Source organism: Streptomyces sp. A1277, from assembly GCF_004795015.1.
Classification (GTDB): domain Bacteria; phylum Actinomycetota; class Actinomycetes; order Streptomycetales; family Streptomycetaceae; genus Streptomyces.
Map to the genome: position 1 here is coordinate 1 of NZ_SSBI01000052.1, position 57,671 is coordinate 57,671.

Below are 57,671 nucleotides of genomic sequence, written 5' to 3' on the forward strand. Positions count from 1 at the left end.
GGCGCGCCGGGTGGCGTGGCCGGGTGCGGCGGCGTGCGCGGCGGCGGCGTCGAGGGCGCGGGCGGTCGCGCGGCGTTCGGGTCCGTCGCGGCGGATCAGGGCGGGGGCGACGACGGCGACGAGCCAGGAGACCGCGCCCGCGCCGAGGGTGAGGGCGAGGTGTCCTGGGACCTGACCGAGCGTCTGCGGGACGAACAGGGCCGCGGAGCTGACGAAGGTGAAGATCACCGGCCCCGGGGGCCCGACCCGGGAGGCGTCGCACAGGAGCTTCTGCCCGGCCGCCAGGAGCGCGCCGACGGCGATCAGCACGGCGGCCGAGCCGGTCAGCGAGGCGACGACAAGAGCGGCGCCCAGGCCGGCGGTCATGCCGAGCACCACGGCGGCGACGGTGCCGGCGCGGCGGGCGTACGGGAGGTTGTGGCCGTACAGCGCGCAGAGCGAGCCGGCCATCGTGTACATCACCAGGTCGAGACGGCCCAGCGAGAGCAGCACCAGGTTAGGTATCGCCGTGGCCACGACGACGCTGCCGGCCGGCTTGAACCACATGTCCGAGGGCCGGGCCAGACGCAGCGGGGCGGTCAGCGGGAGCCTGCGGACGGCGGGCCTGCGGAACCTGATGCTCGTATCACTCACTCATATACCTTAACAGGTATTACACAAGTAAAACACTTGGAACGGAACCGATGCCCGGACACACCACCGCCCGCGCTCCTCGTGCGGAGGGGCGCGGGCGGTGGTGTGTCCGGGAGGGGGCTCAGCCCAGGCCGCGGGCGTCCTGCTTGAGCGCGGTGTCCACGGTCAGGGCCGTCGCCACCACCAGGCTCAGCAGCGGCTCGGGCAGCTGGTAGTGGATCTGGAGGACGTAGTTGTCCGCCGTCGTGAACAGCGTCTTCGCGAGACCTTCCCAGGTCTTGGTGATCCGGGCTATCTCGGCGTCGTTGTGGTCGACGATCGCGAAGTTCCAGGCCCGCCAGTTCTCGGCCTTGATCGCGCCGACCTGCCGCCCGTCGGCCATGATCGCGAAATTGATCTTGCCGATGGCGTTCTGCTGGACGATCTCACCGACCGGCTGCCCGTCCGGGCGCTGCACGACGACCTTGGACTTGATGAACTTCGCCGGCCGGGTCAGCAGCAGCTGCGGCTGCCCGTGGGCGTCGCGGATCTCCAGCCGGTGGGTCAGGTACTGGTCGATGCTGGTGAGGAACCGCAGCACCTTGCGCAGGGCGCCCTGCCCGACCTGGACGACGGAACCGATGGTGTTGCCGTGCTGGTCGAAGACGCGGTACTCGTTCGTCACCTCGATCAGCTTGGCCTTCTGGTTCACCACCAGGACCTGCTGGTTGAAGAGCGAGCCGCCGCCGGGAGCACCGCCCTGCGGGGGCACCGAGGGCTGCGCGGCCGCCGGAGCCTGGGGCTGCGCGGGAGCCTGGAGCTGCGCGGGGGCCTGCGGCTGGGCGGGGGCCTGGGGCTGCACGGGGGCCTGCGGCCGGCCGCCACCCGCGGGGTTGGTGTGCTCGGTCCACTGGGAGCCGTCCCAGTAGCGCAGCAGCTGAGGGGCGCCGTGCGGATCGGGATACCAGCCCGCAGATACGTTCGATTGCGTTGTCACCGGGGCACACTATCCCGGCCCCCCGGAAGCGGAACCCCCTCGCCCGTGGATCCACAGGTTCGGCCGGACACCGTCCCGCACTGCTTGAATCTTCACGCACCGCGTACGATGTGCCGCGTGACGAGGGTGAGCGAGGGCGCGGACCGGCTGCGCGGCGCCGGCGTGCCGGTGGTGCTCGCCTGCGTGTTCGTCCTGGTCGCGCTGGTCTCCTGCTGCTCACCGCAGGCTCCGCGGGAGGACCCCTCTTCCCGCCTGTTCGCCCCCGCGTCCGCCCTCGCTCCGTGGACGGACCTCACGGCGGCGGCACGGCCCGTGGTGGTCGACGCCCCACGCGACCGGGGCGCGGGTGATTCCTGCCACGGCACCTCGGAGCACTCGACGCCGACCGTGCTGCCCGGCCAGCCGGCTCCGGCCGCGATCCCGTCGGCAGCCGTCGCGGTCCTCCCGGCCCGGCTCCGCACCGGCGGCGCGGGCATCCGGGGCCCCTCCAACGACGCCGTCGGCGGCGTCGACCGGCTACGGCTCCAGGTTCAGCGGATCTAGGACGGCCGGGGATCTCCCCTGCCCGCGTGCGGGGCTCTCCCCCGCGCGCCGTCCGTCCTGTGCCGATCCGATGAACCCGAGGACCCGTCATGGCTTCCGCCGACAAGCAGAACACCGCCACCGCCGCCCGCCGCGCCAAGCTGGAGGAGGCCCGCCGTCAGGAGCGGGCCCGCGAGCGCCGCTCCCGCATCATCACGCTCACCGTCGGCGTCCTCGTGGTCGCCGGCCTCGTCGCCGGGGGCGGTTATCTGATGAACGCCGCCGATGAGCAGGACAAGGCCGGGGCGGCCGCGAAGTCCTCGCCCGTCGAGGGCGAGAAGAGCTGGGACGAGCTCACGCAGAACCACGTGGAGAAGAAGGTCGACTACCCGATGAACCCGCCGGTCGGCGGCGACCACGACCCGGTGTGGATGAACTGCGACGGTGACGTCTACACCGCGGCGATACCGAAGGAGAACGCCGTGCACTCGCTGGAGCACGGCGCGGTGTGGGTGACGTACACCAGTGAGGCGTCCCCCGCCGACGTGAAGAAGCTCACGGAGCGGGTGTCGGCCACCCCGTACTCTCTGATGAGCCCGGTCGAGGACCAGGCGGCGCCGCTGATGCTCAGCGCCTGGGGGAAGCAGCTGACCGTGAAGAGCGCCTCGGACGCCCGGGTCGCGCAGTTCTTCACCAAGTACGTGCAGGGCCCGCAGACCCCGGAGCCGGGCGCCGCCTGCACCGGAGGGATCGACAAGTGACATCCGATCCGCGCACGTCGCGGCCACTGGTCCTGGCCGGCGGGGCCGTACTGCTGCTGGCGCTCGCGCTGGTCGCGCTGATGCTCGTACGGCCCTCGACGTCGTCGCCCGCCTCCCCGGCGGCTTCCGCGTCGGCGCCCGCCGACTCCTCGGCCGATGTGGGGTTCGCGCGCGACATGGCGGTCCACCACCAGCAGGCGGTCGAGATGGCGTTCATCGTCCGGGACGGCACCTCGGACGAGGCGGTGCGCCGGCTGGCGTTCGACATCATCAACACCCAGGCCAACCAGCGCGGCATGCTGCTGGGCTGGCTGGAGATGTGGGGGCGGGCGAAGAGCTCCCCCGGACCGCCCATGGCCTGGATGGGGCACTCCTTCACGCCGCGCGGGGACGGCGCGCTGATGCCCGGCATGGCGACCGACGCCGAACTGGACGCCCTGCGGGCGGCCGAGGGCGAGGACGCCGAGGTGCGCTTCCTGAAGCTGATGACCGCGCACCACGAGGCCGGCGCCGAGATGGCCGAGGCGGCCGCCGCGTCGGCGGGCACCGAGGAGATCAAGAACCTGGCCTCGGGCATGGTCCTGGGCCAGCGCTCGGAGATCGCGCTCATGGCCGACATGCTCAAGGAGCGCGGGGCGTCCGCGTCCTGAGCGCCGCTGCCGGGTCCCGCCTGGTCGGCGGGGCCCGGTCCGCCCGGATCGCGCCCGTACTGACGTACGGAATCGCATAGGCTCAGGACCGATATGAAGAGCAACCTCACACCGCTGGGGCCCAAGGCCGACAAGGACACCGTCCGGCGCAGCAACCTGAGCCTCGTGCTGCGGGCCGTCCGCGACGAGGGCGAGGGGGAGGCGACCCGGGCCGGTGTCGCCGCGCGCGTGGGGCTGACCCGGGCCGCCGTGTCCTCGCTCGTCGAGCAGCTGCTGGAGAGCGGGTTCCTCACCGAGTCCGGCAAGACGTTCAGCGGTCAGGCCGGCCGCCCCGGGACCGCGCTCAAGACGGCCCGCACCGGACCGGCCGGGCTCGGGGTGGAGGTCAACATCGACTACGTGTCGGTGTGCGTGGTCGACCTGGCCGGCACCGGCCGGGTCCGGCTCACCGAGCATCTCGACAACCGGGGCACCCCGCCCGCCGAGGTGCTGGCGCGGGCGGCCCGGATCGCCGCGCGCACCCTGGATTCGGCGCGTGAGCAGGAGCTGTTCCCGGTCGGTGTGGCCCTGGCCCTGCCCGGCCTGGTCTCGGGCGGCGCGGTGCGCCAGGCGCCCAACCTGGGCTGGAACCAGGTGCCGGCCGAGGAGCTGTTCGCCGCCTCGCTGGCCGCCGAGCGCGGCCACCAGGAGCTGCCGGTCCGCTCGGAGAACGAGGCGAATCTCGCGGCCCTGGCCGAGCTGTGGTTCGGCGGCCTGGACCGCGTGCGCAGCTTCCTCTATCTGACCGGCGAGATCGGCGTGGGCGGTGCCCTGGTCATCGACGGCGAGCTGCTGCGCGGAGCGCACGGCTTCGCCGGGGAGATCGGCCATGTGGTGGTGGACCCGCGCGGTCCGCAGTGCCGGTGCGGTTCGCGCGGCTGCCTGGAGCAGTACGCGGGGCAGGCGGCGCTGCTGCGGGCGGCCGGGATCGAGGGGGGCGGCGGCGGGCTCGCGGTCGCCGAGCTGGAGAAGCGGGTGCGGGCGGGCGACGAGCGGGCGGTCGGCGCGGTGGCGGAGGCCGGCCGGATGCTGGGGCGGGTGCTGTCGGGGGCGGTCAACCTGCTGGACCCGGACGCGGTGGTGCTCGGCGGGATCTACCGGAACCTGATGCCGTGGCTGTCGGCGCCCGCCGACGAGGAGCTGACCGGCCGGGTGGTCTCCGGGCTGTGGTCCCCGGGCGGGGGCAGGCTGCGGGCGTCGTCCGTGGCGGGTGACGCGGCGCGGGGCGCGGCGGCGCTGGTGATGACGGACGTGCTGGCCGACCCGGTGGCGTACGCGGGCCGGGCGATGGCCTGAGGGGTACGCGAAGGTGGGGGCGGACGCACGGCGCGTCCGCCCCCTCCTCGTGCCCGGTGGTGTCAGCGGACGCCGAGCAGGTGGTCCATCGCCAGCTGGTCCAGGGCCTCGAACGCCATGCCGCGCGCGGCCGCCGCGTCCACGTCGAATTCCTCGAAGGCGGAGCGGTCGGCGAGCAGTCCGGCCACGCCGTCCTCGGCGGTGCGCTGGGCCAGCTCGTCCAGGCGGGAGGCGCGCAGGGCCTCCTGGACGGCCGGGTCGGCGCGGAAGGCCGCGGCGCGCTCCTTGAGGATCAGGTAGTTGCGCATGCAGCCCGCGGCCGAGGCCCAGACGCCGTCGTAGTCCTCGGTGCGCGGCGGCTTGAAGTCGAAGTGGCGGGGGCCGGCGTAGTCGGAGTTCTCCAGGAGGTCGACGAGCCAGAACGCCTGGCGCAGGTCGCCGGCGCCGAAGCGGAGGTCCTGGTCGTACTTGATGCCGGACTGGCCGTTGAGGTCGATGTGGAAGAGCTTGCCCGCCCACAGGGCCTGGGCGATGCCGTGCGGGAAGTTCAGCCCGGCCATCTGCTCGTGGCCGACCTCGGGGTTGACGCCCACCATCTCGGGGCGCTCCAGGCGCTCGATGAAGGCGAGGGCGTGGCCGATGGTGGGGAGCAGGATGTCGCCGCGGGGCTCGTTGGGCTTGGGCTCGATGGCGAACTTGAGGTCGTAGCCCTGCTCGGTGACGTAGTCGCCCAGCAGGTCGAACGCCTCCTTCATGCGGTCGAGGGCGACGCGGATGTCCTTGGCCGCGCCCGACTCGGAGCCCTCGCGCCCGCCCCAGGCGACGTAGGTGGTGGCGCCCAGCTCGACGGCGAGGTCGATGTTGCGGATCGTCTTTCGCAGCGCGTAGCGGCGGACGTCGCGGTCGTTGGCGGTGAAGGCGCCGTCCTTGAAGACGGGGTGGGTGAAGAGGTTCGTCGTCGCCATCGGGACGACGAGGCCGGCCGCGTCCAGCGCCTGGCGGAAGCGCTTGACGATGCCCTCGCGCTCGGAGTCCGTCGAGCCGAACGGGATCAGGTCGTCGTCGTGGAAGGTCACCCCGTAGGCGCCCAGCTCCGCGAGGCGCTGGACGGAGTCGACCGGGTCGATCGCGGTGCGGGTCGCGTCGCCGAAGGGGTCCCGGCCCTGCCAGCCCACGGTCCACAGACCGAAGGTGAACTTGTCCTCGGGGGTCGGTGCGAAGCGTTCCGTCATGGTGGTGCCGCCTTCGGGGCCGTGGGTCCGCAGCCGGTCGGGCGGCCGAACCTCAATTTGTTCACTGTCATGACTAATCATGCACGGGCCGCCCGTGTGACGTAAAGCCCCCGGGGCGAAGACCTCCGCGCGCCGCCGCCGGAAATGCGGAACGGGCCCTGGTCCGGGCGGGTTCGATCACGTAATTTGTTTTCCGTACGATCAAATACACGTCAGCGAATGAGGTCAGCCATGCCGCCGCATACCGTCGTCATCGGTGTGGACAGCTCCACCCAGTCCACCAAGGCGGCGTTCGTCGACACCGCCAGCGGCCGGCTGCTCGCCGTCGGCCGCGCCCCGCACGTCGTCACCGGCGAGAACGGGGCGCGCGAGAGCGACCCCGAGGTGTGGTGGCAGGCCCTGCGCGACGCGGTCGCCGCCGGGCTGAAGGAGTCCGGCGTCGCGGCGGCGGACATCGCGGGGATCGCGGTCGCCGGACAGCAGCACGGCCTGGTCGTCCTGGACGGCGAGGGCCGCCCGCTGCGCCCGGCCCTGCTGTGGAACGACACCCGCTCCGCCCCGCAGGCCGCGGCCCTCACCGCCGCGCTCGGCGGCCCCGACGCCTGGACCGCGCGCACCGGGTCGGTCCCGGTGGCCGCGATGACCGCGTCGAAGTGGCAGTGGCTGCGGGAGAACGAGCCGGAGACCGCCTCGGCGGCGGCCGCGATCCGCCTCCCCCACGACTTCCTGACCGAGCGGCTGTCGGGCCGGGCCGTCACCGACCCCGGCGACGCGTCGGGCACCTGCTGGTACTCCACGGCGACCGGCGCCTACGACCCGGAACTGCTCGCGCTGCTCGGCCTCGACGCGGCACTGCTGCCCGAGGTGGCGGCGAGCGGCGGGGACCGGGCCGGTTCGCTGACACAGGCGGCCGCCGAGGCGCTCGGGCTGCCCGCCGGGATCGCCGTCGCGGCGGGCACCGGGGACAACATGAGCGCCGCCGTCGGGCTCGGCCTCGGCGGCGCCGGGCTCCTCGACCACCCGGTCCTCAGCCTGGGCACATCGGGCACGGTCTTCGCCGCCTCCCGGACCAGGCCGGCGTCGGCCGCGCTGTCGGGGTTCGCGGCGGCGGACGGCACGTATCTGCCGCTGGCCTGCACCCTCAACTGCACGCTCGCCGTGGACAAGGTCGCCGCCCTGCTCGGCCTGGACCGCAATGACGCGGTGCCCGGCGGCGAGGCCGTGCTCCTCCCCTACCTGGACGGCGAGCGCACCCCGGACCTGCCCACCGCCGCCGGCCTCCTCACCGGGCTGCGCCACGACACCACCCCGCAGCAGCTGCTCGGCGCCGCCTACGAGGGCGCGGTGGTCACCGTGCTGCGAGCGCTGGACGAGCTGCTGCGGGCCTGCGGGCTCGACCCGGCCGACCCCGAGGTGGCCGGCCGGCCGCTGCGGCTGATCGGCGGCGGGGCGCAGGGGCGCATGTGGGTGGAGACCGTACGGCGCCTTTCCGGGCGGCCGGTGACCGTGCCGGGCGCCGGCGAACTGGTCGCGCTCGGTGCGGCGGCGCTCGCCGCCTCGGCGGCCACGGGTGCGGACCCGGTCGCCGTCGCGGCCGGCTGGGACACCGGCGCGGACCTGCTCCTGGAGCCGGTGGAAAGGGATCTGACGGCCTGGGACCGGGTCGGTTCCGTACTGGAACGCGCGGCGGGACCCCTGCTGGGCGGGGACCGCACCGGCTGACCGGCGGTCAGGGGCCGCCGTGCGCCCGGCGTCCGCGCGGGCGGCCCCAACCGGCCATCGCGGGCGGCCCCAACCAGCCGTTTTGGATAGCGAACTGATGTTCACTACTATCCGGCGATGATCATAAGAAGAAGGCTGACGGTCGGGGTGGGCATCCTGCTCGCCACCCTGACCGCCGGGCTCGGCTCGGCGCTCCCCGCATCGGCCGATGAAACCCCCGCCAAAGCCTCCCCCAAGGTCGAGCTGGTGCTCGACGTCAGCGGCTCCATGCGGACCCGGGACATCGACGGCCAGTCCCGGATGACGGCGGCGAAGCAGGCGTTCAACGAGGTCCTGGACGCGGTGCCGGAGCAGGTGCAGCTCGGCATCCGCACGCTCGGTGCCGACTACCCGGGCGACGACCGCAAGGTGGGCTGCAAGGACACCAGGCAGCTCTACCCGGTCGGCCCGCTGGACCGTACCGAGGCGAAGACCGCCGTCGCCACGCTGGCCCCCACCGGCTGGACCCCGATCGGGCCGGCCCTGCTGGGCGCCGCCGACGACCTGGAGGGCGGCGACTCCACCCGCCGGATCGTGCTGATCAGCGACGGCGAGGACACCTGCGGCCCGCTCGACCCGTGCGAGGTCGCCCGCGACATCGCGGCGCGCGGCATCCACCTGGTCATCGACACCCTCGGCCTGGTGCCGAACGCGAAGATCCGCCAGCAGCTGACCTGCATCGCCGAGGCCACCGGCGGCACGTACACCGCCGTCCAGCACACCGACGAACTCTCCGGCCGCGTCAAGCAGTTGGTGGACCGGGCGGCTGAGCCCGTCGTCACCCCGGTCGCCACCAAGGGCGCCGACAGCTGCACGGACGCCCCCGAGCTCAAGCCGGGCCTCTACACCGACCGCGAGAAGTTCGCCGAGCACCGCTGGTACAAGGTCGACGTGCTCCCCGGCCAGGAACTGCGCGCCTCCGTCAGCGTCTTCGCCGACCGCGCCGTCAACAACGACTACGGGATGCTGCTGCGCGCGGTCACCGTGCACGGCCGCGAGATCGTGCGGGGCTCCGAGTCCGGCACCGGGCGCACCGACGCCATCTCGTCCGGGCTGCGCTACCCGAAGGCCGAGCTGGACGACGACGAGAAGACCGCGGAGACCGTCTGCCTCCAGGTCAGCAACTCCTTCTCGGCCCCTGCCTCGGTGAAGACCGCCCCCGGCATGCCGATCGAACTGACCATCGACCTGGTGGACGGGCCCGACGAGGCGTCCGACGTCGCGGCGTTCGGCCTGGGCCACGGCTGGTGGCTGCTGGGCGCGCTCGCCCTGACCGGCCTGATCGCGGGCCTGCTCATCGGCTGGATCTCGCGCTGGCGCGTCGCTGTCTGGAGGACCAACTGATGTCCCGTACGAGACGCGTGCTCGCGGGCGCGCTGCTGACCGGCCTGGCCCTGCTGACCGGGGCGGGTGCCGCCGCGGCCGACGACGCGTCGGCGAGCCCGAGCCCGAGCGCGTCCGGTGACGGCTCCGGCCCCACCGAGGCCGGCACCGCCTTCCGGACCGCAACGGCCCTCCAGCAGGACGAGACCGCCACCGCCGGGGCGTCCACCGGCGACTACCTGTACTGGGTCTTCCCGGCCGACGCCGGGCAGCGCGCCACGGTCACCGCCAAGGTGACGCTGCCCGAGAGCGCCACCCGGCACGGGGCGCAGACCTGGCAGGTCGACGTGTACGACGGGCTGCGCCGCCGCCAGGCATGCATGTACGGCAAGCAGACGGGCAGGGCCGGGTCCGACGCCGCCTCGGTCGAGCTGACCTGCGTGCTGCGCACCGTCCGGGCCCTGGCCGAGCCGTGGGCCAACGACCCGCTGCCGGGCAGCTATTACGTCCGCCTCACCGTCGTGGACCTGGCCTCGGCCGACCTCGGCCTGCCGGTGCACACCGAGGTCCGGGTCACCTCCAAGGACCAGGGCGGCTCCGCCGATGTCGACGGCACCCTGTCGAAGCCGCTGGTGCCCGGGGTGTCCTCGGCCGAGCAGGCATCGGACGACTCGGACGCCTCCGCCGAGCCGGTCGCGCTCGCGGGTGAGCCCGAGGACGGCTGGTCCTCGGGCTGGTGGACCAGCCGCTGGCTGTGGACGGCGGGCGGCGGGGTCCTCGCCGCCCTCACGGCCGTCTTCGGCTACTCCCTGACGCGCGGCAACGGCCGCCCGTCCCGGGTGCCGCCGGGCGTCTGACGCAGTCCGCCCGCCGGACCGGCCCGTATGCCACGGGCCGCTCCGGCGGGCGCCGGCGCGTCACGGCGCCGGCATCACATGGCGGAGCCCGCCCAGGAGGTGGGCGAGGAAGTCCGGGTCGGTGTACGCCTGGGCGGCGTGTCCGAGCGCCGTGTAGAAGACCCGCGCCCCGCCGTGTTCACGGGTCCACACGAGAGGGTGATCGCTCCCCGCACCGCCCTCGTAGGAGGCGGCGTCGGCGGAGGCGAGTACGTGCGCCCGGCCGCGCGGGCTGTCCCGGAACTCGTACCACTCATCGGTGAACTCCCAGGTGGCGCCCAGGTGGGCGGTGGCCGCGTGGTCCTGGTCCTCGATGACGAGGGTGCCCGGCTGGAAGGCGGGGTGGCGGTCGAACCGGGCGCCCAACAGCTCTCCGTAGAACGGCCAGTCGTACTCCGTGCAGGCCGCCGCGTGCACCCCCATGAAACCGCCGCCCCCCGCGCAGTACGCCCGGAGGCCGGCGCGCCCGGCGGCCGTCAGGACCTCCCCGCTCGTGGAGAGGAAGACCACCGCCGCGTACTCCTGCACCCCCTCCTCGAACACCGCCGGGTCCTCGGTCGCGTCCACCGCGAACCCGTGCTCCGCGCCGAGGGCCCGGAACGCGGCGACGCCGTCGGGGATCGAGTCGTGACGGTAGTCCGTGGTGCGGGTGAAGACGAGGATCCGGGACGGGCTGTACGGCTGTGGCATCGGTGGCTCCGGGGGCGCGGGGACGGGCTGCCCATGATCCCGGACCCGCACGGTCTCCTCGGTCAGGAGCCCGCGGCGCCGCCCGGCCGCACGCTCAGCCGGCTGCCCAGCTCGCGAAAGCCGAGCGCCCTCGCCACCCGGCGCGAGGCTTCCGGGCGTGCCCGCCACTGAGGCAGACGGGCAGGTTCTCGATGGTGGCCCCGGGCCGCCCGTACGGCCGGAAGCCGGCGGCGGACAGACAGGCGAGCGTGGCGGGTCCCAGCACCTCGGCGACCGGCAGCACCCGGCCCACCACCGCGGGTTCGGTGAGCGAACCGGCCGGCACACCCTCCAGCACACGGCGGACTCCGTGCGCCACCTCGTCGGCGGGCGCCGTGACATGAGCCGCATCACCCAGGAGGGCGGTGCCAGGGCGGTCATATGCGCGGCCGGGCGCCCGGCCCCGGAGGTTACTCGGCGGCGAACGGGCCGTCCGCGCCGAACGCCAGTCGGGCGAACCGGTCGCCCATGCGCAGGTGGGTGGTGGCGTCCGGGTGGAGCGCGTCGGGCAGCGGGAGTTCGTCCGCGTCCGTCTCGCCGTAGAGCTCGCGGCCGTCGAGGTAGCGCAGCCACGGGTCGTCGGCGGACCGCTGCTCCACCAGGCCGGCCAGCTCCTCGCGGATGACGCCGAGCGTCAGCTTTCCGGCCGCCCGCTCCTCGGGGTCGCCCGCCGCCACGAACCGCACCTCGCCCTCACCGAGGCGGCTGAAGTCGGGGATGCTGGGACCGGGGGTGTCCTCGTGGATGGGGCACAGCACCGGCGAGATCACCAGGAGCGGGATGTCCGGGTGGCCCTCGCGGAGGGTGTCGAGGAAGCCGTGCACGGCCGGGACGAAGGCGCGCAGTCGCATCACGTCGGCGTTGACAAGGTTGATGCCGATCTTGACGCTGATGAGGTCCGCCGGGGTGTCGCGCATCGCGCGTGCGGTGAACGGATCGAGCAGGGCGCTGCCGCCCAGGCCCAGGTTGACCAGCTCGACACCGCCCAGGAGGGCCGCACGCGCGGGCCAGGTGGTCGTCGGGCTCGCGGCGTCGGAGCCGTGGCTGATGGAACTGCCGTGGTGCAGCCACACCTTGCGCCCCGTCTCGGCTGCCGGTGTGACCGGCGCGTCGGTGCGCAGGGCGACGAGCTCGGTGCGCTCGTTGTACGGGAGCCAGAGCTCCACGTCCTTCTCGTGGCCGGCGAGCCCGCCGAACCGCACGCTGCCCGCCGGCCCGGAGCGGAACTCCGTGGACCCGGTGGTCATGTCGACGTCGAGCACGTTGCCCCCGCTCGCCGAGCCCCGGGCGACGAGCTTCCCGTCCACGAGCAGGTCGTAGACCCCGTCGGGCCTCGGCGGGACGCCCTGGTAGGCGGTACGGGTGCGCCGCGCCTCCAGCTCGATGGCGGTGGCCCGGGTCCGGAAGACCAGTCGTACGCCGGAGGGCTGTGCCTCGGCCAGGGCGATCTGCCCGTCCGGGGCCTGGGCGCGGGCACGGGCGGGCAGGCGGTGCGGGAGCAGGCCGATGTCGGTGCGCTCCACGTCGAGCGCTCCGCGCAGGAGGCCGGTGGTGACGGGCGTGGTGAAGGGGAGGGGTGCGGGGGTGTCGGTGCTCATGTCTCCGCCTGGTGTCGCTGGGGGCTGGGTGTCCGGGGCGCGCGCGGGGCCGTCAGGGCGCGGGCCAGTTCCGGAGGAGGGCGTCGAGGGCGTCGATGACCCGGGACCAGGACTCCTGCGAGTCGGGAGCGCTGTGGCTGAAGCCGCCCTGGGCCTCCAGGCTGACGTAGCCGTGGAAGACGCTGCCCAGGAGCCGGACGGCGTGCGTCTGGTCCGGTTCGGTCAGGTCGTAGCCGCGCAGGATCGCCCGGGTCATCCGCGCGTGCCGGCCGCCCGCACTGGCCGCCGCCGCTTCGGGGTCCAGCTTCATCTGGGCCGCCGCGTAACGGCCGGGGTGCTCACGGGCGTAGTCGCGGTACACGTCGGCGAAGGCGCTCAGGGCGTCCTTGCCGGCCCGGCCCGCCAGCGCGGCGGCGCCCCGGTCGGCGAGCTCTTCCAGGGCGAGCAGGGCGATCCGGGTCCGCAGGTCGTGGGAGTTCTTCAGGTGCGAGTAGAGGCTCGCGACCTTGACGTCGAACCGCCGGGCGAGCGCCGACACGGTGACCTGTTCGAAGCCGACCTCGTCGGCCAGCTCGGCTCCCGCCCTGGTCAGGCGTTCCGCGGTCAGGCCCGCACGCACCATGGTCGCCTCCTCGTCCGGTGACGGCCATCATGCGCCCGCCTAAAGCCTTTAGGCAAATTCGGAAGTACTCAAGGCAAGCGTTCGACGGCCTCCATGGCGCGTCGCTCCGAGGCGCGGCGGCGGGGCCCGGGCCTCCGCCGCCGCCGCGCTTACGCTCAGGCGCCGCGCACCGTCACCGTGCCCGTGCCCTCCCCCGTCGCTCCCGTCGCCTCGGCGACCACGCGGTAGGGGCGGTCGATCCGCTCGGAGGTGACGGTCAGGGTGTCTCCGTCCCGCACCACCCGGAAGGTGGCGGCGGCCGCACCGGTCAGGTCCGGCACGGTGACGGAGGTGCCGTCGCCCTCGGGGGCGTCGCCGAAGACGCGCAGGGTGAGCCCGTCGAGCCAGTCCCCGTCGGGGCGCTGGTCGTCACCGCCCCAGGGCAGGACCGCGCCGGGGCGCACGAGGACGGGCAGGCTGTCGAAGCCGTGCGTCTCGTGGCGCCAGACGGGACCGGTGATCGTCTCGCCGGTCAGCAGGTGGGTCCAGGTGCCCTCGGGGACGTAGTACTCGACCTGGCCGTCCTCCGTGAAGACCGGCGCGACCAGCAGGTCCGGGCCGAGCATGTACTGCCGGTCCAGCGTCCGGGTGGCCGGATCGCCGGGGAACTCCAGCAGCATCGGCCGCATCATCGGGACGCCCGTGCGGTGGGCGGTGGCGGCGGCCCCGTACAGGTAGGGCATCAGCCGGTGCTTGAGCAGGGTGAACGTCCGGGCGACGTCCACCGCTTCCTCGCCGAACTCCCACGGCACCCGGTAGGAGACGTTGCCGTGCAGCCGGCTGTGCGAGGAGAGCAGGCCGAAGGCGAGCCAGCGCTTGAAGACGGCCGGGTCGGGGGTCCCCTCGAAGCCGCCGATGTCGTGGCTCCAGAATCCGAACCCGGACAGGCTCAGCGAGAGGCCGCCGCGCAGTGACTCGGCCATCGCCGTGAACGAGGCGAAGCAGTCGCCGCCCCAGTGGACGGGGAACTGCTGGCCGCCGGCCGTCGCCGAGCGGGCGAAGAGGACCGCCTCGCCGTGGCCGCGCTCCTTCTCCAGGAGTTCGAAGACCGTCTTGTTGTAGATCTGCGCGTAGTAGTTGTGCATCCGCTCGGGGTCGGAGCCGTCGTGCCAGACGACGTCGGTGGGGATGCGCTCGCCGAAGTCGGTCTTGAAGCAGTCGACGCCCTGATCGAGCAGGGCCCGGAGCTTGCCGGTGTACCACTCGCGCGCGGCCGGGCTGGTGAAGTCGACCAGGGCCATGCCGGGCTGCCACAGGTCCCACTGCCACACGTCTCCGCTGGGGCGGCGGACGAGGTGGCCGAGTTCGGCGCCCTCCGCGAAGAGCGCGGACTTCTGGGCGATGTACGGGTTGATCCACATGCTGATGCGCAGCCCGCGTTCCTTGAGCCGGGCCAGCATGCCTTCCGGATCGGGGAAGACGTCCGGGTCCCACAGGAAGTCCGACCACTGGTACTCGCGCATCCAGAAGCAGTCGAAGTGGAAGACGGAGAGCGGGATGCCGCGCTCGGCCATGCCGTCCACGAACGAGGTGACCGTCTCCTCGTCGTACGAGGTGCAGAAGGACGTCGTCAGCCACAGCCCGAACGACCAGGCCGGCGGCAGGGCGGGGCGGCCGGTGAGCGCGGTGTAGCGGGCCAGCACCTCCTTGGGGGTGGGCCCGGCCACGATGTAGAACTCCAGCGACTGGTCCTCGACGCTGAACTGCACCTGCCCGACCGACTCCGAACCGACCTCGAAGGAGACCTTGCCCGGGTGGTTGACGAAGACGCCGTAACCGCGCGAGGAGAGGTAGAACGGGACGTTCTTGTAGGCGAGTTCGCTGCTGGTGCCGCCATCGGCCTGCCAGATGTCCACGCTCTGGCCGTTCTTGACGTACGGGGTGAAGCGCTCGCCGAGCCCGTAGATGTTCTCGCCCACCTCAAGGGCCAGTTGGGCGATCATGTGGTGGGCACCGTCGGGGGTGGTGGCGAAGGCGGTGCCCTTGGTGTCGACCCCGGTCAGGCGGCGGCCCTCGGCGTCGAGGAAGGTCAGGCCCCAGGGGCCCTCGCCGTCCATGCGCAACGTCAGCGGCCCGCTGGTGAGTTCGGTGACGCTCCCGTCCTGCCGGGTACGGGCCCCGGCGGCCGCCGGGTCGAGGCCGGGGAAGGCGAAGTCGGGGCCCCGGCGGGCCTTGCCGGCGTGGTGCGTGGTGCGGACGCCGATGATGCCCTCGGCCGGGGAGAAGCAGTCGACGGTGATGAGCGGGGTGTTGAGGGTGTCGCCGCGGGCGGCGACCCGTTTGACCGCGGCGTACGCGGTGAACTGGTCGGCACTGACGCGCAGATCGCGGATCTCGGTCGCGTAGGAGGCGCGTACGCCCTCACGCATGAGCCAGAAGCCGTCGGTGAACTTCATGCGGACTCCTTGCCGGGGGCAACGGGAGGGGGAGGAAGAGGGGGGCGGGCGGCGGTGCGGTTCACTCGCCGCGCCCGGTGAAGGCGAGCCGGGCCAGCCGGACGGTGCCGCGCAGGGCGATCCGCAGGTCGCCGACGCCGGAGGCGTTCAGCCCGGCCCGCAGGGTGCGGTAGTCGTACGGTCCTTCGGTGGCCGGGACCGGGACGGTGACCGTGGTGCCGTCGACGGTGATCAGGACGGCCCCCTCCCCCGAGGCGGAGACCTCGACGCCGCTCGTACCGGCCGCGAAGTCGCAGCACCGGTAGAGGAGTTCGTTGGCCTCGGCGGTGGCGGTGACCGCGTCGCCGTCCGTCTTCGCCCGGTCCACGATCTCGGTGGCCAGCTGCTCGTCGTAGTCGGCCGCCTCCAGGCCGCGGGCCAGGACCGGGCGCGGCCCGGCCGCCTCGCCGTCGACGGTGAGGACCGTGCCGAGCCGGATGTCCGCACTGGAGGCGCCCGCCTGGATCTCGTACGCGCCGGGCTCGACGGTCCAGCGGCCGTGCGCCACGTCCCAGTGGCCGAGTTCCTCGACCGGCACGGTGAAGGCGACGCGCTCCGCCGCGCCGGGGGCCAGGTGCAGCCGGCGGTGGCCGGCCAGCTGGCGCAGCGGCCGGGCGACGGACGGGGCGACGGCCCGTACGTAGAGCTGGGCGACCTCGTCGGAGGCGACGGCGCCCGTGTTGGTGACGGTGAGCGAGACGCGCAGCAGGTCGCCATCGCGTTCGGCGGTCAGGGCGCTGTAGGTGAAGTCGCCGTACGTGAGTCCGTGGCCGAACGGGTAGAGCGGGGCGCCCTTGTAGTAGAGGTAGGTCTGCCGCGAGCCGATGATGTCGTAGTCCAGCATCCCGGGCAGTTCCGCGTCGGAGCTGTACCAGGTCTGCGGGAGCCGGCCGGCCGGGGAGACGTCGCCCGCCAGGACGCGGGCGAGCGCGGTGCCCGCGGCCTGGCCGCCGTGCGCGGTCCACAGCAGCGCGGGCAGTGTGGCGGCTGCGTCGTTGAGGGCGTACGGGTAGGGGGAGGTGACCGCCAGGACCGTGCGCGGGTTGGCGGCGTGGGCGGCGCGCCAGAGGCGTTCCTGCTGGGCGGGCAGGGCGAGCGTGGTGCGGTCCTCGGTCTCGCGGCCGTTGATGTGCGGGTCGTTGCCGGCGACCACGATCACGGTGTCGGCCGCGGCGGCGGCGCGGGCGACGGCGTCCTCGCCGCGCTCGGTCACCTCGGTCTCGAAGACGGTCCCGGCGGATCCGGAAATTTCTTCGCCGGGGGCGGCAACCTTTACGCCGCCGGCGGCGACAGAGACATACCCACCCGTTCCGATGTGCAGAAGGCGGTGACCGCCGGCATGGCCTTCCACCGCTTCCCACCGGAAGGTCTCCTGGACGACCCAGCCGCCCGGCTCGTCCGCGGAGGCGCGTACATAGCCGTCCTCGGCGACGGACAGATAGCGGCCGGCGGGTTCCCGCAGGGTGATGACGCCGTTGCCCCAGTCCACGAGCGCCAGCTCGGACGGGGTGTCCGTGCAGGTCAGCGGGGGCAGATCGGTGCGACCGGCGAGCAGCGCCGGGTCCAGGGCGCCCTCCGCGCCGCGCACCGCCTCGTCACCGGCGTCCGCCGGGGGGACGTGCAGCCAGCCGTCCGCGCACTTGATCCGGACCAGGTCGGCGCCCTCGGCGTGGACGACGCGGTCGGCGCCGAAGCGCTCCCGCAGTCCGTCGAGCGGGGTCGAGCGGTGGATGAGGGTGCCGCTGTACCAGTCGAGCTTGCAGGCATCCGCGAGGAGCCCGACGACGGCGACCGTCTTTCCGGCGGCGGGATCGAGCGGCAGCAGCCCTTCGTTCTTGAGGAGGACGACGGCCTGTTCGGCGGCCTCCAGGGCGAGGGCGCGGTGCTCCTCGGTGTCGAGGGCCGCGGAGCCCGCGTACGGGTCGAGCGCGGGGTCGAACTCGCCGAGCGCGAAGCGCATGTGGAGCAGGCGCCGGACGGCGGTGTCGATGTCGTGCTCGTCGAGCAGTCCGCGTTCCAGGGCGCCCTTGACGCGGCCGGTCATGACCGCGGAGTCCTGGCCGTGGTCGGTGAAGCTGTCGACTCCGGCGCGCAGAGAGGCGGCCGTCGCCTCCTCATGGGTGTCGAAGTAGTGCTCGCTGTCCACGAGGTTGGTGGGTGCGCCGGCGTCGGAGCAGACGACCAGGGGCTGGTCCGTCCAGGCACGCAAGTGGCGCGACAGGAGCGGCGAGACGTGGTTGGGGCGCCCGTTGACCAGGTTGTACGCGGGCATCACACCGGCCACCGCGCCCGCCCGGACGGCGTCGCGGAACGCCTTGAGGTCGTATTCGTGCAGCACCCTGGGGCCCACCGAGGAGGACGAAGTGTCGCGGTCCGTCTCGTTGTTGTGAGCGAGCCAGTGCTTGAGGACCGGGGCGGTCCGCCAGTAGTGCGGGTGGTCGCCGCGCAGCCCCCGGGTGTAGGCGACCGCGATGGCGGAGGTGAGGCCGGCGTCCTCGGAGTACCCCTCCTCGCCGCGCCCCCACAGCGGGTGGCGCAGGAGGTTCACGGTGGGGGCCCAGACGTTGAGCCCGACCCGGTCGTCCTGAGCGCGCTTGGCGCGGACCTCGTTGCCGACCGCCTCGCCGACCCGGCGCACCAGTTCGTCGTTCCAGGTGGCACCGAGCCCCACGGCCTGCGGGAAGACCGTCGCCTGCCCCATCCAGGCGACGCCGTGCAGGGCCTCCTGGCCGGTGCGGAAGGCGCCGAGCCCGAGCCGGTCGACCGCGGGTGCGAACTGGTGCAGCATCGCGATGCGCTCGTCGAGGGTGAGCCGCTGAAGCAGATCGTCGACGCGCTTGGCGAAGGGCAGCTGCGGGTCGCGGAAGGGCTGCGGTTGTTCCGTCACGTGCGGGTCCTTCTTCAAAGGTGGGAGGTATGGCGGTGTCGGCGCCTCGTGCGAGCCCTCGTGGAGCCTCGGACGATCTTTCGAAGCGCTTCGATGCTCAACGGCCGACCCCGTACGTGTCAAGGGTTCGGTGCCGACCTGGACGCCCGGCACGGCGTGCGGGCGTCCAGGAAACGGTTCGGAAACGGGTCGGAGGAATCTGGAAACGAAGTCTTGTGCCGCACAGACCCTTCACTTAACCTCGCTGCAACATCGAAGCGCTTCGACGGAGCTTCGATGGGGCGCCCGGCGCCCTTGATTTCCCGGGACGGCGACACGTTCTGCCGCCTGACTGTTGAACCGCTTCACCTGGGGCCGGTGACACCGGCTCAGCCAGCAACGCTCCACCTCAGACACAGGAACCGAACGGCGGTCGCCCCGCCGCGTGTCGTCCTGGTGCGCCTCGAAGGGTTGACGCAATGACGCCGAATTCCTCCCCCTCCTCCACGGCTCCGAGCCGGAGAAGCTTCCTCGCCACGGGCGCGGTGGCGGCCGTCGCCGTGGCCGGCGGGGTGCCGCTGCTCGCCGCGTGCGGCGGTTCCGGCTCCGGTTCCGGGAGCAAGGAGGGCACGACCACGGGCAAGGCCCTGAAGAAGGTCGTGCCGAGCTACGCCCCGCTGAACCTGGTCGAGCCCGATGTCGCCGGCGTCAACGGTTCGAGCCCCGGCTACACCAAGCTCCCGGACCCGCTGGTCGTCTCGGTCAAGTCGGTGCCGGGCAAGGGTTCGGAGTTCCGGGTCATGACCCCGCTGTGGGGCACCGTCCCGAAGAAGAACAACCCGTACTACACGGCCGTGAACAAGGCGGTCGGCGCGACGCTCGACTTCGACCCGCAGGACGGCAACACCTACCAGGACAAGATCGGCGCGGTCCTCGCCGGCTCGGACATCCCGGACGTCATGACCATCCCCGGCTGGAACATGCAGGGGCAGATCCGCAACGCGATCACCGCCAAGTTCGCGGACCTGTCCCCGTACCTGGCGGGCGACGCCGTCAAGAAGTACCCGAACCTGGCGAACATCCCGACCGGCGCCTGGCAGTACTCGGTCTTCGGCGGCAAGCTGCGCGGGCTGCCCATGCCGACCCCGATCATCGGCAACGCGATCTTCTACCGCAAGGACCTGATCGGCTCCGGCGCCGTACCGGCGAGCGCGGACGACCTGCTGGCCTTCGGCAAGGAGTACACCGCCGCCAGGAAGAAGGTGTGGGCCTTCGACGACCTGTGGACCTGCATCCAGAAGATCTTCGGCCTGCTGCCCGACGCGCCGCACTACTGGCAGCTGGAGAACGGCAAGCTGGTCCACAAGATCGAGACGAAGGAGTACCGCGAGGCGCTCGCCTTCGCCCGCAAGCTCCACGACGGCGGCTACGTCCACCCGGACGCCGAGGCCAACAAGGACGCCGACGCCAAGATCCGCTTCACCAGCGGCCACGTGGTCATGTACAACGACGGCACCGGCGGCTGGAAGGGCATGGTCACCGAACAGGCCGCCGCCAACCCGAAGTTCGACATGCAGGCGCTCGACTTCTTCAGCCAGGACGGCGGCAAGCCGGTGCTGTGGCAGGACGACCCGGCCGGCATCTTCACCTTCCTCAGCAAGAAGCTGTCCAAGGAGAAGATCGAGGAGTTCCTCGCGATCGCCGACTACGCGGCGGCGCCGTACGGCACCGAGGAGTTCATGCTCACCAACTACGGCGTGAAGGGCACCCACTACACGATCAAGGACGGGTCCCCGACCTACACCCCGCAGGGTGTCGAGGAGGCCCAGCCCTCCACCTTCCTGTTCGTCGCCTCGCCGCCCACCTCCATCGCCTACCCCGACCAGCCGCAGCTGGCCAAGGACTACGCGGGCTGGATGGCGCGCCAGGCCCCGAACGTCAAGAAGCCCCTCTTCTTCGGCATGCAGGTCGTCGAGCCGCAGCGCTACGCCTCCCTGTACACGCCGTTCGACGACCTCCAGAAGGACATCCGGCGCGGCCGCAAGAAGGTCAGCGACGTGGACGACGCCGTGAACACCTGGAAGAAGAGCGGCGGCGACAAGCTGCGCGACTGGTACCAGGACATTCTCGACAAGAACGGCTCCGGCAACTGACGCGTACGACGCGCACCGCTCGTACGCACGAGAACGAAAGGGCCGCCGGGCGCACGATGCCCGGCGGCCGGGGTCAGGAGCACGACATGGGGAGCACACGGTGAAGTCACGGGCCACGGTCGCGGCCGCCCCGGACCGCACCGCCGACGGGGCGAACGCCCCGGCCGGCGGGAGCGGCGTCGGGGACGGTGACGGTGACGGCAGGGAGACGAGCGGCGTTCGCAAGGGCAGAGCCCGGGCGGGCGGCGTCCGCGGATCCCGTACGGACAAGGGCGGCGGACGGGCGGACTCCGGCCCTCGGGCGGGCGGCATCACCTGGCGTCAGCGGCTGCGGCGCGACCGCACCCTGGTCCTGATGACGATGCCGGCCATCGCGCTGCTGCTGATCTTCAACTACATCCCGCTGCTCGGGAACATCGTGGCCTTCCAGGACTACGACGTGTACGACCTGGGCATCACCGGCAGCCCCTTCGTCGGGTTCGACAACTTCACCCGGATCTTCGAGGACTACCGCTTCTGGGAAGTCCTCATCAACACGCTGGTCATCTTCGTCACCCAGCTCGTCCTCTTCTTTCCCATCCCGATCGCCATCGCCCTGCTGCTCAACACGATCATGAGCACCCGGGTCCGGGCCTGGGTGCAGGCGATCGTCTACCTGCCGCACTTCTTCTCCTGGGTGCTCGTCGTCACCGTCTTCCAGCAGATGTTCGGCGGCGCGGGGCTGGTCGCCCAGTGGCTGCGCGAACACGGTCACGAGGGTTTCGACCTGATGACCAACCCGGGCTTCTTCAAGTTCCTGGTCAGCGCGCAGGCCGTGTGGAAGGACGCCGGCTGGGGCGTGATCGTCTTCCTGGCAGCGCTCGCCGCCGTCAACACCGATCTGTACGAGGCCGCGGCCGTCGACGGGGCGGGCCGCTGGCGCCGCATGTGGCATGTCACATTGCCTGCGCTGCGTCCGGTCATCGCCCTGCTGCTCGTCCTGCGGGTGGGCAGCGCGCTCAACCTCGACTTCGAGCAGATCCTGCTCCAGCGCGACCAAGTGGGCGCCGGGGCCTCTGAAATCCTGGACACCTACATCTGGTGGACGGGCATCAAGACCGGCGACTTCGGCTACGCGGCCGCCGCCGGCATCTTCAAGGGACTGTTCAGCGTCGCCATGGTGCTGGGTGCCAACAAGGTCGCCCACATGCTGGGCGAGCAGGGGGTGTACTCCAAGAAATGACAACTCTCCTGGACCACGAGAAGGACCCGTCAGCCCCCGCGCCCCGTACGGAGACTCCGCTCCAGCGCGCCCTGCGCGTCGAACCGCGCCCGGTGTGGGAGGAGGAGCCGACCAAGGCGGGGCTCGCCTTCAAGGGCTTCGGCCTGGTCGCGATCTGCGCGGTCATCATCGTCCCGATCTGGGTGGTGCTGGTCACCAGCCTCTCCGACACCAAGACCATCAACGACGCGGGCGGCCTGGTCGTCTGGCCCAAGCACATCACCTTCGTCGCGTACAAGGAGCTGCTGAGCGGGGGCGCGGTGACCCGCGCGGCCGCGGTGAGCGTGGGCCTCACCGTCGTCGGTACGGCCGTCAGCATGATCGTCTCGATCCTGTGCGCGTACGGGCTGAGCCGCCGCGACTCCTACGCGCACCGCCCGCTGCTGATGACGCTGATGGCGACCATGTTCTTCGGCGCCGGCCTGATCCCGACGTATCTGCTGGTCACCGGCATCGGCCTGAGCGACAGCTACTGGTCGATGATCCTGCCCAGCGCGATCAGCGTCTTCAACGTGCTCGTGCTGCGCGGCTTCTTCATGGACACCGCGCCCGAACTCATCGACGCGGCCCGCATCGACGGCGCCGGCGAGTGGCGCATCCTGCTCCAGATCATCATGCCGCTGTCGCGTGCGGTGATCGCCGTGATCTCGCTGTTCTACGCGGTCGGCTACTGGAGCCAGTGGTTCAACGCGATGCTCTACATCCAGGACAGCGACAAGTACCCGCTCCAGATGATCCTGCGTCAGCTGGTCCTCCAGCACCAGGTGCCGCCGGGCGCCATGGGCGCGGCCGTCAGCAGCGGCCAGATCAACAGCCTCGCCGTGCAGATGGCCGTCATGATCCTCGCGCTGATCCCGGTCGCGGTGCTGTCGCCGTTCGTCCAGAAGCACTTCCAGAAGGGCATGCTCACCGGCGCCGTGAAGGGCTGAACCGCCGCGCTTCTCCCCTCCCCCTTGTCCTTGTCCTTGTCCGGAAGGTGTTCGCCATGCGCGCTTCGTCCGCGTCCACGCCCAGCCGCAGAACCGTGCTCGCCACAGCGGCCGTCACCGCTGCCGCCACCGCCCTGCCGGCCGCGGGCACCGCGGCGCTCGCCCCGGCCCACCACCACAGCGACAAGCACCGCCCCGACGGCAGACACCAGCCCCACCGCCGGCGCGCCGCGGCGATCGGCGGCACCGGCTTCGTCACCGGGCTGCTGTTCCACCCTGCGGTGAAGGGCCTGGCCTACGCCGGCCGCGGCATCCAGTACGCACAACCCCAGTAAGGAACGAGACGCCATGCCGTCCCTGCGCGACGCGGCCCGCGGCCGCATCCTCTTCGGAGGCGACTACAACCCCGAGCAGTGGCCCGAGGAGGTGTGGGAGGACGACGTCCGGCTGATGAAGGAGGCCGGCGTCAACTCCGTCACCCTCGGCGTCTTCTCCTGGGCGAAGATCGAACCCCGACCCGGCGCCCGGGAGTTCGGCTGGCTGGACCGGTTGATGGACCTGACGCACGCACACGGCATCGGCGTCGTGCTCGCCACCCCGACCGCGTCCCCGCCGCCCTGGATGGGGGCGCGGCACCCGGAGACCCTGCCGCGCGCGGAGGACGGGTCCATCGTCTGGTACGGATCGCGCCAGCAGTTCTGCGCGAGCTCGCCGGTCTACCGGCGCTACGCCGCCGCCCTCACCGAGGACCTCGCCGCCCGGTACGCGGAGCACCCCGCGCTCACCGTGTGGCACATCAACAACGAGTACTGCACGCACTGCTGGTGCGACGAGACTGCGGTCCACTTCCGCCGCTGGCTGCACAGCCGGTACGAGACGCTCGACGCGCTCAACGAGGCGTGGGGCACGGCGTTCTGGAGCCAGCGCTACGACTCCTGGACGGAGATCCTGCCGCCGCGCAAGGCGCAGTACATGAAGAACCCGACGCAGGTGCTGGACTTCAAACGCTTCACGTCCCACGCGCTGCTGGAGTGCTTCGTCGCCGAGCGGGACATCGTCGCCCGGCACACCCCGGACATCCCGGTGACGACGAACTTCATGCCGCTGTGGTCGGGGCAGGACGCCTGGGCGTGGTCGGCCGAGGAGGACATCGTCTCGGTGGACATCTATCCGGACCCCCGGGACCCGCAGGGCGGGCAGTACAACGCGATGCTCGCCGACATGACGCGTTCGCAGGCGGCCGGCCCGTGGATGCTGATGGAGCAGGCGGCGGGAGCCGTCAACTGGCGGGGCGTCAACCACCCCAAGCCCGAGGGTCTGAACCGGCTCTGGTCGCTCCAGTCGGTGGCGCGCGGCGCCGATGCCGTGTGCTATTTCCAGTGGCGCCAGTCCCGGCAGGGCTCGGAGAAGTTCCACTCGGGGATGCTCGGCCACGCCGGTGAGAGCGGCCGCTCCTTCCGGGAGACCAGGAAGCTGGGCGCCGAACTCGCCAACATCGGCCCGGCGGTGGCCGGCACGGATGTGACCGCCGATGTGGCGGTCCTGCACGACTGGGACGCCTGGTGGGCGGGTGCTCAGGAGGGCAGCCCCTCCTCACTGCTGGACTACCCCGAGGTGGTGCGGCGCTGGCACCGGGCGCTGTGGGAGAACGGGACCGCGACCCAGTTCGCCCGCCCCGACGCCGATCTCCGCCGCTTCAAGGCGGTCGTCCTCCCGCACCTCTACCTGCTCGATGACACGGCGATCGACAACCTCGTGGCGTACGTGGAGGGCGGCGGGCGGCTGGTGTGCGGTTTCTTCACCGGGATCGCCGACGTGGACGACCGGATCAGGCCGGGCGGGATGGACGTCCGGCTGCGCGAGCTGTTCGGCATCCGCACCCTGCACGAGTGGTGGCCGCTGGAGGCGGACGCGACCACGGAGTGCGACGGCTTCCGGTCCACCCTGTGGTCGGAGGAGCTGGAGGCGGCCGAGGACACCGAGGTGGTGGCCGCCTACCGCGAGGGCGAGCTCGCCGGGCTGCCCGCGGTGCTGCGCAGGGGCCGGGCGGTGTACGTGTCGACCCTGCCGGAGCCCCCGGCGCTGCGGAAACTGCTGGGCGACGTGGTCCGGGAGGCCGGGGTGGAACCGGTCCTGCCCGGGCTGCCCGAGGGCGTGGAGGCGGTCCGCCGCGGGGAGTTGCTCTTCCTGCTCCACCACGGCCGCGAGATGGTCACCGTGACCGTCCCCGGCACCCACGAGGACCTGCTGACCGGGCGGACGGTGAAGGACCGGGTGGCGCTGGGCCGCTACGGCGTGGTCGTGCTGCGGAGCGCCGCACCATGACGGGGCGCGCGCACATCGACGGCACCTGGGAGCCACGTCCCGCCGCCCGCTGGGAGGACGCCTTCCTCGGGGGCAACGGCCGGCACGGGGCCATGGTGTACGGGGACCCGGCCAACGACCGGGTCGTCGTCAACCACCACACCCTGGTCCGGCCCAACGGCAGCGAGCACGTCCGCCCGCCCGAGCTCGCGGACCGGCTCGACCGGCTGCAGAGCGCCCTGCTGGCCGGGGACACCACGGCGGCGGAACGCTTCGGCCAGGGCCGCCCGCTGGTGTGGGTGCAGCCCTTCCATCCCGCCTTCCAGACCCGAATCCGCCCGGCTCCCGGCAGCGCCGACCCGGCGGCGGACCCGGCCGCCGGCTACCGGCGCTCGGTCGACTTCGCCACCGGGGAGATCGGGGCCGTCCGCGAGGACCGGCGCAGCCGGGTCTTCGTCTCGCGCGCCGACGACGTGATCGTCCAGTACGTCACCGGTCCCGGGCTCGCGGTGGACCTGACCCTGGACCACGCCCTGCCGGGTGCCCCGCCGCGCCTGGCCGTGGGGCGCAGCACCGTACTGACCCCGGACGGTGCCCGGCTGGCGCTGCGGGCCGGCTACCCGGACAGCGAGCTCGCGTACACCGGGGTGACGGTGGTGCGGGCGGAGGGCGGCCGGGTGTCGGTGGCGGGCGAGGGCGTCCGGGTCGAGGGCGCCAGGAGCCTGCTGCTGCTCACCCGGGTGCGCCGGCACGCGGGCCACCTGGACCTGGCTGCGGAGTGTGCCGCGCTGCCCGGGGACGATTACGCGACGCTGTTCGCACGGCACTGTGCGCTGCACCGCCCGGCCTTCGAGCGGGCCTCCCTCACCCTGGACGCCGATCCGGCCGAACGGCTGCTTCCCGGCAGCGAGTTGATCCGGCGGCCGGACAGTACGGCGCTCCTGGAGCGGCTGTTCGCGGCGGGGCGCTACCACCTGCTGTCCGCCTCCGGGGCCCTGCCGCCCCGGCTGACCGGGCTGTGGACGGGCGACTGGGACACCGCCTGGTCGGGGGCGTTCACCACCAACGCCAACCTCAACCTCCAGATCGCCTCCGCGGCCGCCGCGGCGCTGCCGGAGGTGTCCGAGGCCCATGGAGCGCTGGTGTACGGGCAGCTCGCCGACTGGCGGGACAACGCACGGGCGATCTTCGGGGCGCGCGGCATCGTCGCCCCGTCCCACACCGACGGCGAGTCCGGGCACACCCGGCACTATCAGCGCGCCTACCCGCTGCACCTGTGGACGGCGGGCGCGGACTGGCTCCTGGAGCCGCTGATCGAGGACGCCGAGACGACCGGGGTGACGGACCCGCGGCTGACGGCCGCCCTGCACGAGGCGGCCCTGTTCTACGAGGACTTCCTGACCCGCACCGGCCCCGACGGGCGGGTGGCCGTGGTCCCCTCGTACTCGCCGGAGAACCGTCCGGCCAACGCGAGTTGGGGCACGGTCAACGCGACGATGGACCTCGCGGCGGCCCGGCACGCCCTGACCGCTTCGGCCGGCCGCTCCCCCGCCCATCCGGCCTCCGCGCGGCGGCGGGCGCTGGCGGACCGGCTCGCGGAGTACCGGGTCAACGAGGACGGGGCGCTCGCCGAGTGGGCGTGGCCGGGCCTGGCGGAGACGTACGACCACCGCCACCTCAGCCATCTCTACCCCGTGTGGCCGCTGGACGCGATCAATCCGTACGACACCCCGGAGCTGTCGGCGGCCGCGCACCGGGCGCTGGAGTTGCGTGGCGCGGAGAACGACTCCGCGCACGGCCATCTGCACCATGCGCTGATCGCCGCACGGCTGCGGGACGGGGCGCGGGCCTCGGCCGCCGTCCGGTCGGTCCTGGCGGGCGACTTCTTCCACGACTCATTGATGAGCGCCCACTATCCGTCCCGCGACGTCTACAACGCGGACGCGGCCCACGCCCTGCCCGCCGCGGTCATCGAGTCGCTCGTCCAGTCGGCGCCGGACCGGCTGGTCCTGCTGCCCGCACTCCTCACGGGCTGCCCGAGCGGTGAACTGCGCGGTGTGCGTACGCGGTTCGGCGCCGGGCTCGATCTGCGCTGGTCGGCCGACTCCACCGCGACCGCTGTACTGCACCCCACGCGTGATGCCCGCATCGATGTCCGCACGGGCGACGGCCACACCCTCACCGACGCCTCCGCCGGCGTCCCCTCGGTCTCTCTGGAGCTGACCGCCGGCGTGGACCGCGTCCTCGAACTGAAGCCGCGGTAGCACTCCCCCCACCCGCACCATGCAAGGACGACCATGGCACGACGCACCCGCACGCTCAGCAGGCTCACCCTGGCGCCGGCGGCGGCCCTGGCGGCGCTCATCGGCTTCGCCGCCGCCCCCGCCCAGGCGGCGACCTGGTCCTCCTCGGACCAGTGGGGCACGTACGACGTCACCGTCCCGTCGTCCGGGGCCTACAACACCTCGTACGACATCTGGGACAGCGACTACGACTACGACTACGACTACGAGGTGATGCTGTGGGTCAACCACAACGGCGCCGTGGGCCCGCTCGGCACCTCGCAGGGCACGCTGTCGCTCGGCGGTCACACCTGGACCGTCTACAAGGGTGACAACGGCTCCAACCAGGTCTTCTCGTTCCTGCGCACGTCGGACTCCGCGTCGGGCACTGTGGACGTCCTGCCGATCCTGAAGTGGATCAAGGACACCAAGGGGTGGTGGGGCAACGAGACGATCGGTGACGTCCAGTTCGGCTACGAGATCACCTCGTCGGCGGGCGGTCTCGACTTCCGGACGAACGCGTTCGCCGTCTCCGCGAGCTGACCCGCACACGCAAGGAGCCGGCTCGTGCGCGGGGGCCGGCTCGTGCGCGGGGGCCGGCTCGTGCGCGTATCGTCCCGGGGGCTCACACCGGGGCGGGTCCTGTGCTCTCCCGAACCGTCAACTCGGGTGCCAGCAGCTCCACTTCGTCCGTCCCCCGGCCGGAGAGCTTGGCGACGACCTGCTCGACCGAGCGGCGGCCCATCTCCTGTGCCGGTATGGCCACCGAGGTGAGCCGCACCGATGCCTGGGAGGCGACCTGCTCGGGGCAGATCGCCACCACCGACACATCCTCCGGCACGGCCCGGCCCTGCTGCCGCAACAGGTTGAGCAGCGGTTCCACCGCCGCCTCGTTCTGCACGATGAAGCCGGTGGTGCCGGGGCGCTCGTCGAATATCCGCGACAGCGTCTGCGCCATCGCCGCGTATCCGCCCTCGCACGGCCGGTGCAGGACGCGCACCCCGGTCTCCTGCGCCTTGGCCCGTACGCCGTCGACGGTCCGCTCGGCGAACCCGGTGTGCCGCTCGTACACCGCGGCGGCCTCGCCGATCACCGCGATCTCGCGGTGTCCGAGACCGGCCAGGTGTTCCACGCAGAGCGCGCCGGTCGCCTCGAAGTCGAGGTCCACACAGGTCAGCCCGTCGGTGTCGGCGGGCAGGCCGATGAGCACGGCGGCCCGGTCGGTCTCGCGGAGCAGGGGCAGCCGCTCGTCGTGCAGTTCGACGTCCATCAGGATCATCGCGTCCGCGAGCGAGCTGCCGGCGATCCGCCGCACGGCCGCGGGCCCCTCCTCGCCGGTGAGCAGCAGGACGTCGTAGCCGTGGGTGCGGGCGGTGGTGGCGACCGCGATGGCGATCTCCATCATCACGGGCACGTACATGTCGGTGCGCAGCGGCACCATGAGCGCGATGATGTTCGACCGGCTGCTGGCGAGGGCCCTGGCCCCGGCGTTGGGGTGGTAGCCGAGCTGCTGGATGCTCTGTTCGACGCGCTCGCGGGTGGCCACCGAGATGGAGCGCTTGCCGCTCAGCACGTAGCTCACCGTGCTCGCCGAGACTCCGGCGTGCTGCGCGACCTCGGCCAGGGTGACCATTCAGCTCTCCATCACGGGACGTCGTCGGGCCCGGCACGCGAACCGGTCTGCTCCGGCACTTCGGTCAGATGCGGCGAAGCGCTTCGACTGCGCTCTCTGCATCTGCGACATGGGGAGACAGAGCGAGCCTAGACCCGCTCGGTCTGCATGTCCAGACCAGTGTCGAAGCGCTTCGACTCGACGTTTCGGCCCCATGCCCGCCCAGAACGGCTCGTGGCGGCAGCCGCTTCGGCCACCGCCACGATATGCCCGTCCCCGGCCCTTCGGTCACATCGACTCAGGTGCCGAGCAGGACGGGGAAGGACTCCATGTCGTTCTGCGTCATGACCGGAAGGTTGCGCAGCTCCGAGTCGGGTACCGCGAGCCGCAGGTGCGGGAAGCGTGCGAAGAGCGCCGGCAGGGCGATGCCCGCCTCGACCCGGGAGAGCGCGGCGCCCGGGCAGATGTGCGGCCCGTGCCCGAAGGTCATGTGCCGGATGGGGGTGGCGCGCGTGATGTCGAAGGCGTCGGCGTCGGGTCCGTGCTGCTCGGGGTCGCGGCCGATCACCCGGTAGGAGATCACCACGCCCTCGCCCTTGGCGATGACCTCGTCACCCACCTGGACGTCCTCGGTGGCGAACCGCATGAGCAGATGGGTGGTGGGGGTGTCCCACCGCAGGGTCTCCTCGATCACGGTCTCCCAGGAGATCTCGCCGTCCAGGACCATCCGCAGCTGGTCGGGGTGGGCCAGCAGGGCGCGTACGGCGTTGAGGATGAGCCCGATCGTGGTCTCGTGCCCGGCGGCGACCATGGCCTTGAGGTTGCCGATCACCTCTTCCTCGGTCAGGGGCTCGCCGCCCTCCTCGGCGAGGATGAGCGCGGAGGTGAGGTCGTCGGTCGGCTGCGCGGTCTTCTCGCGTACGAGTCCGGCGTAGAAGACGTCCAGGTCGGCGAGGAGGGCGAGGCGCTCGTCCTGCGGGGTGAGCATGGAGAAGAACGCCTTGTACTGGCGGGTCAGCATGGCGTTCTCCGCCGGGTCGACCCCCATCAGCATGCCGACGACCCGCATCGGCAGCGGCTGGGCGAACACGGCTTTGAGGTCGACGACGGCCCCGTCCCGGCCGCCCTCCTCCAGCGCGTCCAGCAGCTCCGCGGTGAACTTCTCGATGTCGGGGCGTATCGCCTCCAGCCTGCGGGGCGTGAGCGCCTGGGAGGTCTTGGTCCGCAGCCGGCGGTGTTCGGCGCCGTCGACCGTGAACATGGACCGCCCGGCGTCGATCATCCCGATGAGCGGCCAGTCGCGGGTCACCTCGCCGCTGCGCCACAGCCCCCAGGCGTCGATGTCCTTCACCAGCCGCGGGTCGACCAGGAGCTGCCGCGCGTCCGCGTGCCGGGTGAGGGTCCAGGCCGGCACGCCCAGGAGCTCGATCCGGGCCAGCCGTCCGGCGTCGCGCAGCCGTGCCGTCTCGCCGTCCAGGTCCTGGACCATGGGGTCGATGACGACGGTTCCACCGTGCTGGGCCGCCGCCTGGGTGGCGTGGGGGCAGTTCACGAGAAGTCTCCTGTCGTACGTACGGGGGTGAACCGGACGGGAAGCGTGGTGTTGCCGCGCAGGAAGGCGGAGGGCCGCCGGACGAGGTCCTCGACGGGGACGTCGAGCCGGAGATCGGGCAGCCGGTCGAGCAGCACCTCGATGCCGGTCCTGGCGATGATCTCGGCGATCTCCTGGGCCGGGAAGGGGCACCGGTACTCGCCGTGGCTGAAGGCCAGATGCGCGCCGTTGCCGCCCTGGGCGGACGAGCCGCCGGCGGACAGGCCCTGGCGGATCAGGGGGTCGGTGTTGGCGGCCCCGAGCCCGAGGAGCAGCATGTCCCCGGCCTTGATCCGCTGTCCGCCGAGCTGGGTGTCGCGGGCGGCCCAGCGCCCGGCGAGGATCTGGGTGGGGGTGTCCTCCCACAGCACCTCGTTCATGGCCTCGCCGATGCTGCGCCGGCCGCCGGCCATGGAGTCGGCGAACTCGTCCTCGGTGAGCATCAGCCGCAGCGAGTTGCTGATCCAGTCGGCGGTGGGCAGGTGCCCGGCGGCCGTGACGGCCATCAGGTCGAGCGTGTACTCCTCGTCGGTGAACTCCTCGGGGAAGTCGAGCATGCGGGAGGTGACGTCGTCCCCCGGCTCGGCCCGCTTGGCGGCGAGCAGCCGCGCCATGTGCTCCCCGAACCGCAGATGAGCGCTCTGCGCTTCCGGCCCCCCGTCCGCCAGGTCCTTCAGCACCTGGGCGATGCCGAAGCCTTCGTCGTCGGGGAAGCCGATCAGGCGGGCCAGGACGAGGACGGGGAGGGGTTCGCAGAATGCGGCGACGAGGTCGGCGGTGCCCCGGGTGCACATGTCGTCGATCAGCCGGTCCGCCAGCTGTTCGCAGTGGCTGCGGATCTGGAACGGGTCGGCGCCCTCCAGCGCGGGCCCGACCATGCGGACGTGCCGCCGGTGCTCCTCGCCCGCGCTGAAGTAGATGGAGGGCATGGGCCGTCCCACCATCGGCAGCAGGGGCCAGTCGTCGGGGATGTGCGGCCACTGGTTCCACAGGCCGACGTCGCGCGGGAACAGCTCGCCGTCACTGGTGACCCGGTGCAGCTCGCGGTACCCGATGACCAGCCAGGCGGGAAAGCCGCCCGGCAGCTCGACGGGGACGACGGGTCCGTGGTCACGCCGCATGGTGCGGTAGACGACCTGGGGCTCCGTCTGGAACCCGGGACCCCAGAGCGGGACGGCCCCGGCGTGTGCCGGGCAGCCGGGCGGGGGCGGCGGAGCGACAAGTGCGGGCTCTGCCGAAGAAGGGCGCGTCATGAATCCTGACTCCTGGGGTGACAACTGCACGCGTCAAGATCACGCGATCAACACCCGTTCACTATAAGGAGTTTGCGTGACACAGGAACTACCAACTGCGATCATTCCCGAACCCTGGACGAACCAAAAGGGGGCAGAACTGTCCACCTCTGGCACGCATGGCCTCGCGCCGCCACGACGGCGCGCACCCCCGCGCCGGCTCCGCTCAGCCGGTGCGCAGCCCGGGGTCGCTCACCCCCGGCTCGCCCGTCTCGACGTACCCGGCGAAGCGGCGCAGGAAGGTGTCGTCCGCGTCGCTGCTGACGGTGACGTCGTACCAGCGCTTGCTCCGGCGCAGGTCCAGGGTGCGTTCGACGGTCTGCCCGGCGCGTACGGTGACCGTCTGCACCGCTCCCCCGTAGGCGGCGGCGCTGCGCAGGGTCAGCCGGACGGACCTGGAACCGGCGTGGGTGAACGTCAGCACCAGCTGCCCGCCGGCCGCCTCGTGCCGGGCCGTCACCTCGGGCCCGGCCGTCTTCCCCGGGTCGCGGAAGGAGCGCAGGAAGCCATTCGGGCCGTGGACGGTGAGGTCGGTCAGCCCGTGGGAGTAGGCAGTGTTCCAGGTGTCCGCGAGCGAGGCGCCCGCCCCGGTGGTGTACGTCCAGGGTCCGTCGCTGCGGTTGGCGGACGTCACGAGGAACTGCGCCCCGGCCGCCGGGCCGCCGCTGAACGTGAGGCGGTAGGTGCCGGTGGCCGGGTCGGCGGCCCCGTCGACCCGGGGTGCGTAGGGCAGCGGGCGGGTGGGCCGCGCGCCGCGCTCCTGGTGCGGCACCGCGCCGGTGGCGGGCGGCACGGGTACGTAGTCGGGGTGCCGTTCGGCGTCCGGGGGCTCGTAGCCGGCCGTGGAGGGCAGCTCGGGCGCCGAGGCGTCCGTACGCCGGAAGTCGAACGCGGAGGTCAGGTCGCCGCAGACGGCCCGCCGCCAGGGCGAGATGTGGGGCTCGTGCACTCCGAAGCGCTGCTCGATGAACCGGATGACGGAGGTGTGGTCGAAGACCTCCGAGCAGGCATAGCCGCCGGTGCTCCAGGGCGAGACGACCGTCATGGGGACGCGCTGGCCGAGCCCGTACGGTCCGGCGCCGTAACGGAGGTCGCCGGGGAAGTAGTCGGCGGACGTGTCCACGGTGGACCGTCCCTGCGCGGGCCCGGAGGGGACGAAGGGCGGCACGACGTGGTCGAAGAAGCCGTCGTTCTCGTCATAGGTGACGAACAGGGCGGTGCGGCCCCAGACCTCCGGGTCGGCGGTCAGCGCGTCCAGCACCTGCGCGATGTACCAGGCGCCGTAGTTCGATGGCCAGTTGGGGTGTTCACTGAAGGCTTCGGGGGCCACGATCCAGGAGACCGAGGGCAGCGTCCCGGCCCGGACGTCGGCCTTGAGGTCGTCCAGCAGGCCGCCGCCGCCCTTGATGTCGCTGCCGGTGCGGGCCTTGTCGTAGAGGGGGTCACCGGGCCGGGCGTCGCGGTAGCTGTTGAAGTAGAGCAGCGAGTTGTCGCCGTAGTTGCCCCGGTAGGCATCGTTTATCCAGCCCCAGGAGCCGGCGGCGTCGAGCCCGTCGCCGATGTCCTGGTACACCTTCCACGACACCCCGGCCTCCTCCAGCCGCTCCGGGTAGGTCGTCCAGCCGTACCCCACCTCGTCGTTGCCCAGCTCGGGGCCGCCGCCGGTGCCGTCGTTGCCGGTGTATCCGCTCCACAGGTAGTAGCGGTTGGGGTCGGTCGATCCGATGAACGAGCAGTGGTACGCGTCGCACACGGTGAACGCGTCGGCGAGCGCGTAGTGGAAGGGGATGTCCTCCCGCGTGAGGTGGGCCATCGTGGTGGCCGTCTTGGCGGGCACCCACTGGTCGTAGGCCCCCTTGTTGAACGCCCGGTGGCCGCCCGCCCAGTCGTGGTTCAGGTCCTGGAGGAACTGCATGCCGAGCTCATCGGTCGGCGGCCGGAACGGCAGCACCTCCTTGCCGGCCGCGTCCGCCTGGTGCCAGACCGGCTTCCCGCCGGGCAGCGTGACGGGGCGCGGATCGCCGTACCCCCGTACGCCCTTCATGGTGCCGAAGTAGTGGTCGAAGGAACGGTTCTCCTGCATCAGCACGACGATGTGCTCGACGTCCTCGATCGTGCCCGTACGCCCCCGCGCCGGAAGGGACGCGGCGCGGGCGATGCTGCTCGACAGCGCGCTGAGGGCGACGGAGCTCCCGGCGAGCTTCAGGAGCCGGCGGCGGTTGAGTTCTGCCATGGGTGGGGGCCTTTGCGGTGGGGGGTGTGGGGGCGGAAGACGACTGGAGTGTTCCGGAATCGGCAGGCTCAAGGTAAGGCCCTTGCGGTGTGCCTGCGGTGGCGCCAGGCCGAACAGTCGGCGAACCTACCCCGCCCGTCCGCGTTCATTCCCCCGAGCGGGCCCCCGGCCGCTCCGGCGAACTGCCCGGATCAGGCAGGATCGGCAGGCAGCGCCTGCGCTTCCGCCGGATGCCGGTCCCCCTCCCCCGGCGCGGGGCTGAGCGGGGAGGTGTAGGCGCCGCCCTCGACAAGACCGGCGGCGCTCATGCGGTCGTACTCGGTCAGGATCAGCTCCTTCGTGCGGTACGTGCCGCAGCGGGCCTCGTCCTTGCGCCGGACGATGGGGAAGGTGTCCAGGATGTAGCCGGCGTCGGAGCGGTCGATTCCGTAGAGGTGGAAGAAGAAGGCGTCGAGTTCGGCGCGGATCTGCCTGCGGCGGGTCCCGTCCCAGCGGAAAGGGGGCCCGGTGTCGCCCAGGTCGGTGGCGAACGGTCGCATGTCGTGGGCCGTGTAGGTGAGTTCCAGAACGCGCGGGGTGAGGAAGTCCGTGAAGCGGCGAATGACTTCCGGGGGCAGCACGGGGAGCTGGCGGACGTAGAAGAAGTTGAGGTTGAGTCCGGCGACCTTCTGGCGGGTGACGAAGTCGTAGACGAAGGAGTTGAAGTGCGCCGCGAGGGCGGCGCTGTCCCGCGAGGTCCTGGTGCGCAGCAGGAAGACGGAGTCGCCGATCGCCGCCGGCGGGAGGATGGCGGCGATCATGGTGCGTTGGTTGGTGGGGCTGCTGATCCGGAGGAAGGCGAGCCAGCCGGGCGGCGCGTCGTGCGGTGTCTCGGCGCTGTCCACCCAGTTCCCCGGCACGGCGAGGCGGGACGCGGAGGCCCGGTCGCCGGCGCTCAGGTAGGACGGCTGGTTCTGGCGCTTCACGGCTGTGGCGCTCTTGACGACGTCGGCGGCCCGGTGGTCGTACGCGTCGACCATCTTCGCCTCGTACAGCGGGAGCATGGCCCGGCCCGCCCGGACGAAGCGGTTGCCGGACGGCTGCCATCCGGTGGCCGTCAGCTCGTCGCGGGTGCGGAAGAGGTGTGAGTCGTTGGACATGTGGAACATCGTCCGGAACGTCACACCCCACGGGTTGCCGTCCGGGTCGCCCTCCTTGATCAGGACGGGCACCCGCTCGTAGATGCCGAGGGTGATCTCGGCATCCCGGCGGGAGCGGAAGACGGGGCAGGTGCCCGTGTTGGGGTTGAGGAGCGTGATCTCCTCGGGGGTCAGAGCGAACGCCTTGCGCTCGTCGTCCAGTTCGGCCGGATCGTGGAGGAAGAAGGCGAACCGGGCGGCGGGTTCGTGCAGGGCCCGCCCGGTCAGGGACAGGATGCTGAACTTGAACGAGCGGTGGACGCCGGGGAAGACGGGCGCGGCGTTCTCGAAATCGTGGAGGGCGGCGATCGCGCCCTTGAGGACCAGGTCCTTGAAGAAGAACTGGGTCGTCGCGTCCGTGGCGATGCCCGTCGGCACGATCACGCCCATGCGGCCGTGCGGGCCGGTCAGCGCGCGGCACGTCTCGGCGAAGACGGCGTACGTGTTGATGTCGCCGCGCCCGGTCAGCGGATGGCGTCCGGCGTTGCGCAGGAAGTGGCTCTCGGCTTCCGCCCTGCGTTTGGCCACCTCGAACTCGGCGTGGAGGCCGGCGCCTTCCGCGTCCTCCTTCAGCGCGGCGATCAGGCGCTTGCGGGTGGCGGCGGTCTTCGCGGCGGCGATCTCCGGGTCGTGCTGGGCGAAGAACTCCTGCTCCTGGAGCTTGATGCGCTCCCACGGCGGATTGCCCAGGACGCAGGCGAATCCACCGGCCCACCCCGTGGCCGGGTCGACCCCCGCCCCGGACCCGGGGACGGTGAAGACCTCGGGGAACTCCAGGTGCCAGTGGAAGAACCGGTGCCGGCGCCGCAGCCGGACGATCTCGTCGTGCGTGGACCGGGGAACCGCGTCCGACGCCGGGTCCTGGAGGTTGCGGAAGACCTCCTCGGTGACCGCCGGCGGGGCACCCGCCGCCTTGCGCCACATGAACGCGGCGCACCAGGCGTCGGCAACGTGCCGCGCATGCGTGTACGCGGTGGAGTCGGCGAGGTCGCGGTAGGCGGCCTCCTGCCCGTGCACCTCGGCGAGGGTGCCCGAGGAGGCGTCGACGATGCCGCGCAGCTCCGTGGCCAGGGCGGTGTTGGCGGTCCTCGGCCCGGCGCCCGGGCCGAACTGGCCGCTGCCACCGGCGCGTTCGGCCCGGTTCCGCTTGGCCAGGGCCCTGGCGTACGCCTTGTCGTCACCGGCGAGGGGCTTGAACGCGGCGTCCGGGATGCCGGCCCGCAGCAGGCCCGGGGTCGCACCGAGCAGCGCGTTGCCGTGCTTGATGTGCGCGTCCAGAAACCCCAGCGGCCTGCCCGGCTCCAGAGCCTCCAGCCACAACGACACCTTGGCCAGCTCGACGGCCATCGGGTTGAGGTCCACGCCGTGGACGCAGTGGGCGACGACCGCGTGGAGGGCGTGGCGGAACGCGCCCGGAGTCGGTTCCGGGTGGCCTTCGCGCACCGCCGCGACGCGCTTGGCGATGCGCCGGGCCGCCGCCACGAGGAAGTGGCCGGAGCCGCAGGCCGGGTCGCAGACCGTGAGGGCGAGCAGCTCGCGGACGACGGCGTCGGAGGGGTCGGTGGCGCCCCGGGCCGCTGCCGCCCGCTCGCCGCGCTCGACGGCGGCGTCCAGGACCGGGTCGAGCGTGGAGTCGAGAAGGCGCCCGATGAGCGAGGAGGGGGTGTAGTAGGAGCCCGTCGTCTTACGGGTGTTGCCGGGCAGCCCGACCAGTTCGAAGGTGCGGCCGGCCGGGCCGAGCCGTGGGACGAGTGCGAGCAGGGACTCGTAGACGGAGCCCAGTTCCTCGGCGCCGAGGTGGCCGTAGTCGACCGTACGCGGACGGCCCGAGCCCGCATCCCGGACCTGGGAGAGGTGGCGCACGGCCGTCAGCAGGTGCTCGTCGGACAGGGCCAGGCCGTGCAGCGGGGCGTCGGTCTCCGTGGCGTCGAAGATGCCGCCGAGACCGGGCAGGCCCAGTTCGGGGCGGCCGTTCTCGTCGCCGAGGGCGTCCAGGACCAGGCGCAGGGCCTCGTACAGGTCGCCGCCCTGCCCGGTGCCGCGCCGCTCGTGGGCATGGGCGCGCAGGCGGGCCGAGGAGAACGACGTCTCGTAGCGGGACCGGGCCGGACCGCTCGCGTCCGGGGACAGCAGGGCGTCGCGGTCCTCGGCGACGAAGACGAAGAGGAGGCGGTAGACGAGGCGCAGCAGGGCGTTGTGCAGGGCGCCCGCGTCGGCGCCCGCGCGCAGGGCGGCGTTGGCGGGGTGGCGCAGGAAGCCGGTGCCCAGGGTGGTGAGGGCCGCCCGCACCCCCTTGCAGAGCTGGTCCAGGGCCCGGGTGCCGGAGGCGATGGCCTCGGTGCGCCACGTCTCCAGCCGGCACGTCGAAGGCGCCGCCCCCTGCTCCACCTCGAAGCGGGAGGCGTGCAGCAGCCGGTACAGGAGCGCGAACTCGCCGAACCGCTCCCCGTCGAAGACCGACTCCAGGTCGAATTCGATGTACGACGCCGTCGGCAGCGTGCTGGAGTCCCGGAGCAGGCGCAGCCGGCGGCCGTTGGTGAGGATGCCCCAGAGGTGGGCCCCCGTGCGGTTCAGGCAGTCCTGGAGCAGGGAATGGGGCGGGGCCTGCCCGGCGCGACGCGTGTCGAGCCCGTGGTCCCAGGCCGTCTGGTGGATCACGACGTGGTGCCACCGGTGCGAGACGGGGAACGCCTTCGCCGCGCCGGAGTCGGCCGCGATGCCCGCCGGGCCGACGGTGGTGAGCGGGCCGAAACCGAGTACCCGCCAGAGCGGGGCCGGCCAGTCGGTGGCCGTGAGGTCGGCCGGGGCGGTGGCCGTGAGGCCGGCCGGGGCGGTGGCCGTGGGGCCGGCCGGGGTGGTGGCGGCGGTCCGGAAGGCCGCCTTGAGGTACTCCCAGCTCCGCTCGATCTCGTCGTGGACCGAGCGCGAATCGCTCAGACCGTAATCGGCGGGCAGGCAGCCGGCGACGTCCCTGCCCTCGTGGATCCGGACCAGCATCTCGGCGGGCAGGAGCGCACCGGCCGTCCGGACCGCGGCGAAGACCCGGCTGGGGGTGGGGGCCGACATCAGGCGGGCTCTCCGGCGCCGTGGGCGAGTGCCATGGGTCTTCCTCCTGAGCGCTCCCGCGCGGCCCTGGCCGAGACCGCTCCCCCATGGTGGCTGCCGCACCTCGCGCCCCTCACCGCCGGGGTGGCCCTCGACCGTCAGGAGCGTGTCGGCAGCGTACACAGAAGGGGACATACCGGAGGAGACCCCGACAGCGTCCAGGGGGCCGACGCGGCGCCGTACGTCAGGGCGGCCCGCCCAGCGCCCGGGGCCGTCCGCGCGGGGTTGGCCATCCTGACCACCGTTCCAGGTGATCGCGGTGGCCGGCTGCCGCCGGTGCGGGCCGCGCGCCCGTCGAAGGGGGAAGTCACGTGCGGGGTGGCGCGGGCCGGGGGCCGGCCAGGAAGGCCGAGCAGGCGTGGAACCAGGCGACGGAATTCCTGCGGCAGGGCGACAAGGGCGGAGCCGCCGTGCAGTTCGCGCTCGTACTCCGCCGGCGAACTGGTCCTCATCGCCCGGTCCGTGCTGGCGTCGCAGGGTGACGAACCCGATGCCGGGGCCCTCGACGTCCTCGGTTCCCTCTGCACGGCGATCGTGGACCGCGGTATGGCCGACACCGTGGGCAACGCGCGGTTCGCGCGCGAGCTCTGCTCGAAGGCATCGGCGCAACGCGACCCGCGGCTGTACTCCGCGCACGCCGGCGGCACACCGACCCGGCAGGAGATGGTCACCGTCCTCGCCTGGGACATCGTCGCCGCGCACGACGAACTCATGGAGGCCCGCCGCGGCGGGGACGCGGAGTAGGGCGGGCCGGCCGCCCGGCCCGCCCCCTCTACGATCGAGCACGTGTGCGCAAACGTGATCGTCGCCGAAGACGACGAGAATCAGGCCGAACTCCTCCGCCGCTACCTGGAGCGGGAGGGCCACCGCGTGACCGTCGCCCCCGACGGACTCGCGGCCCTCGACGCGGTCCGGCACCGGGAACCCGACCTGCTGGTCCTCGACGTGATGATGCCGCGGGCCGACGGCCTCGACGTCGTACGGGTACTGCGCGCCGAGCAGCGGGAGCTGCCGGTCCTGATGCTCACGGCCCGCACCACGGAGGACGATCTGCTGCTCGGCCTCGACCTGGGCGCCGACGACTACGTGACCAAGCCGTACAGCCCGCGTGAGCTGATGGCCCGGGTGCGTACGCTGCTGCGCCGCAACCGGCGGGGAACGGGCGGCGAACCGGACGGCGCGGGCGTGCTGACGGTGGGGGCGCTGGTCGTCGACCCGGCCCGGCACGTGGTGTCGGTGGAGGGTCGGGCGGTGGAGTGCACCCCGGGCGAGTTCCGGATCCTCTCCGCGCTCGCGGCCGAGCCCGACCGGGTGTTCTCCCGGCAGCAACTCCTCGCCGAACTGCACGGGTTCGACCGCTACATCAGCGACCGCACCGTGGACGTGCACGTGATGAACCTGCGCAAAAAGATCGAACCGGCCCCGCGCAGGCCCGTCCGGCTGCTCACCGTCTTCGGTGTCGGCTACAAGCTGACGGACCCGGCGAAGGCGGCGGCGCGTGCTTCGTCGTAGCGCGAGGCGTCCGGGCGGGGGCGCTCCGGGCGCGGGCACGGGTACGGAAGGTCCGGGCGGGGGCGCTCCGGGCGCGGGCACGGGAGGTTCGGGCGGGGGCGCTCCGGGCGCGGGCACGGGTACGGAAGGTCCGGGCGAGGGTGCTCCGGGCGCGGGCACGGGACGTCCGGGCGGGGGGCGGCGGCCCGTCGCGTTGCGCAAGAGCCTGTTCGCCCGGCTGCTGGCCGTCTCCGCGCTGGTCGCGGCCTGTTCGGTGGCGGCGACCGCCTGGCTCGCCGTGCAGACGACGTCCGGCGCGATCCGCCAGGAGCAGGGCCAGAACCTCACCGCCGACGCCCGGATCTACCACCGCCTGCTCGGTTACGCGGCAGCCCACCCCACCTGGGACGGTGTGGAGGAGACCGTGCGGGAGCTGGCCGAGCAGTCCGGCCGGCGGATCGCGCTGACGACGCAGGCGCGCGCCCCGCTCGCCGACTCGGCGGAGCCCGAGCCCGCGACCGCGCTTCCGGCCCAGGCGTCGGCCGTCGTGGACCCTTTGGCGGTGGACACGGCGCTGGCGGCGGAGAACGCCGGGGCGTCCGGCACCACCACCGACCGGGTCGATCCGCGAGCGGTGGGGCCCTTCCGGCTGCCGGCGTCGGAGCGTACCCGGCTGCGCAAGGTCGCCGACCGGAGCGTGGCCTGCCTCAGCGACGCCGGGATCGCCTCGGACGTGGTCGCGAGCGCGAGCGGGCGCCCCCTGATCCAGGTGGTCGGCGGCAACGACCCCGAACGTGTGCAGGGCACCGGATGCGCCGTCGACGCGCTGGACACCCCGACGGCCACCGAGAAGAAGGCGCTCAAGGCGCTGAACCAGCTGGCCGACGCCTGTCTGAAGCGCCAGGGCCGCGACGGTGTCCAGCTGAAGCTGGGCCTGTCCTGGGGGCAGGCGGCCGAGCCGGTGCCCGCGGAAGCGGTGCCGATGCCCCCGGGCGCGCTCCCCACGCTGCCACCGACCGCCGTACCGAGCGTCGCCCCGACCTCCGTACCCCGCGAGCGGCAGAGCGCGACGCCGAGTGCCGCGCCGAGCCCCGGCCCCCAGCAGGCGGCCGGCAACAGCGAGGACGACCGGGCCATCGCCTCCTGCGTGGGCACCGCCCGCCGCGAGCAGCTCAGCTCGTACGTCGCCTCGCCCGCGCTGCTGTTCATCGGCGACACGGGCGGCGCCACCGTGCCCGGCTTCGACCTCTCGCCGGCCAACACCGCCCGGATCGCGGGCGCTGCGGCCCTCGTGCTGGCCCTCACCGTCGGCGCCTCGGTCCTCGTCGGGGCCCGGCTCGTACGGCCGCTGCGCGCCCTGACCGGTGCGGCCCAGCGGATGCGTGACGGGGAGGACACCGCGCCCGTCGTGGTCGCCGCGGACAACGAGATCGGGCGGCTCGCCGCCGCGTTCAACGACATGTCCGCCCACCGCGCCCGCCTGGAAGTGCAGCGCAAGGCCATGGTCAGCGACGTCGCCCACGAACTGCGCACCCCGCTCAGCAACATCCGGGGCTGGCTGGAGGCCGCGCAGGACGGGGTCGCCGAACCCGACCCGGCGTTCATCGCCTTCCTGCACGACGAGGCGGTCCAGCTCCAGCACATCATCGACGACCTCCAGGACCTGGCGCAGGCCGACGCCGACGCCCTGCGGCTGCACCCCGAACCCGTACGGATCGAGGAGCTGCTCGGCCAGGTCGCCGCCGCGCACCAGGCCCGCGCCGACACGGCGGGCGTCGTGCTGAGCGTCCAGGCGCCGCCACCGGGCCGCCCGCTGCCGGGGCTGACGGCCGACCCGGTCCGGCTGCGCCAGGCCGTCGGGAACCTGGTGTCCAACGCGGTCCGGCACACCCCGGCGGGCGGAAGGGTCACGCTGCGGCCGTACGGCTCCGCGGACGGGGACGCGGTGCTCGTGGACGTGGCCGACACCGGCAGCGGCATACCGGCCGATGACCTGGCCCATGTCTTCGACCGGTTCTGGCGCGGCGAGAAGTCCCGCAACCGCCGCACCGGCGGCAGCGGGCTCGGCCTGGCGATCGTGCGCAAACTCGTGGAGGCGCACGGCGGGGCGGCCACCGCGGCGAGCGTGCCGGGGCAGGGTTCGGTGTTCACGCTCCGGCTCCCCGCCGACGGCAACTCCCCGGCGGGGGCGGCGGGGGACGGGCCCGGCGACCCTGATGCGATGACCACAACGATCTGACAGCTTCCTCACAACTTGGCGCGAGCCTGTCCACACGCCTCGCACCGCGGTGCGCCCCGCACCGCGGCCGCCCCCGAGGCCGATCCGAACGGAGCTCTGCCCATGCCCCTGCGCACGTCCCTGCGTACCGCCCTCCTCGCCGCCGTCGTGGCCGGCGCGGTGTGCGTACCGGCCACATCGGCCTTCGCCGACTCCTCCGCCACCCCGTCGGCCGCGCCGACCCAGCCCCCGGCGGAGCAGTCCGCCGAGCCGTCCCCCATGCCCTCGGGGGAGCCGACCGTCGCCCCCTCGGCGATACCCTCCGAGGCACCGCGCGGCGGCGTCGCGGCCGGTGAGCACCCGGCCGGCACTTCGGGCGACCACACCGGCACCGTCACGGGCTCCGCCGCGGCGGCCGCGCTGCTGGTCGCCGGCGCCGGGACGGTAGTCCTGCGCCGCCGCACCGCCCGCCGCGACGGCTGACCCGTCCCGCAGCCGATGAGCAGGCAGTGGCGCCGCCCTTCCCCGGGCGGCGCCACTGCCGTCGTACGACCCTCTGGAGTACCTTCCCGTGTCCCGTAAGCACCCTGTTCGCCGCACCGCGCTGCCGGTGTCCGCCTGTCTCGCCCTGACCGCGCTCGTCGCACTGACCGGCTGCTCCGGCACCGCCCCGGAGAAGTCACCGGCCAAGCCCCCGGCGGCGGCCGTGAAAGCACCGCCCTCCCCCGCCCCCACTACCGCCCAACCGCCCGTCCACGTCTCCATACCGTCCCTCGGGGTGGACAGCGAGGTGATGCGCCTCGGCCTCAACCCCGACCGCACGGTCGAGGTGCCGCCGGCCGACAAGGGCATGACGGTCGGCTGGTACACCGGCAGCGCCGCACCCGGCGAGCCCGGCGCGGCGGTGCTGATCGGCCACAACGACACCCGCTACGGGCGGGCCGTCTTCCACGACCTGAAGAAGATCGCCCAGGGCGCGGACATCGTGGTCCGGAACGGCCGGGGCACCGACGTCCACTTCGAGGTCACGGGCCGCGAGACGGCGAGCAAAAAGGCATTCCCGACCGTCCGGGTCTACGGCCACACCACGGACCGCGCCCTGCGACTGGTCACCTGCGACGGCGCGTTCGACGCGGACGGGCACCCCGTGGACAACCTCATCGTGTACGCGAAGAGGAAGTGAGGGGGCCCATATCGAGCTCGCGCTGCCACCCGAGGTGCCGTACGGCTTCGCCTCGCTTCCGCAGTACGAGACCGAGCGCATATGAACACGGGCGTCCAGGACGCCTGCAACCTGACGGCCTAGCCGCGCCCCTTCGCGAGGCGCTGGCGGCGGGCTTCGTAGAGGACGATCGACGCGGCGTTGGAGGCGTTGAGGGAGCTGGCCGAGCCGGTCATCGGGATGGAGACCACGTGGTCGCAGCGCTCGCGCCAGGCCGCGCTCAGGCCCGCCGTCTCGTTGCCGATGACCAGCAGGACGGGCTGGGTCAGGTCGAAGTCCGAGGCGTCGCACTCGCCGTGCTCGTCGGTGCCCACGACGACTACCGGCCGGCCCCGGTCGCGCTCCTCGTCCAGCCACTGCGCGACCTCGCGGTGCGAGGGGGTGCGGACCACGGGCAGGGCGAAGAACGAGCCCGTGGTCGCGCGGACGGCCTTCGGGTCGTACGGGTCCGCCGCGTGCCCCGTGACGATGAGTCCGCGCGCGCCGAAGGCGTCGGCGGAGCGCACGATGCTGCCGATGTTGCCCGGCTGTGTCGGGCGGTCGAAGACCAGGCCGAGGAAGTCCTCGCCGACCGTGATCCGGGACAGGTCGTCCGGTGCCATCTCGACCACGGCCAGGACCTCGGGGGCTCCCTCGGGCTTCTCGCTGAGCTCGGCCAGCAGCTCGGGGGCCACCGCGATGCGCTCGGTGCTCACGCCGCGCATCAGCTCCTCGGCCCAGCGGGAGAGCGGACGGCTCGCGTCGTACAGCAGGGAGCGGACCGTCCAGCCGTGCTCCACGGCCATCGTGACCGGCCGGACGCCCTGGACGAGGAACTCGCGGGCGCGGCCGCGCTTGGTCCGGTTGGTGAGCAGCGTCTGGAACTGCTGAAAGCGGGCGTTGCGGGTCGAGATCCGCTGCACAGCCACCGGTGGTCCTTTCAGGAGGTGATCGCGGCACCGGCGGCGACGGCCGCCCCCGGAAACCAGAAATTCCCACGGTTCGCGATGAACCGTGGGAACTGGATGAGTGTCCGAGGGGGGACTTGAACCCCCACGCCCGATAAAGGGCACTAGCACCTCAAGCTAGCGCGTCTGCCATTCCGCCACCCGGACCAGGTGATCCGCCGCGGTCTCCCGTGGCGACAAAGAAAACAATACCAGGGGTTCGGGGTACCTCTCACCCGCATATCCGGTGACCATCCGGTCGTCCCTGCGCTGGTCAGCGCGGTGCGGGGGCGCCGGGGGCGCTTTCCGGGCCGAGCGCCCGCCGCTCGCGTACGGACCGTCGCGGACCACGTACGGACCGTGCCGTCGGAGGGTCGGCGGCCGGTTCCACGGGCGGATGAGTGAGGCGGGTTACGTTCGCCTGCATGAGTGATCGCCGCTCCCGTCCGCCCCGCGCTGTCACCGCTGCGTGAGCACCTGCGCGACACGTTCTGGTTCGCTCCGGCCCTGACGCTGGTCTGTGCGTGCGTGCTGTGGTTGGCCGCATCGGCGCTGGACGAGCGGATCATCTCGTATCTGCAGGGCGAGCGGGCGTACGACGAGATGTTGTCGGCCTTGATGGCGTCCATGGCGGACTTGGCGCCGGCGCCCCCGACCATCAGGAACTCGTCGCGGCCGGCCTGCTGGATGGCGCGGAGCGCGCCCACGCCCTGGTCGTCGTCGTGGTCCACAGGGCGTCGGACTTCTTCTGCGCCTGGCGGAGCTGCGCCATCTTCGCCTGCCCCGACTCGACGGTGACATCGGCCGCCTGACAGGCCACCAGCTTGGTGTCGGGGTGGTTCTTCAGGGCGTCGGCGAAGCCCTCGCTGCGCTGTCTGGTCAGCTCCGGGTTGTCGATCCCGGCGAGCTCCACGACCTTGGCGCCCGGCTTGTCCTTGAGCTGTTCGCCGGTGTAGGTGCCGGCGTTCAGGCCCATGCCGTAGTTGTCGCCGCCGACCCAGCAGCGGTATGCCTGCGGGGAGGCGAAGATCCGGTCGAGGTTGATGACGGGGATGCCCGCCCGCATGGCCTCCAGGCCGACCTGGGTGAGTGCCTTGCCGTCGGCCGGGAGGACGACGAGGACGTCGACCTTCTTGTTGAAGAGGGTCTTGACCTGGCCGATCTGGCCGGCGGTGTCGTGGGAGCCCTCGGTGGTCTCCAGGGTCACTTCGGAGTACTTCTTCGCGCGGGACCTGGCGTTCTCGTTGATGGAGTTGAGCCAGCCGTGATCGGCCTGCGGTCCGGCGAAGCCGATGGTGACGGCCTTGCCCGGCCGGTCGTCGGCGGCGGGCGCGCCGCTCGTCGCGGCGGTGTTCTTCTCCTTGGGCTCATTGCGGTGCAGGCGGTCAGGAAGGCGCCCGCGGAGACCGCTGCGGTGCCGAAAAGCAGTCCTCTGCGGATGGGGTCTTTCACGGTCGGACGGGCGGGAAGGCCAGACGGGCGGAAGGTCAGACGGGTGAGAAGAGGTGGTCGCTGATGAGCCTGGCCGCGCCGGTGACTCCGGCGGCGGGCCCCAGCTCGCCCAGGACGATCGGAAGGTTGCCGGTGGCCAGCGGCAGGGAGCGCCGGTAGACCTGGGCCCTGACGCCGGCCAGCAGCGTGTGGCCGAGGCCGGTCACCCCGCCGCCGATCACCACCAGGGCGGGGTTGAAGAAGCTGACGAGCCCCGCGATGACCTGGCCGACCCGGTTGCCGCCTTCGCGGATCAGGCCGAGCGAGGTGGCGTCGCCCATGGCCGCGACGGCGGCCACATCGGCGGCGGTGAGCCTCCCGGCCGCCGCCAGCCGGGCCGCGAGCTCCGCGGACTGTCCGGCGCGGGCCGCCGTTTCGGCATCGCGGGCCAAGGCGGCGCCGCTGAAGTGCGCCTCCAGGCAGCCCCGGTTGCCGCAGGCGCAGAGGCGGCCGGCGGGTTCGACCTGGATGTGGCCGATGTCGCCGGCGCTGCCCGTCGCGCCCCGGTGGACGGTGCCGCCGACGACGATGCCGCAGCCGATGCCCGTACCGATCTTGACGCAGAGGAAGCCGCCCACGGAGCGGGCCACGCCCGCGTGCTGCTCCCCCATCGCCATCAGGTTCGCGTCGTTGTCGACCGTGACGGGGCAGCCCAGCTCCTGGCTCAGTGCCTCGCGGACCGGGAAGCCGTCCCAGCCGGGCATGATCGGCGGTGCGACGGGGACGCCCTCGGGGAAGCGGACCGGTCCCGGTACGCCGATCCCGGCGCCGTCGAAGCCTTCGGCGAGCCCGGAGTCCCGGAGCTTCGCCGCCATGGACAGCACCTGTTCGAAGACGGCGACGGGCCCCTCGCGTACGTCCATGGGGTGGTTGAGGTGGCCCAGGACCTCCAGCTCCGCGTTGGTGACCGCCACGTCGACGGAGGTGGCGCCGAGGAAGCGCAGGTGCGGGGCGAGGCGGATGTTGTGCGAGCGGCGGCCGCCGCGTGACGCGGCGAGTCCGTCGGCCACCGCGAGGCCGGTCTCCAGCAGCCGGTCCACCTCGACGGCGAGCTTGGAACGGGAGAGCTCGACCTGATCCCCGAGCTGCGCCCGGGAGTTGGGCCCGCCGTCACGCAACAGCCTGAGCAGGCGCGCCTGGTGGGCGTTCGCGGGTCGTGCGGTCATACGTCTCACGCGCCCCTCCCCGCCTCACCGGCCTGTGCTTCGGGCTTGGCACGGGAACGTAGCAGCGGTTGTCCGGGCGGGAAGAAGTCGCGCGGAAATCCGCAGAACTTTCTCCACTCCGAGGACAAAGCCCGCTGCCGGGGCCGGGCCCGCCCCTGTCAGGGGCAGCGGATCACCTGTCCCGCGTAGCTGAGGTTGCCGCCGAAGCCGAAGAGCAGCACGGGGGCGCCGCTGGGGACCTCGCCCCGCTCGACCATCTTGGACAGGGCCATGGGGATCGAGGCGGCGGACGTGTTGCCGCTGTCCACCACATCGCGCGCCACGACGGCGTTGACCGCGCCGATCTTCCTGGCGACCGGCTCGATGATCCGCAGGTTGGCCTGGTGCAGGACGACCGCGGCGAGGTCTTCCGGGGTGAGGCCCGCCCTCTCGCACACCTTGCGGGCGATGGGCGGCAGCTGGGTGGTGGCCCAGCGGTAGACCGACTGGCCCTCCTGGGCGAAGCGCGGCGGCGTCCCCTCGATCCGTACCGCGTCCCCCATGGCGGGGACCGACCCCCACAGCACCGGTCCGATCCCGGGCACCTCCGCGTCCTCGGAGTCGGCGACCACGACCGCCGCGCCGGCGCCGTCGCCCATCAGCACACAGCTGGAACGGTCGGTCCAGTCGACGATGTCGCCCATCTTGTCGGCGCCGATCACCAGGGCACGGGTGGCGGCGCCGGCCCGCAGCGCGTGGTCGGCGGTGGCGAGGGCGTGGGTGAAACCGGAGCAGACCACGTTGATGTCCATCACCGCGGGCGACTCCATGCCCAGGCGGGCGGCGACCCGGGCCGACATGCTCGGCGAGCGGTCGATGGCGGTGGAGGTGGCGACCAGCACCAGGTCGATGTCGGCCGGCTGGAGGCCCGCCCCGGCGAGGGCCTTGGCCGCGGCGTGCGCGGCGAGCTCGTCGACCGGCTCGTCGGGGCCGCCGATGTGACGGGTCTTGATGCCGACGCGGCTGGTGATCCACTCGTCACTGGTGTCGACCATGGCCGCCAGGTCCTCATTGGTGAGCACCTTGGCGGGCTGGTGGTGGCCGAGCGCCGCGACACGTGAGCCGGTCATCTACAGGGTCCCCTCGTTACATCTGGCAGGAACCAACCAGTCTTGGTCGCTACCGCCCGGTAGGGGGGCAGGTGATCCCACAGGAATACCGGCTCAAGGTTGGAGGCTTGGCAACAGCGGCCCGCAACCTTCGATTACGCCATCCGGTCGCGACGTCGCTTCCGATGTGCAGGACAATGTGACCGTCGGGGCCCTCCGCCGCAGGCCGGACCGGTGGCGCGCCGGCAGCCTACGCCCTGGGCCGCTTCGGCCCTCCCACGTACAGAAATCGGGTCCAACGGTCATGGGACGGGTCACCGAGCGCCGCCGCACCATCCGCATCCGGGACGGGGCCGTCTCCAGCCGCCCCGACACCCTCGTCGCCGAGGAGCCGCTGGAGATACGGCTGAACGGCAGGCCGCTCGCCATCACGATGCGCACCCCGGGCGACGACTTCGCGCTCGCGGCCGGCTTCCTGGTGAGCGAGGGGGTGATCGGTGACGGCTCCGACGTCCAGTCGATCGTGTACTGCGCGGGCGCGACGGCCGAGGGTGTGAACACGTACAACGTGGTGGACGTGAGGCTCGCGCCCGGCGTCGAGGTGCCCGACATCACGCTGGAGCGCAACGTCTACACGACGTCCTCCTGCGGGCTGTGCGGCAAGGCGAGCCTGGACGCGGTCCGCACCACGACCCGCCACCCGGTCGCCGACGCGCCCCCGCTCCGGGTCGAGCCCGCGCTGCTGGCGCGGCTCCCCGACCGGCTGCGGGCCTCCCAGCGGGTCTTCGACCGGACCGGGGGCCTGCACGCGGCGGCGCTGTTCACGGAGACGGGCGAGCTGGCCGACATCCGCGAGGACGTCGGGCGGCACAACGCCGTCGACAAGCTGGTCGGCCGCGCCCTGACCGACGGCCGGCTGCCGCTGTCCCGGTCGATCCTGCTGGTCTCGGGACGGGCCTCGTTCGAACTGGCGCAGAAGGCGGTGATGGCGGGCATTCCGATGCTGGCGGCCGTCTCGGCGCCCTCGTCCCTCGCCGTGGACCTGGCGGCCGAGACCGGCCTCACCCTGGTCGGCTTCCTGCGCGGGCCCTCGATGAACGTGTACGCGGGAGAGCACCGCATCGCGCTGGACGCGGGTTAGCCCACCGCGACGGCGTCCCTTGGCGCGCTCTGCGCGGGTGCGTCCTCGCGCGGGTCGTGGGCGCGCCGCCTGGCGATCACCGCGCAGACCATGAGCTGCATCCGGTGGAAGAGCATCAGCGGCAGGACGGCGAGGCTCGCCTGCGCGCCGAACAGGACACCGGCCATGGGCAGCCCCGAGGCCAGGCTCTTCCTGGAGCCGGCGAACTGGATCGCGATGCGGTCCTCGCGGGCGGAGCCGAGCCGTTTCACCCCGTACCAGGTCGCCGCGCACCAGTTCCGCGCTCGCCGGACCCAGTACAGGGAAGACGACGGAGGTGCAGGTCAGGACCGTGAGGTGGAGGCGCACGAGCGGGCGTCGGCGTTCTTCACGGGCACCCGGCTGCGCGGGCGGCTGCGGTTCGGGGCCTCGGAGGACTTCGTGCAGACCCGGCTGCCGGAGATCCTCCAGACGTTCCGCCGCGACCACCCGGAGGTCGAGCTGGAGCTGACCGTGGAGCTGTCGGGGACCCTGCACCGGCAGCTGGAGGCGGGCCGCCTCGATCTGGTGCTGGCCAAGCGGCGGGCCGGGGACACCCATGGGCAGCTGGTCTGGCGGGACACCCTGGTCTGGATCGGTGCGCCGGGACTGCGGATCGACCCGGACCGCCCGGTGCCGCTGGTCGTCTTCCCGCCGCCGGGCATCACCCGGGCGCGGGCCCTGGAGGTCCTGGAGGAGCAGGGCCGCTCCTGGCGGGTGGCGTCCACGAGCGGCAGCCTGAGCGGTCTGATCGCCGCCGCGCGGGCGGGGCTCGGCGTGATGGTGCACACGCGCGGTCTGGTGCCGCCCGGGCTGGTGCCCGTTTCGGCCAGGGCGGGGCTGCCCGAGCCGGGCGGCGTGGACTTCGTCCTGCTGCACGGGAGGCGGCGGGGCGGTGCGCAGCAGGCGGCGGACGCGCTGGCGGCGGCCGTCCTGGCGGGCGGTGACCGGCTGATCCGGCCGCCGGGCGGGGCCGGCGCGGTCCGGGGGCGCGAGCAGGCATGACGGGGCGCCGGGAGGGGGAGAATCCCCGGGACGCGCCGTCCGGCGCCGGGAGGGGGAGAATCCCCAGGACGCGACGTCCGGCGCCGGGCGGACCGATCCCACCGGACCAGTCGCGCGGGGACGATCCGCCCGTACCTGCCCACAACGGCAGTGATCGCGGCGTACAGATTCGGTGGAGATTCCCGCGCGAGCCGCTTACCCCGTGGTCCCAAGCGCGCCCGAGCCTTGCCCATCTGGCCGGATTTCGGCCCCTGACCAGTGCAGATACCACGGGGAACGGACCGCTCCGAGCCCTCCCGCCGGGGCGCCCGGTGGGGTAGCGTCGCGGCGCTGTGCGGAGCGCCACAAGGAGCAGGTCATTGCGCGAGTTCACTGTCCCACCCATGGCCGCCGCTCCCCACGTGGGCGGCCTCGCCGACGTCGTGTTCGACCATGCCGATGAGGACCCGTACCGGGTCGCGCTCGGCCGAAAAGATGCGGACGGCCGCTGGCAGGACGTCACGGCGGCCGCGTTCCGCGACGAGGTGCTGGCCCTGGCCAAGGGGCTGATCGCCCACGGGGTGCGGTTCGGCGACCGGGTCGCCCTGATGTCGCGTACGCGCTACGAGTGGACCCTCTTCGACTTCGCCCTGTGGGCGGTCGGCGCGCAGTCCGTCCCGGTCTATCCGACGTCCTCCGCCGAGCAGGTCCTGTGGATGCTGCACGACGCCGAGGTGTCGGCGGTGATGGTGGAGCACGAGGACCACGCGATGACGGTGGCGTCGGTCATCGACCGGCTGCCGCAGCTGAAGCGGCTGTGGCAGCTGGACGCCGGCGCGGTGGAGCAGCTGGTCGAGTCGGGCACGCACGTCGAGGACGAGGTGGTGCACCGGCACCGGCGTGCGGTGACCCCCGAGTCGGTGGCGACCGTGATCTACACCTCGGGCACGACGGGCCGCCCCAAGGGGTGTGTCCTCACGCACGCCAACTTCATGTTCGAGACGGACACCATGGCGTCGCGCTGGGAGTCGGTGTTCCACTCCAGGCCGGGCGACGAGGCGGCGACGCTGCTCTTCCTGCCGCTGGCGCACGTCTTCGGGCGGATGGTGGAGGTCACCGCGATCCGCGGCCGGGTGAAGCTCGGGCACCAGCCGGAGCTGTCCGCGAAGGCCCTGATGCCGGATCTGGTCTCGTTCCGTCCCACGTTCATCCTGGCGGTCCCGTACATCTTCGAGAAGGTCTTCAACGGGGCCCGGCGCAAGGCCGAGGCGGAGGGCCGGGCGGGGCCGTTCGACAAGGCCGTCGACATCGCGGTGAAGTACGCGGAGGCGATGGAGGCGCGGGCCTTCGGCACCGGTCCCGGCCCCTCCACCGGGCTGCGGATGCAGCACCAGTTCTTCGACAAGGTCGTGTACAAGAAGGTGCGCGACGCGATGGGCGGCCGGATACGGCACGCCATGTCGGGCGGTTCCGGCATGGAGCGGCGGCTCGGCCTCTTCTTCGCGGGCGCCGGGGTGACGGTGTACGAGGGGTACGGGCTGACCGAGACGACCGCGGCGGCCACCGCGAACCCGCCGGAGCGCACCCGGTACGGCACGGTCGGGCAGCCGATCCCCGGCACGACGGTGCACATCGCGGACGACGGCGAGGTGTGGGTGTACGGGGCCCATGTGTTCGGCGGCTATCTCGGCGACCCGAAGGCGACCGACGCGGTGGTAAACGACGGCTGGCTGGCCACCGGTGACCTGGGCGCGCTGGACGAGGACGGCTATCTGACGATCACCGGGCGGAAGAAGGAGATCCTGGTGACGTCCGGAGGCAAGAGCGTGTCGCCGGCCGCCCTGGAGGAGCGGGTGCGGGCGCACCCGCTGGTGGCGCAGTGCATCGTCGTCGGCAACGACCGGCCCTACATCGCGGCGCTGGTCACCGTCGACCGGGAGGCGGTTGAGCACTGGCTCACGATGCAGGGGCGGCGGCCGCTGACCCCGGCCGAGCTGGTGCGGGACCCGGATCTGGAGATGGAGGTGCGGCGGGCGGTGGTGGCGGCGAACACGGCGGTCTCGCAGGCCGAGTCCATCCGTACGTTCCGCATCCTGGCCCACCAGTTCAGCGAGGAGCACGGGCTGCTCACACCGTCGCTGAAGCTGAAGCGCAAGGCGATCGAGGCGGCGTACGAGGCCGAGGTGGACGCGCTGTACCGCTGAGGTGCGGGAACGGGTGCGGTGCGGCGGGAATGCGCGGGCGCCCTTGATCGTTGTCGTGGGGAGTCCCACCCACCAACGTTAGGATCGACTGCTCGTGAGCCAGGTCCCCTCCCTCACTCTCAACAACGGCGTCGAGATGCCCCAGCTCGGTTTCGGCGTCTGGCAGGTGCCGGACGACGAGGCCACGAAGGCGGTCACCACCGCCATCGAGTCGGGCTACCGCAGCATCGACACCGCCGCGATCTACCAGAACGAGACGGGCACCGGAAAGGCCATCGCCGCCTCCGGCGTCGCCCGTGACGAGCTCTTCGTCACCACGAAGGTGTGGAACACCGAGCAGGGATACGACTCGACGCTGCGTGCCTTCGACTCCTCGCTCGAGAAGCTGGGCCTCGACCACGTCGACCTGTATCTGATCCACTGGCCGGTGCCGGCCAAGGACGCGTACCTCGACACCTACCGCGCGTTGGAGAAGATCTACGCCGACGGCCGCGCGAAGGCCATCGGTGTGTCGAACTTCCTGCCGGAGCACCTGGAGCGGCTGCTCGGCGAGACGTCCGTGGTGCCGGTGCTGAACCAGATCGAGCTGCACCCGCAGCTCCAGCAGGCCGAGTCGCGTGCGCTGCACGCCGAGCACGGCATCGCGACCGAGGCGTGGTCGCCGCTGGGCTCGGGCAAGGGCCTGCTGGAGGTGCCCACCGTCCTCGCGGTCGCCCGCAAGCACGGCCGTACGCCCGCGCAGGCGGTCCTGCGCTGGCATCTGCAGACGGGCAACGTGGTGATCCCGAAGTCCGTGACGCCGTCGCGGATCGCGGAGAACATCGACGTGTTCGACTTCGAGCTGGACGCCGACGACCTGGCCGCGTTCGCGGCGCTGGACGAGGGCAAGCGGCTCGGCCCGAACCCGGGCGAGTTCAACGTGGGCGCCTGAGCGCTGAAGCAGTACGGAACCGCCGCCCCGGCTCACGAGCCGGGGCGGCGGTTCCGCTGTGTACGGGGCCTGGTTCAGGCGCGGCGGCCCAGGTGGAGGGTGCGGGCCAGGAGCAGGAAGGTGTCGGTCCGCCGGTGCAGTCCGGCCGGGTCCTCGGGGTCCAGGAGCCGGTCGAGCACGGCGGTGTCCTCGGCGCGCAGGTGCTCGCCCAGCCCGGCGCGGCGGCGGGTGAAGTCGGCGATGACCTGTTCGCGCGCCGCGTCGCCGAGCGGTGCGGGCAGGTCGAGCAGGAAGCTGCGGGTGCCCTGCGGGGTGAGGCCCGCCGCACCCAACAGGGCGGCCCAGTCCTCCACCTCCCGCCGGGCATCGGACAGTTCGGCGCGCATCTCCTCGAAGAGTTCCGCCTCCACCGCCTCCATCCGGGCTTCGAGCCCGGGCTTGCCGAAGCCGAGATCGCGCGGGAGCTGCCGGGGCTGGAGGCCGCCCTCGACCAGGGCGACGGTGCCGCCGGGGCGCAGCAGTGCGGCGAATCCGGCGAGGACGGCACGCTGGTCGCCCATGTGGTGCAGCGCGTTGCCGGCCCAGATCAGGTCGGCCTCGCCCAGGTCCGGGAGGCCGGCGGGGAGGGTGGCGTGCAGGGTGGTGACGCGGTCGGCGAGTCCGAGCCGCTGGGCGCGGGCGCGGGTGCGCTCCAGCAGGGCGGGGGTGCCGTCGACGGCGACGACCTCCGCCTCGGGGAAGACCTCGGCGAGCAGGCAGGAGATCACGCCGGGGCCGCTGCCGACGTCCAGGACGCGGCGCACCTTCGGTGCGGTGGGCAGTGAGGCGATCCAGCGGGCCGCCTCGGTGTACTGCGCGCTGCTGATCTCGGCGTTCCGCTCCAGGAGCGGGGCCATGACGTCCCAGTCGGGTTCGGTCCCGCCGTGCCCGTGCCCGTGGCCCGCGCCGCGCTCGTGGTGGAGGCCCTGGTGGCTGTCGTCGTGGTGCCCGTGTCCGGTGTGGTTGCTGGTCATGGGTCCAGCCTCACCGAGCCCTGCTCACCGCGCAAACTTCGTTGCTGTTCCGGCAAGGCTCCGCTCTTGCGGTACTCCTGCGGGCTGACGCCGCGTACCCGCTATGACCGCCTTCGGGGCGGTGGCGCGGCGGTGCGGGGTGCGCCGCCTGGTGGTGTTGTCCGGGCGGGGTGTCCGGCGGCCGCCCCGGCACGCGGCACCCCGCCACGGGTGGCGTCGTGGAGGGCGGCTTCTTTGCCGTAGTCCAGCACCCGGGCGACGATAGGCCACGGTTCCGGCCGCGCGCGTCCGCCTGGAGGTCTAAACCAACGACGTATTGCCGTGAGACCCCGGTGGCCATAACTTGCGGTGATGGAGCTGGAGTTGCGCCATCTGCGAACCGTACGTGCCATCGCCGACACCGGCAGCCTGACCAAGGCCGCCGCCGCGCTCGGTCTCGCGCAGCCCGCGCTCAGCGCACAGCTGCGGCGGATCGAGAAGGCGCTCGGCGGCCCGCTCTTCGACCGGGACCACACGGGCGCGCGGGCGACACCGCTGGGCGAACTGGTGCTGGAGCGGGCCCGGGTGGTGCTGCCCGCCGTCAGCGAACTCCAGGAGGAGGCGGTGCGGTTCGCCAACGCCATGGGGAACATGGAGCGGTTCCGGCTGGGCGGCACGCACGGCCCGTTGCTCGGCGGGCTGGTCGACCGGCTGGCGGCGGCGCATCCGGCCGCGCCCGTGTCCACGTACACCTCCTGGTCGGTGGCCGAGATCGCCTCGCAACTGGTCGGCGGCAGACTGGACTTCGCACTCATCGGCACCTGTGGCGAGAGCGCCCCGCCGGACGCGGACCGGCTGGAGTGGCAGGTCATCGGCGTCGATCCGGTCTTCGTGATGCTGCCGGAGACCCATCCGCTGGCCGGGCGCGCCGAGCTGGGGCTGTCCGAGCTGGCGGACGAGTGCTGGGCGGACGTGCCGGGCGACGGCTGCTTCGCGGACTGCTTCGTGGCGGCCTGCGCGCGGGCCGGCTTCAGCCCGGCGTCGGTGTACGAGACCGACACCACGTCCGTCGTCCATCTCGTCCAGGTGGGGCGGGCGGTCGGGCTGTGCCGGGCGACGTTCCCGCCGACGCCGGGTGTGGTCACCCGGCCGGTCGCCGGGGCGCCGCTCAGCTGGCGCCATCTGCTGGGCTGGCATCCGCGCTCGGCTGCGGCGTCGGCGGCGGCCGGAGCGGTGAGCGGGCACACCCGGGCGGCGTACGCCCAGGCGGTGGAGCGCAGCGAGAGCTACACCCGCTGGCTCGCCGCGCATCCCCGCTTCGGCGCGGCGCCCTGACAGGCGGGGTGCTACTGCGCCCCGTGGCCGGACGCCACTGCGGCCACCCGGGCGGCCAGACCGAGGTCCTTCTCGGTGACCTTGCCACCCGCGTCGTGGGAGTTCACGGACAGGGCGACCGTGTTGTAGCCGAGCGTCAGGTCGCTGTGGTGGTTCAGCTCGTCCTGGATCCGCGCGATGTGGACGGTGAACGCGGCGGCGGCGAAGTGCGAGGGCAGCCGGTAGGTGCGGGTGATCCGGTCGCCCTCCAGCGTCCAGCCGGGCAGCTCGCGCAGCCGGTCCTCGATCTCGTTGGGCGGCAGCGGTGCGGCGGGCATACGGCGGCTCCCTCACTGGTGGTCGATGCCGGTCGGCGGTGCCGGTGACGTTACGGTCTTCGTATGACAACTGTCGCGCTCGACACGGGGGTAGGGCCGCTGCTGCGCAACTGGCGGGAGCGGCGGCGGATCAGCCAGCTGGAGCTGGCGCTGCGGGCCGGCTCGTCGGCCCGGCACATCTCGTTCATCGAGACCGGGCGGTCGCGCCCCAGCGAGGAGATGGTCCTGCGGCTGGCCGAGCACCTGGAGGTGCCGGTCCGGGAGCGCAACGCCCTGCTGGTGGTGGCCGGTTACGCCCCGCACTACACGGAGACCGCGCTCGACGACCCGGCGATGGGGGCGCTGCGCGACGGCCTGGACCGGCTGCTGCGCGGCTACGACCCGTACCCGGCGTTCGTGGTGGACGGAATGTACACGGTGGTGGCGGCCAATCAGGGGTTGATCCGGCTCTTGGAGGGGGTGCCGGAGCATCTGCTCGCCCCGCCGCTGAACGCCATGCGGCTCACCCTGCACCCGGAGGGCCTCGCCCCGCGCATCCGCAACCTGCGGGAGTGGCGGGCCGATCTGCTCGCCCAGATGGAGCGGCAGATCGCCCTGGTCCGTTCGGCGGAGCTGCGCGAGCTGTACGAGGAGGTCGCCGGCTACCCGGTGGCGGCGGGCGCGGGCGGGCACGAGGAGTGGGAGCCGCCCTCGTCGTCGGTGCCGTTCGCGCTGCCTCTGCTCATCGAGCACGACGGTCGGCTCCTGTCGTTCGTCGCGTCGATCGCCACGTTCAACACGCCGATGGACGTGACGGTGGCGGAGCTGGCCATCGAGACGCTGCTGCCGGCCGACGAGGAGACCGCCGCCCATCTGCGCTCCCTCGTGCCCTGACGGCCGTCCCCGCACCGGTCGGCCGGTGCGGGGGCGGCCTGACGGCCATGTCGCGGGCTACACCCGCGCCCCGTTGTCGTGCGGGTCCCGGCGCCCTGCCCCCTTCCTGGCGCGCGGGGCGCGGGTGCGGGCGGGCGGCGGGACCTTGCTGGTGCGTTCCAGCAGGAGCGCGGCCGGTACGGCGGTCATGACCGAGGAGTACGTACCGACGACGATGCCGATCAGCAGGGCGAGGGCGAAGTCCTCCAGGGAGTCGCCGCCGAGCACGACCAGCGCGACGAGGATGAACAGGGCGCCCATCCCGGTGTTCACCGTTCTGGGCACGGTCTGCAGGACCGCCTGGTTCGCCACGGACGCGAGGGGGCGCTTGCGGGCCTTCGCCCACAGCTCCCTGACCCGGTCGAAGACCACCACCGAGTCGTTGACGGAGTACCCGATGACGGTGAGGAGCGACGCCAGGAAGATGCCGTCCACGGTCCGTCCCAGCCAGGCGAACGCCCCGACCAGGATGATCACGTCGTGGAGCAGTGCCCCCACCGAGGCCACGGCGAACGTCCAGCGGAACCGGATCGCCAGATAGGCCAGCTGGACGAGTACGGCGATGGCCAGGGCGATCAGCGCGTTGCGCCGCAGTTCGTCGCCGAGGCTCGGGCCGATCAGTTCGTCGCGGACCTTGGTGGTCTCACCGCCCTCGGCGGCCAGGGCGGCCCGCAAGGTGTGCTCGCCGTTGTTGTCGAGGTCCCCGGTCCGCACCGAGATGTCGCCGGCACCGGCCGTGGTGACCTCCGCGTCGCCGAACCCGGCACCCGCCAGGGCGCTGCGCGCGGTCTCGACGTCCACGGGCCGGCTCGTCGAGTACTCGATGAGCCGGCCGCCGGTGAACTCGACGCCGAAGTTCACCCCGCGCACCACGATGCCCGCCACCGCCACCGCGATCAGGAGTGTGGAGACCATAA

Annotated in this window: 44 protein-coding genes, 1 tRNA gene and 3 pseudogenes (1 of these 48 running past the window's edge); 25 read left to right on the forward strand and 23 right to left on the reverse strand. The window is 72.6% G+C overall.

Features of this window, described 5'->3' with window-relative positions; genetic code table 11:
* Positions 1-633: pseudogene (locus E6R18_RS28270) on the reverse strand (FUSC family protein); the annotation flags it as partial.
* A gap of 121 nt (positions 634-754) precedes the next feature.
* Positions 755-1,609 (reverse strand): phospholipid scramblase-related protein, encoded by an 855-nt coding sequence (locus E6R18_RS28275; RefSeq protein WP_136319726.1) that lies wholly within the window; start codon positions 1,607-1,609, stop codon positions 755-757.
* A 117-nt stretch (positions 1,610-1,726) separates the two neighbouring features.
* On the opposite strand from E6R18_RS28275, the gene E6R18_RS28280 reads away from it, so the two are divergent.
* The 4 genes from E6R18_RS28280 to E6R18_RS28295 all read left to right on the forward strand — a co-directional run bounded on the left by E6R18_RS28280 (position 1,727) and on the right by E6R18_RS28295 (position 4,877).
* Positions 1,727-2,152 carry a hypothetical protein gene (locus tag E6R18_RS28280; RefSeq protein WP_136319727.1) on the forward strand — a complete coding sequence of 142 codons (426 nt, stop codon included), beginning with the start codon at positions 1,727-1,729 and terminating at the stop codon, positions 2,150-2,152.
* Between the two features lie 89 nt (positions 2,153-2,241).
* Entirely contained in the window at positions 2,242-2,892 is a 651-nt protein-coding gene (locus E6R18_RS28285) for a DUF3105 domain-containing protein (RefSeq protein WP_136319728.1), read from the forward strand.
* Positions 2,889-3,542 (forward strand): DUF305 domain-containing protein, encoded by a 654-nt coding sequence (locus tag E6R18_RS28290; RefSeq protein WP_136319729.1) that lies wholly within the window; start codon positions 2,889-2,891, stop codon positions 3,540-3,542. Before E6R18_RS28285 ends, E6R18_RS28290 begins: the two co-directional genes overlap by 4 nt.
* A 93-nt stretch (positions 3,543-3,635) precedes the next feature.
* Positions 3,636-4,877, forward strand: a complete 1,242-nt coding sequence (locus tag E6R18_RS28295) for an ROK family protein (RefSeq protein WP_136319730.1) — start codon at positions 3,636-3,638, stop codon at positions 4,875-4,877.
* Between the two features lie 62 nt (positions 4,878-4,939).
* Here E6R18_RS28295 and xylA read toward each other — a convergent pair whose 3' ends face one another.
* Complete coding sequence (xylA, locus tag E6R18_RS28300; RefSeq protein WP_136319731.1) at positions 4,940-6,109, reverse strand: xylose isomerase; 1,170 nt, start codon at positions 6,107-6,109, stop codon at positions 4,940-4,942.
* A 231-nt stretch (positions 6,110-6,340) separates the two neighbouring features.
* Between xylA and xylB the strand changes: the two genes are divergently transcribed.
* The 3 genes from xylB (at position 6,341) to E6R18_RS28315 (ending at position 10,050) form a co-directional block, all read left to right on the forward strand.
* The gene (gene xylB / locus E6R18_RS28305; RefSeq protein ID WP_136319732.1) at positions 6,341-7,831 is read left to right on the forward strand and encodes a xylulokinase; all 1,491 of its coding nucleotides are present in this window, start codon (positions 6,341-6,343) and stop codon (positions 7,829-7,831) included.
* A gap of 117 nt (positions 7,832-7,948) precedes the next feature.
* Positions 7,949-9,214: a VWA domain-containing protein gene (locus tag E6R18_RS28310; protein ID WP_168712461.1), complete on the forward strand. Its 1,266-nt coding sequence runs from the start codon at positions 7,949-7,951 to the stop codon at positions 9,212-9,214.
* Positions 9,214-10,050, forward strand: coding sequence for a hypothetical protein (locus E6R18_RS28315; RefSeq protein WP_136319733.1), 837 nt, complete (start codon positions 9,214-9,216; stop codon positions 10,048-10,050). Before E6R18_RS28310 ends, E6R18_RS28315 begins: the two co-directional genes overlap by 1 nt.
* A gap of 60 nt (positions 10,051-10,110) precedes the next feature.
* On the opposite strand, the gene E6R18_RS28320 is transcribed toward E6R18_RS28315, so the two are convergent.
* The 6 genes from E6R18_RS28320 to E6R18_RS28345 form a co-directional block, all read right to left on the reverse strand.
* A complete protein-coding gene (locus E6R18_RS28320; RefSeq protein WP_136319734.1) occupies positions 10,111-10,779 on the reverse strand; it encodes a ThuA domain-containing protein in 669 nt (222 codons plus the stop codon).
* Between the two features lie 94 nt (positions 10,780-10,873).
* Entirely contained in the window at positions 10,874-11,116 is a 243-nt protein-coding gene (locus E6R18_RS34225) for a hypothetical protein (RefSeq protein WP_168712462.1), read from the reverse strand.
* A gap of 112 nt (positions 11,117-11,228) precedes the next feature.
* A complete protein-coding gene (locus E6R18_RS28330) occupies positions 11,229-12,416 on the reverse strand; it encodes an SGNH/GDSL hydrolase family protein (protein WP_136319735.1) in 1,188 nt (395 codons plus the stop codon).
* Between the two features lie 52 nt (positions 12,417-12,468).
* A complete protein-coding gene (locus E6R18_RS28335) occupies positions 12,469-13,038 on the reverse strand; it encodes a TetR-like C-terminal domain-containing protein (protein WP_136319736.1) in 570 nt (189 codons plus the stop codon).
* 155 nt (positions 13,039-13,193) lie between these two features.
* On the reverse strand, positions 13,194-15,473 hold the full coding sequence (gene yicI / locus E6R18_RS28340; RefSeq protein ID WP_136319737.1) for an alpha-xylosidase: 2,280 nt from the start codon (positions 15,471-15,473) through the stop codon (positions 13,194-13,196).
* A 61-nt stretch (positions 15,474-15,534) separates the two neighbouring features.
* On the reverse strand, positions 15,535-18,399 hold the full coding sequence (locus tag E6R18_RS28345; protein ID WP_136319738.1) for a glycoside hydrolase family 3 C-terminal domain-containing protein: 2,865 nt from the start codon (positions 18,397-18,399) through the stop codon (positions 15,535-15,537).
* Positions 18,400-18,923: 524 nt separating this feature from the next.
* On the opposite strand from E6R18_RS28345, the gene E6R18_RS28350 reads away from it, so the two are divergent.
* The 7 genes from E6R18_RS28350 (at position 18,924) to E6R18_RS28380 (ending at position 27,850) form a co-directional block, all read left to right on the forward strand.
* A complete protein-coding gene (locus E6R18_RS28350) occupies positions 18,924-20,531 on the forward strand; it encodes an extracellular solute-binding protein (RefSeq protein ID WP_136319763.1) in 1,608 nt (535 codons plus the stop codon).
* Positions 20,532-20,631: 100 nt separating this feature from the next.
* Positions 20,632-21,753 (forward strand): ABC transporter permease subunit, encoded by a 1,122-nt coding sequence (locus E6R18_RS28355; RefSeq protein ID WP_136319739.1) that lies wholly within the window; start codon positions 20,632-20,634, stop codon positions 21,751-21,753.
* Positions 21,750-22,721 carry a carbohydrate ABC transporter permease gene (locus tag E6R18_RS28360; protein ID WP_136319740.1) on the forward strand — a complete coding sequence of 324 codons (972 nt, stop codon included), beginning with the start codon at positions 21,750-21,752 and terminating at the stop codon, positions 22,719-22,721. The genes E6R18_RS28355 and E6R18_RS28360 overlap by 4 nt, the downstream gene beginning before the upstream one ends.
* Positions 22,722-22,777: 56 nt before the next feature.
* Entirely contained in the window at positions 22,778-23,056 is a 279-nt protein-coding gene (locus tag E6R18_RS28365; protein WP_346765010.1) for a twin-arginine translocation signal domain-containing protein, read from the forward strand.
* A 13-nt stretch (positions 23,057-23,069) separates the two neighbouring features.
* Complete coding sequence (locus E6R18_RS28370; protein WP_136319741.1) at positions 23,070-25,046, forward strand: beta-galactosidase; 1,977 nt, start codon at positions 23,070-23,072, stop codon at positions 25,044-25,046.
* Entirely contained in the window at positions 25,043-27,289 is a 2,247-nt protein-coding gene (locus E6R18_RS28375) for a glycoside hydrolase N-terminal domain-containing protein (protein WP_136319742.1), read from the forward strand. The genes E6R18_RS28370 and E6R18_RS28375 overlap by 4 nt, the downstream gene beginning before the upstream one ends.
* Positions 27,290-27,322: 33 nt before the next feature.
* Complete coding sequence (locus E6R18_RS28380; protein ID WP_136319743.1) at positions 27,323-27,850, forward strand: hypothetical protein; 528 nt, start codon at positions 27,323-27,325, stop codon at positions 27,848-27,850.
* 82 nt (positions 27,851-27,932) lie between these two features.
* Here E6R18_RS28380 and E6R18_RS28385 read toward each other — a convergent pair whose 3' ends face one another.
* The 5 genes from E6R18_RS28385 to E6R18_RS28405 all read right to left on the reverse strand — a co-directional run bounded on the left by E6R18_RS28385 (position 27,933) and on the right by E6R18_RS28405 (position 38,279).
* The gene (locus tag E6R18_RS28385) at positions 27,933-28,940 is read right to left on the reverse strand and encodes a LacI family DNA-binding transcriptional regulator (protein WP_136319744.1); all 1,008 of its coding nucleotides are present in this window, start codon (positions 28,938-28,940) and stop codon (positions 27,933-27,935) included.
* Between the two features lie 277 nt (positions 28,941-29,217).
* On the reverse strand, positions 29,218-30,408 hold the full coding sequence (locus E6R18_RS28390; RefSeq protein ID WP_240799883.1) for a cytochrome P450: 1,191 nt from the start codon (positions 30,406-30,408) through the stop codon (positions 29,218-29,220).
* A 59-nt stretch (positions 30,409-30,467) separates the two neighbouring features.
* A complete protein-coding gene (locus tag E6R18_RS28395) occupies positions 30,468-31,763 on the reverse strand; it encodes a cytochrome P450 (RefSeq protein WP_136319746.1) in 1,296 nt (431 codons plus the stop codon).
* 205 nt (positions 31,764-31,968) lie between these two features.
* Entirely contained in the window at positions 31,969-34,035 is a 2,067-nt protein-coding gene (locus E6R18_RS28400) for a phospholipase C, phosphocholine-specific (RefSeq protein ID WP_136319747.1), read from the reverse strand.
* Positions 34,036-34,226: 191 nt separating this feature from the next.
* Positions 34,227-38,279 carry a DNA methyltransferase gene (locus tag E6R18_RS28405; protein WP_136319764.1) on the reverse strand — a complete coding sequence of 1,351 codons (4,053 nt, stop codon included), beginning with the start codon at positions 38,277-38,279 and terminating at the stop codon, positions 34,227-34,229.
* A 501-nt stretch (positions 38,280-38,780) separates the two neighbouring features.
* Here E6R18_RS28405 and E6R18_RS28410 point away from each other — a divergent pair.
* From E6R18_RS28410 to E6R18_RS28430, 5 genes are all read left to right on the forward strand, one after another.
* Complete coding sequence (locus E6R18_RS28410) at positions 38,781-39,062, forward strand: hypothetical protein (protein ID WP_240799884.1); 282 nt, start codon at positions 38,781-38,783, stop codon at positions 39,060-39,062.
* 42 nt (positions 39,063-39,104) lie between these two features.
* Positions 39,105-39,830, forward strand: coding sequence for a response regulator transcription factor (locus tag E6R18_RS28415; protein ID WP_240799885.1), 726 nt, complete (start codon positions 39,105-39,107; stop codon positions 39,828-39,830).
* A 193-nt stretch (positions 39,831-40,023) separates the two neighbouring features.
* Positions 40,024-42,048, forward strand: coding sequence for an ATP-binding protein (locus E6R18_RS28420; RefSeq protein ID WP_136319748.1), 2,025 nt, complete (start codon positions 40,024-40,026; stop codon positions 42,046-42,048).
* 102 nt (positions 42,049-42,150) lie between these two features.
* Entirely contained in the window at positions 42,151-42,510 is a 360-nt protein-coding gene (locus tag E6R18_RS28425) for a hypothetical protein (RefSeq protein WP_136319749.1), read from the forward strand.
* A gap of 88 nt (positions 42,511-42,598) precedes the next feature.
* Entirely contained in the window at positions 42,599-43,210 is a 612-nt protein-coding gene (locus tag E6R18_RS28430) for a class F sortase (protein WP_136319750.1), read from the forward strand.
* 119 nt (positions 43,211-43,329) lie between these two features.
* Here the strand turns inward: E6R18_RS28430 and E6R18_RS28435 are convergent, their stop codons facing one another.
* From E6R18_RS28435 to E6R18_RS28460, 5 genes and pseudogenes are all read right to left on the reverse strand, one after another.
* Entirely contained in the window at positions 43,330-44,151 is an 822-nt protein-coding gene (locus tag E6R18_RS28435) for an RNA methyltransferase (RefSeq protein ID WP_206308452.1), read from the reverse strand.
* A 107-nt stretch (positions 44,152-44,258) separates the two neighbouring features.
* Positions 44,259-44,343 (reverse strand) — tRNA-Leu (locus E6R18_RS28440).
* Positions 44,344-44,780: 437 nt separating this feature from the next.
* Positions 44,781-45,627, reverse strand: a pseudogene (locus E6R18_RS28450) (substrate-binding domain-containing protein); the annotation flags it as partial.
* Between the two features lie 35 nt (positions 45,628-45,662).
* Positions 45,663-46,832: an ROK family protein gene (locus tag E6R18_RS28455; protein WP_136319752.1), complete on the reverse strand. Its 1,170-nt coding sequence runs from the start codon at positions 46,830-46,832 to the stop codon at positions 45,663-45,665.
* Between the two features lie 158 nt (positions 46,833-46,990).
* Entirely contained in the window at positions 46,991-47,941 is a 951-nt protein-coding gene (locus E6R18_RS28460) for a beta-ketoacyl-ACP synthase III (protein ID WP_136319753.1), read from the reverse strand.
* 283 nt (positions 47,942-48,224) lie between these two features.
* Between E6R18_RS28460 and fdhD the strand changes: the two genes are divergently transcribed.
* Complete coding sequence (fdhD, locus tag E6R18_RS28465; protein WP_136319754.1) at positions 48,225-49,061, forward strand: formate dehydrogenase accessory sulfurtransferase FdhD; 837 nt, start codon at positions 48,225-48,227, stop codon at positions 49,059-49,061.
* Here fdhD and E6R18_RS28470 read toward each other — a convergent pair.
* Positions 49,058-49,324 (reverse strand): annotated as a pseudogene (locus E6R18_RS28470) (bile acid:sodium symporter); the annotation flags it as partial. The gene fdhD and the pseudogene E6R18_RS28470 overlap by 4 nt on opposite strands.
* Here E6R18_RS28470 and E6R18_RS28475 point away from each other — a divergent pair.
* From E6R18_RS28475 to E6R18_RS28485, 3 genes are all read left to right on the forward strand, one after another.
* Positions 49,227-50,084, forward strand: coding sequence for a LysR substrate-binding domain-containing protein (locus E6R18_RS28475; RefSeq protein ID WP_240799882.1), 858 nt, complete (start codon positions 49,227-49,229; stop codon positions 50,082-50,084). The pseudogene E6R18_RS28470 and the gene E6R18_RS28475 sit on opposite strands and share 98 nt — an antisense overlap.
* Before the next feature lie 383 nt (positions 50,085-50,467).
* Positions 50,468-52,267 (forward strand): AMP-dependent synthetase/ligase, encoded by a 1,800-nt coding sequence (locus tag E6R18_RS28480; protein WP_136319755.1) that lies wholly within the window; start codon positions 50,468-50,470, stop codon positions 52,265-52,267.
* 94 nt (positions 52,268-52,361) lie between these two features.
* Positions 52,362-53,198: an aldo/keto reductase gene (locus tag E6R18_RS28485; protein WP_136319756.1), complete on the forward strand. Its 837-nt coding sequence runs from the start codon at positions 52,362-52,364 to the stop codon at positions 53,196-53,198.
* Positions 53,199-53,272: 74 nt separating this feature from the next.
* On the opposite strand, the gene E6R18_RS28490 is transcribed toward E6R18_RS28485, so the two are convergent.
* Positions 53,273-54,211, reverse strand: coding sequence for a class I SAM-dependent methyltransferase (locus tag E6R18_RS28490; protein ID WP_136319757.1), 939 nt, complete (start codon positions 54,209-54,211; stop codon positions 53,273-53,275).
* A gap of 351 nt (positions 54,212-54,562) precedes the next feature.
* On the opposite strand from E6R18_RS28490, the gene E6R18_RS28500 reads away from it, so the two are divergent.
* The gene (locus E6R18_RS28500) at positions 54,563-55,525 is read left to right on the forward strand and encodes a LysR family transcriptional regulator (protein ID WP_136319758.1); all 963 of its coding nucleotides are present in this window, start codon (positions 54,563-54,565) and stop codon (positions 55,523-55,525) included.
* 11 nt (positions 55,526-55,536) lie between these two features.
* Here the strand turns inward: E6R18_RS28500 and E6R18_RS28505 are convergent, their stop codons facing one another.
* Positions 55,537-55,842 (reverse strand): 4a-hydroxytetrahydrobiopterin dehydratase, encoded by a 306-nt coding sequence (locus E6R18_RS28505; RefSeq protein ID WP_136319759.1) that lies wholly within the window; start codon positions 55,840-55,842, stop codon positions 55,537-55,539.
* A 63-nt stretch (positions 55,843-55,905) separates the two neighbouring features.
* Between E6R18_RS28505 and E6R18_RS28510 the strand changes: the two genes are divergently transcribed.
* Positions 55,906-56,715, forward strand: coding sequence for a helix-turn-helix transcriptional regulator (locus tag E6R18_RS28510; RefSeq protein WP_136319760.1), 810 nt, complete (start codon positions 55,906-55,908; stop codon positions 56,713-56,715).
* Positions 56,716-56,772: 57 nt separating this feature from the next.
* Here the strand turns inward: E6R18_RS28510 and secD are convergent, their stop codons facing one another.
* A protein-coding gene (gene secD, locus E6R18_RS28515) for a protein translocase subunit SecD (RefSeq protein WP_136319761.1) crosses the window boundary here: on the reverse strand, positions 56,773-57,671 show its 3' portion. The gene runs 1,402 nt beyond the window's last position; only the last 899 of its 2,301 coding nucleotides appear in the window; its start codon lies beyond the right edge, outside the window; its stop codon occupies positions 56,773-56,775.

What these genes read in the sequence shown, in the direction of transcription:
- E6R18_RS28405 (WP_136319764.1), bottom strand. Translation starts at nt 38,279, where the DNA reads ATGTCGGCCCCCACCCCCAGCCGGGTCTTCGCCGCGGTCCGGACGGCC.
- E6R18_RS28425 (WP_136319749.1), top strand. Translation starts at nt 42,151, where the DNA reads ATGCCCCTGCGCACGTCCCTGCGTACCGCCCTCCTCGCCGCCGTCGTG.
- E6R18_RS28480 (WP_136319755.1), top strand. Translation starts at nt 50,468, where the DNA reads ATGGCCGCCGCTCCCCACGTGGGCGGCCTCGCCGACGTCGTGTTCGAC.
- E6R18_RS28460 (WP_136319753.1), bottom strand. Translation starts at nt 47,941, where the DNA reads ATGACCGGCTCACGTGTCGCGGCGCTCGGCCACCACCAGCCCGCCAAG.
- E6R18_RS28370 (WP_136319741.1), top strand. Translation starts at nt 23,070, where the DNA reads ATGCCGTCCCTGCGCGACGCGGCCCGCGGCCGCATCCTCTTCGGAGGC.
- E6R18_RS28510 (WP_136319760.1), top strand. Translation starts at nt 55,906, where the DNA reads ATGACAACTGTCGCGCTCGACACGGGGGTAGGGCCGCTGCTGCGCAAC.
- E6R18_RS28455 (WP_136319752.1), bottom strand. Translation starts at nt 46,832, where the DNA reads ATGACCGCACGACCCGCGAACGCCCACCAGGCGCGCCTGCTCAGGCTG.
- E6R18_RS28375 (WP_136319742.1), top strand. Translation starts at nt 25,043, where the DNA reads ATGACGGGGCGCGCGCACATCGACGGCACCTGGGAGCCACGTCCCGCC.
- E6R18_RS28335 (WP_136319736.1), bottom strand. Translation starts at nt 13,038, where the DNA reads ATGGTGCGTGCGGGCCTGACCGCGGAACGCCTGACCAGGGCGGGAGCC.
- fdhD (WP_136319754.1), top strand. Translation starts at nt 48,225, where the DNA reads ATGGGACGGGTCACCGAGCGCCGCCGCACCATCCGCATCCGGGACGGG.
- E6R18_RS28330 (WP_136319735.1), bottom strand. Translation starts at nt 12,416, where the DNA reads ATGAGCACCGACACCCCCGCACCCCTCCCCTTCACCACGCCCGTCACC.
- E6R18_RS28315 (WP_136319733.1), top strand. Translation starts at nt 9,214, where the DNA reads ATGTCCCGTACGAGACGCGTGCTCGCGGGCGCGCTGCTGACCGGCCTG.
- E6R18_RS28390 (WP_240799883.1), bottom strand. Translation starts at nt 30,408, where the DNA reads ATGGTCCAGGACCTGGACGGCGAGACGGCACGGCTGCGCGACGCCGGA.
- xylB (WP_136319732.1), top strand. Translation starts at nt 6,341, where the DNA reads ATGCCGCCGCATACCGTCGTCATCGGTGTGGACAGCTCCACCCAGTCC.
- E6R18_RS28285 (WP_136319728.1), top strand. Translation starts at nt 2,242, where the DNA reads ATGGCTTCCGCCGACAAGCAGAACACCGCCACCGCCGCCCGCCGCGCC.
- E6R18_RS28385 (WP_136319744.1), bottom strand. Translation starts at nt 28,940, where the DNA reads ATGGTCACCCTGGCCGAGGTCGCGCAGCACGCCGGAGTCTCGGCGAGC.
- E6R18_RS28505 (WP_136319759.1), bottom strand. Translation starts at nt 55,842, where the DNA reads ATGCCCGCCGCACCGCTGCCGCCCAACGAGATCGAGGACCGGCTGCGC.
- E6R18_RS28295 (WP_136319730.1), top strand. Translation starts at nt 3,636, where the DNA reads ATGAAGAGCAACCTCACACCGCTGGGGCCCAAGGCCGACAAGGACACC.
- yicI (WP_136319737.1), bottom strand. Translation starts at nt 15,473, where the DNA reads ATGAAGTTCACCGACGGCTTCTGGCTCATGCGTGAGGGCGTACGCGCC.
- E6R18_RS28475 (WP_240799882.1), top strand. Translation starts at nt 49,227, where the DNA reads ATGGGCAGCCCCGAGGCCAGGCTCTTCCTGGAGCCGGCGAACTGGATC.
- E6R18_RS28395 (WP_136319746.1), bottom strand. Translation starts at nt 31,763, where the DNA reads ATGACGCGCCCTTCTTCGGCAGAGCCCGCACTTGTCGCTCCGCCGCCC.
- E6R18_RS28310 (WP_168712461.1), top strand. Translation starts at nt 7,949, where the DNA reads ATGATCATAAGAAGAAGGCTGACGGTCGGGGTGGGCATCCTGCTCGCC.
- E6R18_RS28490 (WP_136319757.1), bottom strand. Translation starts at nt 54,211, where the DNA reads ATGACCAGCAACCACACCGGACACGGGCACCACGACGACAGCCACCAG.
- E6R18_RS28380 (WP_136319743.1), top strand. Translation starts at nt 27,323, where the DNA reads ATGGCACGACGCACCCGCACGCTCAGCAGGCTCACCCTGGCGCCGGCG.
- E6R18_RS28400 (WP_136319747.1), bottom strand. Translation starts at nt 34,035, where the DNA reads ATGGCAGAACTCAACCGCCGCCGGCTCCTGAAGCTCGCCGGGAGCTCC.
- E6R18_RS28500 (WP_136319758.1), top strand. Translation starts at nt 54,563, where the DNA reads ATGGAGCTGGAGTTGCGCCATCTGCGAACCGTACGTGCCATCGCCGAC.
- E6R18_RS28320 (WP_136319734.1), bottom strand. Translation starts at nt 10,779, where the DNA reads ATGCCACAGCCGTACAGCCCGTCCCGGATCCTCGTCTTCACCCGCACC.
- E6R18_RS28360 (WP_136319740.1), top strand. Translation starts at nt 21,750, where the DNA reads ATGACAACTCTCCTGGACCACGAGAAGGACCCGTCAGCCCCCGCGCCC.
- E6R18_RS28365 (WP_346765010.1), top strand. Translation starts at nt 22,778, where the DNA reads ATGCGCGCTTCGTCCGCGTCCACGCCCAGCCGCAGAACCGTGCTCGCC.
- xylA (WP_136319731.1), bottom strand. Translation starts at nt 6,109, where the DNA reads ATGACGGAACGCTTCGCACCGACCCCCGAGGACAAGTTCACCTTCGGT.